Here is a 57671-nt window from a genome sequence, read left to right as displayed (position 1 = left end):
GTTCTCCGCCGCGAGCGCGGTGCGCCGCAGGACGGCCGGGTCGAACACCGCGCCCGGCCTCTCGGCGCTGGCGCGCCAGGCGGCCGGGTGGGAGCCGTGGCCGTCGAGCTCGACGGCGACGACGAGGGGTCGCTGGGACATCGGGAACCTCCGGGGGGGCTGTGACGGGTCGGTCGTACGACCGACCCGGGGGATTGATCGGACGCTAACCAGGCGCTGACGCGGGGCTGGGGGCCTTCTGATCCGTCTCACCAGGTGGTCGCGGGATCGTTCGATCCGCGGCCGTAGCGGCGCCGTCGCGGATCGTCGTCCCAACCGGCGAGACGTTCGCGGTGGTCGTCGGCGGCCACCCTCGCCGTCCGTAGCGTCACCGCCCAATCCCCCTCTCGCCGTCGCGGCAGCGTGGTTCGTCGCGGCCCGAGGCCCCCACCCGGAAGGAGAACGACGTGCTCCGACTCGTGCTCGCCCGACTCGGCACCGCCGCCGTCGTGCTGCTCGCGGCCGTCACGGTGACGTTCCTGGCCGTCTACGCCGCACCAGGTCAGACGGTCGACCTGATCCTCGGCGAGGACCGCGAGAACGCCCAGCTGCGCGCGGAGATCGTGGCGCTGTGGGGGTTGGACCGTCCCCTCCTGGCGCAGTACGCCCTCTACCTCGGGGGCCTCTTGCGGGGGGACCTCGGCACCTCCTACCTGCTGCGCCTGCCCGTTTCCGACGTGATCGGCGAGCAGCTCGGCGCCACCGTCGCGCTGACGTTCACCGCGTTCGCGATCGCCGTGGTGCTGGCGGTGACGCTGGCGCTGCTCACCTCGGGTCGGGCCGGCGTCGTGCGTCGTCTCGCCTCCGGCCTGGAGCTGGTGCTCCTGGCGATCCCCGCGTTCTGGATCGGGATCGTGCTGCTCGCGGTGCTCTCCTTCCAGCTCGGCTGGTTCCCGGTCTCGGGCGGCAGCGGCTGGCGGTCGTCGGCGCTGCCCGCGCTCGCGCTCGCCCTGCCGATCACGGGGCTGCTCTCGCAGGTGCTGCGCGAGGGTCTCGACCGGGCCGGCGCCGAGCCGTTCGCGCTCACCGCCCGTTCCCGCGGGGTCTCCCCGATCGCGGTGCGGACCCGGCACGGGCTGCGGCACGCGAGCCTTCCGGGGCTGCAGATCGCCGGGATCGTGGTCGGGTCCCTGCTCGGCGGCACCGTGATCGTCGAGCAGGTCTTCGGCCGGCCCGGCCTGGGCGGGATCACGGTCGACGCCGTCTACGGCAAGGACCTCCCCGTGGTCCTCGGCGTCGCGCTCGTGGCCGCGGCCACGTTCGTCGCGGTGTCCACGATCGTCGACCTGCTCGCGCTCCTGATCGACCCGCGGCTGCGCAGCGGCGCCGCCCGCCGGACCGTGCCGGGGACGCCCGCCGTCGCCCCCGGCCTCGCGGCCGACCCCCTCCTCGCCCCCTCCCTGCACCCCGAGCCCGCCGGCTCCCTGACCCGAGGCGGTACCCGATGACCACCCTCGTCCGCGCCCACGGCGCACCCCGCAGCCACGACTCCGACGCCGCCGCCGGCACCGAGGAGGTGACCGAGGCGACCGCCGCCGGTCGCCCCTCGGCGGGCGCCCGCCGCCGTCGCCCTCGCGTCCCGGTGCTGGGCTGGGGCGGCCTCGTGGCCGCGCTGGTGCTCGCCGTCGTCCTCGTCGCGGCGCTCGCCCCGACGGCGCTGATCCGCCTCGACCCGCTCGCCGCCGACCCGCTGGCGGCCCTGGCGCCGCCGAGCGCCCAGCACCTCGCCGGCACGGACTCGCTGGGGCGCGACGTGCTCGCCCGCATCGTCCACGGCGCGCGCTACTCGCTCGTCATCGGGGTCGCCGCGACGGCGCTCGCGGCCGTCGGCGGCATCCTCCTCGGCCTGCTGGCGGGCAGCGGCAACCGCGTGCTCGACACCGTGGTTGCCCGCGCGGTCGACGTGCTCGCCTCCTTCCCCGAGATCCTGCTCGCGCTGGTCCTGATCGCGTTCACCGGCCCCGGGCTCGGCAACCTCGTTCTCGCGATCGGCGTCGCCGGCATCCCGCGGTTCGCCCGCGTGGTGCGCTCGCAGACGCAGCTCGTGCGGACGTCCGGCTACGTCGAGCAGGCCAGGACGTTCGGGCTGGGCGGCGCGCGGCTCGCCCTGCGCCACGTGCTGCCGAACGCGCTCGGCGTCGTCCCGGTGCTCGCCACCATCGGTCTCGGGAGCGCGATCATCGGCGCGGCCGGCCTCAGCTTCCTCGGCCTCGGACCGCAGCCGCCCGCGCCGGAGTGGGGCGCGATGCTCGCCGAGAACCGCAACTACCTGCGCGTGGCCTGGTGGGGCGCGGTGTTCCCGGGCGTCGCCGTCGTGATCACCGTGGTGTCCGCCACCGTGCTCGGACGCGCGTTCCAGCGCCACCTCGAGCGGAGCGCCGCATGAGCGCGCGCACGACCGCGACGACGGAGCCCCTGGTCACGGTGCGCGGCCTGACCGTGACGTTCGACGGCGCGGCGCGACCCGCCGTCGACGGCCTCGACCTGATGATCCACCGCGGCGAGATCGTCGCGATCGTGGGGGAGTCGGGGTCGGGGAAGTCGGTCACGGCGCGCACCCTCGTCGGGCTCGCGGGCGACGCCGCCCACGTGCAGGCGGAGGAGCTGACGATCGACGGTGCCGACGCCCGTCGCCTGTCCGACCGCGGCTGGCGCCGCATCCGCGGCACGTCCGTCGGCCTGGTGCTGCAGGACGCGCTCGTCAGCCTCGACCCGCTGCGCCGGGTCGGGGCCGAGGTCGGCGAGTCCCTGCGTCGCACCCTGCCGGGGCTGCTGGCGCGCGGCCGACGGCGGGCCCGCGCGATCGAGCTGCTCGCCCAGGTCGGCATCCCCGACCCCGCCGACCGCGTCGACTCCTACCCGCACGAGCTCTCGGGGGGGCTGCGCCAGCGCGCGCTCATCGCCTCCGCGCTCGCGTCGCAGCCGGCGCTGCTCGTGGCCGACGAGCCCACCACCGCGCTCGACGTCACCGTGCAGGCCCAGATCCTCGAGCTGCTCGCGCAGCTGCGGTCCGACGGCACGGCGCTGCTGCTGATCTCGCACGACCTCGCCGTCGTGGCCGCCGTGGCCAGCCGGATCCTCGTGATGCGCGACGGCCGCGTGCTCGAGCACGGCCCCGTCGAGCAGGTGCTCGGCGACCCGCAGCACGACTACACCCGCCGGCTGCTGGCGGCCGTACCGTCCGCCGCCTCGCGCGGCGTCCGCCTCAGCAGCACCGAGGCGACGCCGACGGCGGAGCGCACGCCCGGTGAGCGCGTCGTCCTGGCCGGTCGCGACCTGGTGCGGACCTACCCCACGCCGGGTGGCGGCACGCGCCACGCGCTGGCCGGGGTCGACGTCGAGCTGCGCGAGGGCGAGGTGCTCGGCGTCGTGGGGGAGTCCGGATCGGGCAAGTCGACTCTGGCGCGCGTGCTGCTCGGGCTCGTGCCGGCCGACTCCGGCGAGGTGACCCGCCCCGAGGGGCGCCTGGACGTCCAGCTCGTCGCGCAGGACCCGCTGTCCTCGTTCGACCCGCGCTACACCGTGGCGGAGGTCGTCGCCGAACCGCTCCGCTCGGTCGGAGGGACCTCGCGCGCCGGTCGGCGCGAACGCGTGGCCGAGCTGCTCGCGGCCGTCGGGCTCGACGCGGCGTTCGCCACCCGGCACCCCCGCACCCTGTCGGGCGGTCAGCGGCAGCGCGTCGCGATCGCCCGCGCACTCGCCGCCGACCCCGCCGTGATCGTGGCCGACGAGCCCGTCTCCGCGCTCGACGTCAGCATCCAGGCGCAGGTCCTGGACCTGCTGCTCGACCTCGCCGCGTCCCGCGGTCTCGCGATCCTGTTCATCTCCCACGACCTGGGCGTGGTCCACCACCTCGCCGACCGGATCGTGGTGATGAAGGACGGCGAGGTCGTGGAGCACGGCGACGTCGAGCAGGTCTTCCACCATCCGAGCCACCCCTACACGCAGCGCCTCCTGCAGGCGCTGCCCGACCTGCGCGAACGCGCCGCCGTCTGACGTCCTGCCCCCCTTTGTCGTTCCCGCCCCTGTCCCCTTGCCCCTCCCACCCCGACCGCCCCGAGGAGAACCATGTCCCGCCCCATCCCACGCCGACGGCGCGCCGCCGTCCCCGCCGTGCTCGCCGTCGTCGCGCTCGGTCTCTCCGCCTGCGGTTCGGGCGACTCCGTCGGTTCGGCCGGTTCGGCCGGTGACGACGCCTCGACACAGGCCGACGCCGGCACCCCGGTCGCCGGCGGCGACCTCACCTGGGCGCTGGAGACCGAGCCGCTGACGCTGAACGCTCAGGCGAACAGCCAGAACAAGGCCAAGGTGCTGCTGCGCAACGTGTTCGACTCCTACCTCTACAAGAACGCCGACGGCTCCTACGACCCGTGGCTCGCGGAGTCGTTCACCTACGACGACGCCGAGACCCGGCTGACCCTCGTCCTGCGCGAGGGGGTCACGTTCTCCGACGGCGACGCGCTCGACTCGGCCGCGGTGCTCGCGAACATCGCGCAGCTGCAGGTCGAGGGCTACTCGGGCCAGGCGGCCTTCTCGCTGCGCAACGTCACCGACGTCCAGGCGCCCGACGATCGCACGGTGGTCTTCACGCTGAGCCAGCCCGACGCGTTCCTGCTCGACTTCCTCGCCTCGCTCAACGGCGCCCCGATCTCCCCGACGTCGATCACCTCCGCCGCCAACCTGGCCGCCGGGGGGACCGACGTGGCCGGCACCGGTCCGTTCGTGCTCGAGTCGTACACGGCCGGGCAGGACGTCGTCCTGACGCAGCGTCCGGACTACGACTGGGCCCCCGAGGCCGCGGAGCACGACGCGGCCGCGCACCTCGACTCCGTCACCTTCCGCTTCCTCGGCGAGGCGTCGACGCGCACCGGTGCCCTGACCTCGGGCCAGGTCGACGCGATCGACGGCGTCCAGTCCATCGACGTTCCCCTGTTCGACGACAGCCCCGACTTCACCTATGACCGCGTGCAGAACAACGGGCTCGCCTACGGCTACTACTTCAACGTCTCGCAGCCCCCGTTCGACGACGTCCGCGTGCGGCAGGCCTTCATCAAGGGCGTCGACCTCGACGCCGTGCTCCAGGGCGTGCACCACGGCGAGGTCGACCGCGCGTGGTCGCCGGTCAGCCCGGTCTCGCCGTTCATCGACGAGAGCATCGCCCCGGCCTTCGAGACCGACGTCGACGCGGCGAACGACCTGCTCGACGAGGCCGGCTGGACCGAGCGCGACGCCGACGGGTTCCGCACGAAGGACGGCGCACGTCTGACCGTCCAGGACTACGCCGCCTCGCCGTACCTGCGCGACAACCGCGAGCTGCTCGGCCAGGCCATCGCCGCCAGCCTCAAGGAGAACGTGGGGATCGACTTCCAGTTCCTCCCGGTCGACGTCGGTACCGCGACCGAGAAGGCGGACTCGAACGACTACCAGGTGTTCGACAACTCGCGCGGCGACGCCGACTCGGGCCAGCCGCTGATCTACCTCTACACCCAGGGCGGTCAGATCGACCGCGGCCACTTCGACGACGCCGCGCTCGACGACCTGCTGCTCCGGGCCGCCGCGACGAACGACGTCGCCGCGCGCACCGACCTGTACGCCCAGGCTCAGCAGCACATCGCCGAGAACGCCTACTCCCTGCCGGTCTACGTGCCGCAGGACAACGTCGCGGCCAGCGCCGGGGTGCACGGGATCACCCTGGACGAGGCCGGCGGGGTCCTCTGGAGCGCGTACGACGTCTGGAAGGATCGATGAGCGTGAACGCGATCGAGAACGGCGAGCGACCGACCACCGAGGACCTGGCCGGGGAGTGGCGGGAGTTCCGCCGCGAGCGGGAGGACGCGCTGCGCCGTCCGTACGACTGGTTGAGCGTCGTCGGGCTGGCGTGGGTCGTGGCCGACGTGCCGACGGCCGTGGCCGACCTGCCGGGTCGCTGGTGGGTGTCCGGCGGCGTGCTGCACGTCGCCGCGGCGGCGGCGGAGGGCCTGGTGCTGCTGGACGGCGACGGCGGCGCGACCGACGCGCTGGACGGTGAGGTCACGCGCGAGGTCGCGGAGGCCGGGGCGACGGCGTTCGCCCTGGTGGGCGACCTGCGGATCGAGGTGCTGCGCCGCGGTGGGTACTACGCGCTGCGGCTGCGCGACCCGCAGGCGCCGGCACGGACCGGTTTCGCCGGGGTGCCGACGTGGGCGTTCGACGACGCCTGGCGCGTCCCCGTGAGGCTCGAGCCGTACGACGAGCCGCGCACGGTCGTGGTCGACGCAGCGGCGCCGGGCCTCACCCAGCGCGCGACCGCCGTCGGCGAGGTCGTGCTGGTGCGCGACGGCGTCGAGCACCGCCTGGTGGCCACCGGCCGGCGGCATGCGTGGTCGGTCTCCTTCCGCGATGCGACGTCGGGCGTGACCAGCTCTGCCTGGCGCACCGTGGGTATCGACGGCGACCCGGCCTCCGGCACCGGAGTGCTCGACCTGAACCGGGCGGTGAGCTACCCCTACGCGTTCTCCGACCACGGCACCTGCCCGGCTCCGATCGACGGCAACGCGCTGCCGTTCGACGTCACGGCGGGGGAGAAGGCCCCGGCCGGACGCACCGGTGTCCCGCCGATCGCCGGCGGGTCCACGGCCCTCCCCGGCCCGCAGCTCCTGGGCGGCAGCGTCCCCGACTGACCCCCACCCCGGGGCCGGGGTCGTGCCGCGGACGCTAGGAGGGCGGCGGCGGTGCGACCGCCGCGATCGCCCGCTCGACGGCGTCGAGGATCGGGGCCAGCGCGGTCTCGGTGCTCGAGCGGTCCGCCTCGAACGCGCCGGCCAGCCACATCCGGGTCATCGTCGGGTACCGCTCCGGGTCGAAGTGCGTCTCCCAGAAGTGGCTCTGCTGGCTCCAGTAGTCCTCGTGGCCGAGGCCCGTCGCATCGCCGTCGCGCCGCTCCTGCGAGAGCTCGCGCGCGAGGCCGTGCACGAACGTCTCCAGCAGGTCGCGGATGGCGACGACCTGCTCGGGATCCAGCGGGGTGGACGCGAGGATCCGCAGCCCGGCCTCCTCGGCGTCGAGCACGTGGGGTGCCAGCGGCAGCCGCCACTGGTTGAGGTCCAGGAGCCACGGATGGGCGGCGTACATGAGCATCAGCGACTCGGCGTAGTGCAGGAGCGGAGCGCGCCAGCCGTTCCCGGCCCCTTCCGACAGGTCGGACGCCCCCGGCAGGTCCAGGCCGGCGTAGGCGGCGTCGATCATGAGGTCGAGGAGCTCGTCGCGGCCGGGCACGTAGGTGTACAGGCTCATGGCACCGGTGCCGAGCTCGGTCGCGACGCGGCGCATCGTCACGCCCGCGAGACCCTCGGCGGCGGCGACCGCGAGCCCGGCTGCCACGACGTCCTCGCGCGAGAACCGTGGCCGTCGACCGCGCGCGCTTGTCTCGGGCGGCAGCCACAGGAGCTCGAGCCGACGGCGGTGCTCCGGCGTCGGCTCGGTCGTCATCCGGCACCTCTCGCGCGCTGTCCTCGAACGGGAGACGGGGGGTTCCGCTCTCTTCCCGTACAGCGTACAGTCATCGCCGTCACCCTTTCTGGTACGGCGTACGGAGACAGATGATCACCACCACGGGTCTCACGAGGACCTTCACGAAGAAGGCGAGCGTGGTCGAGGCCGTCCGCGGCATCGACCTGTCGGTCGCGGACGGCGAGCTCGTCGCCATCCTCGGGCCGAACGGCGCGGGCAAGTCCACCACCCTGAAGATGCTCACCGGGCTGCTCGCCCCGACGTTCGGGTCGGCCACGGTCGCGGGGCACGACGTCGTCGCGCACCCCGACCGGGTGCGTCAGGCCATCGGCTACATCGGCCAGGGCAACAGCGCCGGCCACTACTTCCGCGTCGCCGACGAGCTCGCCAGCCAGGCGCAGTTCTACGGCGTCCCGGCGGCCGAGGGACGGCGACGGGCGAGCGACCTGCTCGCGGCGCTCGACCTGGTCGGGCTCGAGAAGCGCACGGTCAACACCCTCTCGGGCGGCCAGCGGCGCCGGCTCGACGTGGCGATGGGCCTGCTGAACCGGCCGCCGCTGCTGTTCCTGGACGAGCCGAGCACCGGGATGGATCCGGCCAGCCGCGCCAACCTCTGGGAGCACGTGCAGCGGATGCGGCACGAGTTCGGAATGACGCTGGTGCTCACCACGCACTACCTCGAGGAGGCCGACCGGATGGCCGAGCGCGTCGTCGTCATCGACCAGGGTTCGATCATCGCCGACGACACCCCGGCGGCCCTGCGCCACACGCACGCCTCCGACGTCGTCACGCTCACGTGGGCGAGCGATGACGAGGCGGACCGCGCACGCGACCTGCTCCGGCGGGACTCGCGGTTCGACGGGCACCTGGTGGCGGCGGGCGAGGGGCGCGACAGCGGCCTCCGGCTCGAGCTCGACGACGGTCCGGCCGTGCTGCCCGCGCTGCTGCACGCGCTCGAGGGGGCCGCGCTGCGTCCCGCGACGGCGTCGATCGCCGAGGCGACGCTCGACGACGTGTTCCTCAACCTGACCGGCCGCTCGCTCCGCGAGGAGTCCGAGTCCGGTGACGACGCCGCGGCGGTCGCGGCGATGGCGGCAGCCGCCGGAGGTCCCGGTGGCGGAACGGGAGGTGCGGCATGAGCGCCGCGGACGTGGCGTCGAGCACCGGACGGGTGCAGGCGCCGGGCACGGGGGGCTCGCGCGCGAGTTCGTCGCTGCCGACCAACCCGGTCGCCCGGTTCGCCCACGACACCTGGGCCGTGGCCTGGCGCGAGCTGCGCCTGACGCTGCGCGACCCGTTCTCGCAGGTGTTCGCCCTGGGTCAGCCCATCGTCTTCCTGGTGCTGTTCGCACCGCTGCTGTCCGGTCTCGTCGGCGGGGCGATGGCGGGGCCGGGGGCCGATGCCGCCGGTCAGTCCACGATCCAGTGGTTCCTGCCGGGGCTGCTCGTGATGATCGCGCTGTTCGGCACGGGCATGACCGGCTCGAACCTGCTGTTCGAGATGCAGATGGGCAGCTACGAGCGGATCCTCGCGTCGCCGCTGTCCCGCGCCTCGATCATCGTGGGCCGGGCGCTGAAGGAGTTCGTGCCGCTGGTCCTGCAGGCGTTCGTCCTCACGGTCGCCGCCGTTCCGTTCGGCTTCACGATCCACCCGCTGGGCGTGCTGCTCGGGCTGGTGATGCTCGGTCTGTTCGGCATCGGCCTCGGATCGCTGTCCTACGCGCTCGGGCTGGCGTCGAAGAATCGCGAGTGGCTGTTCTGGACCGTGCAGCAGTCCGTCACGTTCCCCCTCCTGCTGCTGGCGGGCATGATGCTGCCGCTGGAGAGCGGGCCGGGGTGGATGCAGGTCGCCTCGCGCTTCAACCCGATCACCTACCTGGTGAACGGTGAGCGGGCGCTGTTCTCCGGCCAGCTGACGATCGACGTGCTGTGGGGCTTCCTGGCCGCGGCGGGCACGCTCGCCGTCGGGCTCGCGGTGGGTGTCTCGGCGATCCGCCGCGCGACGCGCTGATCCGACGAGCTGCCGCGCTCCCGACGCGGGGCCCTCACCGGCGCTCGCGGGTCGACCACCGGTCCTCGCAGCGAACTCGTTCGTGTCCTTCCGAAGGACACGAACGAGTTCGGAGGAAGGCGGCCTGGTCGGGTCGGGCCCGGTGAGGCGAAGCTCGCGGGGGGCGCGGGCACACGGGCGCGGGCCGGATCAGGCGGTGCGGATCAGGCGGCGCGGATCAGGCGGTGCGGCGCACCGCGACCGTCGGGTCCACCCCGACCGCGCGCATCACGAACGCGACGGTCTCCTCGATCGCGCGGTCGCGGCGCGGCCCGTCCTCGGGCACGTGGCGCGCGTTGAGGCACGAGTTGACGAGGGGGACGACGGCGTCGAGGTCCTGCCGGGGGAAGCGCCCCGTTCCGATGCCCTGGATGAGGATGCGGCGCAGCGGCGCCTCGATCTGCAGGATGTGCTCACGCAGCCGGAGCATGGTGCTGCGCGAGACGACCGTGCGCAGGTCCGGCCCTGGCGCCAGGTGGTAGACGCGCTTGAGACGGATCTGCTGCTGCACGTAGGTCCGCAGCTGCTCGACCGGGTCCTCGATGCCCGTCAGGGACTGCTCGAGGGCGGCGATGTAGGACGTCGTCTCGTTCTCGATGAACCCGAGCAGGAGCGACTCCTTGTCGGGGAAGTGGTTGTAGACCGCCGTGCGGCCGACCCCCGCCTCGCCGGCGATGTCGGCCAGCGTGATCGCGTCGAAACCCTCGCGCTCCATCAGGGCGGAGAGCGCGGCGAAGAGTCGCAGGCGCACCTGCTCCCGATGCTCGGCCAGCGTCGCCCCGATGATCTTCGGCATGACCCCAGTCTCTCACGTATATGACGGGATTCGCATGGTCGTCATAATGTGGCGAAGGACACCGACGGAAGGGACCAACGGCCTAGGCTCGGGGGAGAACCGTCGTCTAGAAGGGCAGCCCGTCATGAACAGCGCGACCAACCAGAAGATCATCACGACCCTGTCGGTCATGGCCGCGGGCTTCGTGGCCACGAAGGCCCTCGACCTGCTCTGGCGCAAGGCCACCGGTCACCAGCCGCCCTCGAAGGGTGAGGACGCCTCGGTCCGCGAGATCGTCGTCTTCGCCGCGATCTCGGGTGCGCTCGCCGCCCTGGCCCGCGCCGGGACCACCAAGGCCGTCACGCGCGCCATCTCCAAGCGCGTGGACGAGGTCGTCTGAGCCCTGCTCAGCTCCGGCCCGACGGCGGCTCGTGCGTGTCCTCGTGCGCGCCGTCGTGGGGCTGGGGGTCCCGGGTCGCCAGGACCTCCTCCTCCACGGCCTCGGCCTTGGCCGACGCACCGGCCTGATCCTCCGGGCCCTGGACGAGGTCGTCGCCCGCACCCGCTGACGGCCCCGTCGAGGACGACGGCGCCGGCATCTGCCGCCCTGCCGCGCCCTCGCGGTCGGCCATCCGCTCGATAACCGCCAGGTCGTCGGTCAGCTCGTCCACGACCAGCAGGTCGCTGCGCACCTGCGACGTGCGGTAGCCCGCCCGCCCCACCATGTGCGCCGAGACCGGCGCGGTGATCAGCTGCAGCGCCACCACCAGCACGAGCGTCCAGATGACGACGCCGGTGCGGATCTCCAGCGCGAGGCCACCCATGAGCAGCGCCAGCCCGAGCACCTGCGGCTTGGTCGCCGCGTGCATCCGGGCGAGCAGGTCCGGGAACCGGGCGATGCCGATGCCCGCGACCATCGCTAGGAACGACCCGGCCAGGAGCATGACGGCGGCCACGACGTGCGCGACCGTGTCCAGCACGCTGCCGTCGGCGATCATGACGTCCCACCCCCGTCGGACTCCTCGAGCTCGGCGCGACGGCGGGCCTCGCGCTCGGCGGCGGCCTCCTCGCGGGTGAGGATGCGCTTGTCGTCGTCCTTGTCGGCCGCCGCGAACCGAGCCACCGTCACCGAGCCGATGAACCCGACCAGGGCGAGCACGACGAGCACGGGCACCAGGTCCGAGCGCAGCGTCCACGCCGAGACGATCGCGACGGCGGCCAGCACGGTCGCCACGACGACGTCGACGGCGACCACGCGGTCGAGCATGCTCGGCCCGCGCTCGGCGCGGACCACGGCGCACACGGCACCGATGCCGACCATCACACCGCAGGCGATCACGACACCGAGGCTCATCGCGGCCCCCCGTCGGCGTGGGACGTCTCGGCCTGCACGGCGGCGGCCATCGCGTCGGCGGGCAGCGGCGCGGCGGCCACGGCCCCGCGCGGTGCGCCACCCAGCCGGCGGGCGGGCAGCCCGGCTCGGGCGATCTCGTCGTCGGACGCGAGCGCATACATCACGCGCGCCTCCTGCTCGAGGACCTCGTGGCGCGCCCGTTCGACGGCCCCGTCGCCCCCGAGGTCGAGCACGTGCACGTACAGGGTGCTGGTGGCACGGTGCGCCTCCACGATGATCGAACCCGGCACGAGCGAGCAGAAGTCGGCCGTGAGGGTGAGGTACAGGTCGGAGCGCGACCGCAGCTGCACCCGGATCACACCGCTGCGCGGTTCGCGGTTGAACCGCAGCGCGATCCCGGTCACCTCGACGCTGGCGACGACGATGTCGAGGCCCAGGCGCCCCATCAGCCGCAGGAAGCCGAGCAGCGAGGGTCGGCCCGCGAAGGGCACGCGAGGCAGCGGCAGGAGGGCGGCCACGACGTAGGCGGCGACCAGGCCGCCGAGGAGGTTGGCCCAGGTTAGGTCGCCCCACAGGAGGATCCAGACCAGGGTCAACCACGCGACGGCCGGGATCGAGGGCCGGCCGCGGCGCGTGCTGCCGGGGACCGTGCGGGCGGGTGCCAGGGGACCGGCGCTCGCGCCGGTGGGATCGCTCGGGCTCACTCGTCCTCACCTCCGGGCTCGGGTGCCGTCGTCGTGGCGTCGTCGGTCGGTTCGGCCTCGGTCGACTGGCCGTCGCCCCGCACGCCGTCCACCAGGACGGCGTCGATGTACGGCGAGCGCGCGCGCAGATCGGTCGCGGCGTCGTCGGCGTAGCGGTACAGCGGCCCGGCGAGGAACGTGATCGCGCAGCTGGCCACGACCAGGGCGGCGGCGGGGCCGAACATGCTGCGCGGCGTGCGGACCTTCGGCAGCTCGCTGGGGGCGGTCTGCCAGAACGCCTTGTTCCAGGCCTTGATGATCGCGTAGAGCGTCAGCAGCGAGGTCGCCAGACCGGCGATCACGACGGCGTAGCCCAGCGGCGTCCCGAGGTCGATGCCCGCCTGCAGCAGGCCGACCTTGCCCAGGAAGCCCGACAGCGGCGGGATGCCGGCGAGGTTCATCGCGGGGACGAAGAAGATGATCGCGAGCGCCGGGGCGAGCTTCGCCAGACCACCCAGCTTCGCCAGCGACGTCGTCCCACCCCGCTGCTCGATCAGACCCGTCACGAGGAACAGCGCGGTCTGCACGGTGATGTGGTGGGCGACGTAGAAGATCGTCGCCGCCATCCCGACCTGCGAGGCGACCGCGATGCCGAAGATCATGTAGCCGATGTGGCTCACGAGCGTGAACGACAGCAGACGTTTCAGGTCGTCCTGCGCGACCGCGCCGAGGATGCCGACCACCATGGTGAGCAGGGCGATCACCAGCAGCACGTCGTCCAGCGCGCCGTTCGGGAACAGCAGCGTCTGGGTGCGGATGATCGCGTACACGCCGACCTTGGTCAGCAGCCCGGCGAAGACGGCGGTGACGGGTGCGGGCGCCGTCGGGTAGGAGTCGGGCAGCCAGGCCGAGAGCGGGAAGATCGCCGCCTTGATGGCGAACCCGAGCAGCAGCATGACCTGGAGCGCGAGCTGCGTGCCCTCCGGCAGCTCCGGCAGGCGCTGACCGAGCTGCGCGAGGTTGAGCGTGCCGGTTGCGGCGTAGATGAGCGCGATCGCGATGAGGAACAGGACCGAGGAGAGCAGCGAGACGATCACGTAGATCGTGCCGGCGCGGATCCGGTCGCTCGTGGCGCCGAGCGTGATGAGCACGAAGCTCGCGCCCAGCACGATCTCGAACGCGACGTAGATGTTGAACAGGTCGCCCGAGACGAACGCGTTGGCGACGCCCGCCGCGAGGACCAGGTAGGTCGGGTGGAAGACCGAGACGGGGGTCTGCTCGTCGTCGGAGCTCTCCACGTCGGAGGCGCGCTGGCCCACCGAGTAGGCGAGGACGCCGAGCAGCACGATGCTCGAGACCACCAGCATCAGCGCGGCGAGCCGGTCCACCACGAGGGCGATCCCGACCGGGGCGGCCCAGCCGCCGACGTTGACCACCAGCGGTCCGGCGTCGGCCTGGAAGAGGAGCACGACGGCGACGGTCAGGACGACGGACAGCGCGGCCAGGGAGATGACCGCCTGGACGCGGGGCCGGCGCGCCTGTGTCAGGGCGAGCCCGGCGCAGATCAGCGGGACGACGACGGGGAGGGGGACGAGCCAGCTCATCGGTGGCCCTCCTTCGAGGTCGCGTCGGGCACGTCCTCGGTCTCGTCACGGACCTGGGCGGCCTCGAGGGCCGCGTTCGCGGTCGCCTCGTCGGAACGCGTGTCCAGCTCGCCCTGCTCGGCGCGACGCGCGATGCGGCGGTCCTCGACGTCGTCCTGCACCTCGTCGTGGCCGTGCAGCTGCCAGGACCGGTAGGCCATCGCGAGGATGAACGCGGTGAACCCGAGCGTGATGACGATCGCGGTGAGGACCAGCGCCTGGGGCAGCGGGTCGCTCATCGCCTCGTCGCTCGACCCGATCAGCGGCGGGGCGCCGGCGGCGCCACCCGCGATGAGGATGAGCAGGTTGACGCCGTTGCCGACGAGGGCGACGCCGATGAGCACGCGCGTGAGGCTGCGCTCCAGGAGCAGGTAGACGCCCGTGGCGATCAGGGCGCCCATGACCACGACGAGGACCATGCTCGGGGTGTTGTCGGAGACGATCATCGCGGTCCTCCCTGCTCGGTCTCGGTGGAGCTGCTGCCGGTGGTCGTGCTGCCGTCGGCCCTCGGTTCCGGTTCGCGCGGGTCCTCGAGCTCGTAGCCCGCCCCGGCGAGCACGCTGCCGGAGTCGTCCAGATCGGCCTCGTCGTGCGCGATCTCGCGGGCGACGTAGCCCTCGGCCTCGCCCTGGCGGTCGATCTCGGCGCCGAGCGTGCGCAGCACGTCCAGCACCAGCCCGATGACGACCAGGTAGACGCCGATGTCGAAGAACAGCGTGGTGACGAACTTGATCTCGCCCAGCGGGCCCGCGGTGAACTCGATGACCGCGGACTCCAGCACCGTGCCGCCGAAGAACATCGGGACGACGCCGGCACCGGCCGAGAGGAACAGGCCGGAGCCCAGCAGGAGGCCCGCGTTGACCGGCGCGGCCTCGCCCAGCTCGTACCGGCCGCCGGCGAGGTAGCGCAGCACGAGCGCGATGCCCGCGATGAGGCCGCCGGCGAACCCGCCGCCGGGTGCGTTGTGGCCCGAGAACAGCAGGAACAGCGAGAACACGACCATCGTGTGGAACAGCAGTCGCGTGGCGATCTCGAGGATCACCGAGCGGCGCTGCGGTGCGAGCGTCGCGCCGGCCGAGAGCCAGCGCTGGTTGCGCATCGCGCCGACGGCGGAGTCCGTCCAGCGCTCGAGCGCCCCCGGCTGGTCGGCGGTGGCGTCGCCGGAGGCAGCGCCGTCGCCCGACGCCGTGGACGCCGTGGACGTCACGGACCCGGAGGAGGTCGCCGCGCCGTCGGGCCCGGCGACGCCGCGCACCTGCAGGCGGACGAGGTTGTCGTCACCGGCCGCGCCGTCGGTCCAGATGCCGCCGAGCTTCTTGCCCTGCAGGTCGGACGCGCGCTCGACCCTGGCCGTGCGCACGCGGAGGAAGACGAGCGACGCGACGCCGGTGGCGGCCACGAGGAGGACCGAGATCTCGCCCATCGTGTCCCACGCGCGGATGTCGACCAGGGTGACGTTGACGATGTTGCGGCCGTAGCCGTAGTCGTAGGCCTCCTGCGGGAAGTTCACCGAGACCGGGGTCGCGGTGCGCGAGTTCGCCGCGATCAGCGCGAGCAGGCTCACGGTCGCGCCGACGGCGGCGCCGAGCGCGGCCCGCAGCCACCGGCTGTCGGCGAGGGGGCGGTTGGAGAAGTAGGCCGGCAGGCGGCGCAGCACGAGCACGAAGACGAGCAGCGTGACGGTCTCGACCAGCACCTGCGTGACCGCGAGGTCGGGAGCGCCGTGCAGCTCGTACATGAGCGCGATGCCGTAGCCGGAGATGCCCATCAGCAGGATCGCCTTGAGGCGGCGGCGGGCGCGGGCGGCGCCGACGGCACCGACCACGATGACGATGCCGACGGCGAGCTGGGCGGGGGAGTCCCACAGCCGCACGGGGCCGAACGTGTTCTCGGACGTCAGCATCGCGGTCGACGCGGCCAGCACGGCGACGAGCAGGATGACGGCCAGGTAGAACGGCAGCGAACCGCGCTGGGTGAGCGACGTGGTGAAGCCGGCGCCGCGGTCGAGGCGGCGCATGAAGCGGCGGTAGAGGTCCTCGGCGTCGAACGCGAAGCTCTCGCGGCGCTGCAGCCCGGAGTCCCGGCCGCGCCACCAGAAGAGCGCGGCTCCGCCGACGAGGATGATCACGGTCAGCAGCAGCGGCAGGCCGAACCCACCCCACAGCGTGAGGTGACCCTCCTCGCCCTCGGGGTAGGTGGCGGCGTACGGCGCCAGCAGGCGCTCACCGAGCGCGGGCACGAGCCCGGCGGCGAGCCCGGCGACGGCGAGGACCGTCGGCGAGATGAACATCTGCCAGGCCTCGCGGTCGGTGGGCGTGTCCTCGAGGCCGTCCTTGGCCGCGAACGCGCCCCACCAGAACCGCAGGCCGTAGGCCACGGTGAGGATCGACCCCAGCACCAGGACCACCAGGAGCGCGATGCTGCGCGGGCTGCCGTCGTGCACGAGCCCCTCGAGCGCCGCCTCCTTGGCGACGTAGCCCGCGAGCGGTGCGATCCCGATCATCGAGGCGATCGCGAGCGCCGCGACGACCGAGAGGAACGGCATCGAGCGCCTGAGGTTGGAGAGCTGGTGGATGTCGCGCGTGCCGGCCGCGGCGTCGACGATGCCGACCGTGAGGAACAGCGTCGCCTTGAACATCGCGTGGCTGCCGATCATCGCGACGCCGGCGAGCGCGACGGCGCGGTCGCTCTGGCCGACGAGCATGATCAGGAGGCCGAGCTGGCTGACGGTGCCGTAGGCGAGCACGAGCTTGAGGTCCCACTGGCGCATCGCTCGGTAGCCGCCGATGAGCATCGTGCCGCTCGCCAGCACCAGCAGCGGCCACTCCCAGGAGGCCCAGGTCGAGAAGCCGGGCGCCAGGCGCGCGACGAGGTAGACGCCCGCCTTCACCATGGCGGCGGCGTGCAGGTAGGCGCTGACCGGCGTCGGCGCGGCCATCGCGGCCGGGAGCCAGAAGTGGAACGGGATGAGGGCCGACTTGCTGACGGCGCCGACGAGCACGCAGATGATCGCGACGGACGTCAGCGTCGTCATCTCCGGGGTGGCGGTGACCAGCTCGTGCAGCGAGTACGACCCGCCGTCGACCTGGCCGAGCACGATGATGCCGCCCAGCATCACCAGGCCGCCGAAGGTCGTCACGATGATCGCCTGCATGGCCGCTCTGCGCGAGACCTTGCGGTCGCTGTAGTGGCCGATGAGCAGGTAGGAGAAGACCGTGGTCAGCTCCCAGAACAGGTAGAGCATGAGCGTGGAGTCGGTGGCCACGAGGCCGAGCATCGCGCCGGCGAACGCGACGAAGACGCCGCCGAAGCGGCCCTTGCCGCTCGCCGCGGCAGCGAAGTACCAGGCGCAGTAGGCCAGCACGAGTGCGCCCACGGTGCCCACGATCAGCACCATGAACCAGGAGAGGGTGTCGAGGCGGAACGTGATCGACAGGTCCAGCTCGGGCACCCACGTGTAGGTCTCCACGACCTGGTTGCCCGCCATGACCTCGCCGGTCTTGGTGAGCGCCCAGACGGCGGCGCTCGCGGGAGCCAGGCCGAGGACGGCGAACATGCGCCGGCCGAAGCGGTTGAGCAGGACGGGGGCGATCACGGCTGCCGCGACGTGCAGCAGGAGGATCTGGAGCATCGCGGTCCCGTCTTGTCGAAGGCGGCGGGGAGCAGTTCCCTACTCTACCTGGCGGACCTCAAAGCCAGCCCAAAGGGAGGCCAAAGCGGATCGGCCGTGGCACCATGGATCGACCAAGAGTCGGGCGCGAAGGAGCGGAGCGATGGTCGGGATCCTGCTGGTGCACGGGCGGAGCCGCCCGCTGTTCGGTCCGGTCGAGATGAAGGAGCAGTGGCTCGTGGCGCTGCGGGGCGGGTTCGAGGCCGCCGGTCTCGAGGTCCCGTTCGCCGACGAGGACGTGCGCCTGCCCTGGTACGGCGGCAACCTCTCCCACCTGGTCGGCGGTGTCGCGCGCGCCGAGGCCGAGCGGGTCTCGCTGCGCGGGGACCTGCCGCGCGACGAGCGGGAGTTCGTGGCGGAGGTGGTGCGCGCCGTCGCCGCGGAGCTCGCCTTCACGCCGGAGCAGCTCGACCGGGTCACGGACCCCGCCGACGCCGGCGCACGCGAGGGGGACTGGGGCCGCGTGCGCACGGTGCTCGCCGCCGTCGACGCCTACGTGCCCGGCATGTCCGGTGCCACCGTCGCGTTCGTGGCGCGCGAGTGCTTCGGCTACCTCACCGATGCGCGGTTGCGCCAGATGATCGACGACGGCGTCGCGCATGCCGCGCCCGCGAGCGGCCCGGTGATCGTGCTCGGGCACTCGCTCGGGGCCCTCATCGCCTACCGCGTGCTGCGCTCCCACCCCGCGGCACGCTCCTGGGACGTCCCGCTCCTGCTCACGATGGGCGCCCCGCTCGGGTGGCCGCCGGTGATCCGCGCGCTGGACCGGCTGGAGACGCGTCGGCTGCCCGCCGCGGTCGGCTCCTGGGTCAACGTCCGGGACCCGCGCGACGCCGTCACGGCCGGCGGGGTCGACGGCACACTGCTCCCCGTCGGGACGGTGGACGAGGAGGCGGGCGTGGTCAACCCCGACGACGGTCGGCACGCGATCGAGTACTACCTGGCCGATCCGCTGGTCGCGGGGCACGTCGCGGCGGCGCTGGAGCGCTGAGTCGTTCCCCCGCGGGCGGTGCGCGCGGTCGTAGTCTCGTGCCGTGCCAGATCCGGATGACGACGTCGAGCTCCCGCCCACCTACGACTTCTCCGGCGGTCTGACGGGTTTCGACGAGCAGCCCGGTGCCGCCCCCGCCCCCGCCCCCGCCGCTCCCGCCGATCCCGTGCCGCCGGCCGCGCCCGCCGTGCAGCCGGGGTCGCCCGTGCCGCCGCCGACGCCGCCGTCCGGGCAGAGCGGCTACGGCCAGCCGGGCTACGGGCAGACCGGCTACGGCCAGACGGGCTACGGCCCGGCGTCCTACGGCACGGCTCCTGGGGCGCCCCCGTCCCAGCCCCCGACCGTCCGCACGCCCTACTCCTCGGCGTACTCCTCGCCGTCGTCGACCTCACCCTTCGCCCCGACCCCCGGCTCGGCCAAGCCGTCGTCGGGACGCGCGGGCTTCGCGGTCGTCGGCGTGGTCGTGGCCGTCGTGGTGGTCGCTGTCGTCGGTGCCGTGCTGGGGTCGGTCGGGGGCTCGTCCGACGACTCCTCCTCCACCAGCCCCGTGCAGACCGAGCCGGACTCGACCGACCAGCTCTGGTCGGCGCAGCTCGACGAGCGGCTGCACGACGACGCGCTGAACGGTTCCCGCGTCTACGGCGACCCGAACGGCAGCATGGTCGTGATCGGCGACACGGTGGTCGGCCGGTTCTCGGGCGACCCCTACGACGAGGCGGAGCCGACGGCCGTGCGGGCGTACTCGCTGGGAGACGGCACCCCCGTCGACCTCGCCCGGATGGACAGGCCGCGCTGCGCCGTCGTGCCGGAGCCCGGCGGCGCCGAGCCGAGCCTGCTGACGTGCGGCGGCGGCCTCGACGACGAGCAGGTGCTCGTCACCTTCGACGTCGCGAGCGGCGAGGAGGTCCGCCGGTTCGAGATTCCCGAGCCCGTCGCGCTCGTCGCGGCGACCTCGTCCGGCGTCGTCACGCTCGACGCGATCGACCCCGCCACGGGGGACGGCGTGATCCGCTGGTACACCGCCGACGGCGACCGACGCTGGAGCGAGCCGCTGGCGGACCTGCCCGCGGAGCTGCGCGAGGACATCGTCTACGACAACGACGACGGGTACGAGCTGGGGTACTCCACCGACCTGGTCGCACTCGGCGACGGCGCTCTCCTCACGTCGGCCAGCTCCCTGGTCGCGGTGGACGAGACGGGCGTCCTGCGCACGCGCCAGTGCTGGTCGGGGATGGTCCTGGCCGAGAGCTACGTGTGCGAGGACGCGGAGACCTCGATGATCGAGGGGGTCTCGGCGTCGGGCGAGACGCTGTGGTCCCTCGACGACGTCTCGCTGCGGACCGGCCTGTACGAGCGCTCCCCGGCGCTCCTCTACGTGGACTACCTCTCGCCGTCGCGCGCGTACGGACTCGTCGACCCGGCCACCGGGCGGCAGGGCGCGGCGCTGGAGCTCGGCGAGGACTACCTGCAGCTCGCCGGGTCGCCCGAGCACCCCGTCCTCTACCAGGAGGAGGAGCAGGACGACTACGACGACCCGACCGTCGTGACCCTGACGACGATGGATCCCGCCACGCTCGACGCGGCGTGGACGACCGAGCTCGAGTCCAGGCAGTACCCCACCGTGCTCGTCGCGGGGGAGCGGGTGCTGGTCGAGGTCGACTACGGCCGCTGGACGGTGCTGGACGCCACCACCGGCTCCGTCGTCGGCGGTCTGGAGGACGAGGGCAGGGTCGTCGCGGTGGTCGACGGCGGGGTCCTGATCGAGGACTACCGGGAGCTCCGTCGCGTCGAGCTGCCGTGACCGCCGGGTGACCGCGGGGCTGTCGAACTAGGCTCGGTGGATGCCGGACCCGGATGACGACGTCGAGCTCCCGCCGTCCTACGACTTCACGGGCGGGTTCGGGTCGTTCCTGACCGATCCGCAGCAGCGCGACCCGGGTGATCCCGCCGCGACGGATCCCGCTGATCCCGCCGATCCCCCGGGTGGCGCGACTCCGCCGCCCCCACCGACGCAGCCCGCCACGCCCCCGCCGCCGCCCGTGCGCCAGCGGGGTTGGCGCGGCCCGACGGGTCCGTCCGCCTACGGGACCCCGCCCTCGGCGTCGGGCGCGATCTCGCGGGACCCGCAGCCCGCCGCGGCGAGCGCGGGGGCGAAGGCCCCGACGACGCCCCCGCGCCCGGCGCGGAAGCCGCGCAAGAAGGCCAAGCGGCGCACGCCGACGGCGGCGCGCGGGTCGGGCAGCAACCCGCGCCAGGGTTCGTCCTCGACACCGGCGACCGCGCCCCCGACGCGGACCGGCTGGACCCCGTGGCGTCTGGCCGGGACGGCGGCTGCCGTCGTGACCGTGGCGGTCGTCGTCGGTGTCAACGCGACGGGTGACGGCGCGGGCAGCGACCCGCAGTCCACCACGGTGCCGGTCGAGCCGGACACGAGCAGCGTCCTGTGGACCTACGGTCTCGATCGCGACGCCCGCCTGATGCGCGACGACCTCTCCGGGGCGAGCGCGTTGGCCACGGGCCTCGGCAGCGCCATCGCCGTCGGCGACCGGCTCCTGGGACGGTTCTCCGCCGACCCGAACGACGAGGACGGACCCGCGAAGATCCGGGTGGTCGATCTGGTCGACGGCGCCGCGCGCGACCTCCTGACGCTGGAGCGTCCGAGGTGTGCCGCCGTTCCCGGTGCGCTCGGGCGCGGCAGCGACCTCGTGGCGTGCTCCGGCGTCGACGACTCCTCGCCCGTCATCGTCACGCTGAACGTGGCCACGGGAGAGGAGGTGCGCCGCTGGCCGGTCTCGGCACCGATCGAGCTGATCGCCGTGACGGCGGACGGTGTGGTCACGCTCGACGCCGTGGACCCCGAGGTCGGCTCGACCGCGCTGCGGTGGTACGGCCCCGACGGCGCACCGCGGTGGACCGTGCCGTCGGCCGACCTGCCCGGCTCGGTCCGCGAGCAGCTCCTGCAGCAGCGCGACGAGGGCTGGGAGCTCCTCTACAGCGCCGTCCTCGCCCCGGTCGGCGACGGCGCGCTCCTGTCCGGTTCCCAGGCCGTCGTCTCGATGGACGCCACCGGGGTGACCCTGGCGACCGCCTGCTGGGCGGGTTCGGTCGTCGGTGACGTGTTCACCTGCGACAACGAGGGCACACGCGAGGCCGAGGGGCGCACCGCCTCGGGCGAGCTGCTGTGGTCGGACGAGGACCTCTCCCTCGGGCTGGGATACCTGCGACGCGCACCGGTGACACTGGCGAGCGACTACGTCTCGCTCGAGGAGGACTACCGGGTGGACAACCGCCTCGTCGACGCCCGCACCGGACGGACGGGCCCCGTGCTGCCGGAGATCGAGGGCTCCCCGCGCGTCGACGGCCCCGTGGGATCGCCGGTCGCGATCGTCGAGGAGGATCGCGAGGACTACGACGAGACGACCGTCGCGACGGTCTCCCTCCTGGACCCGGTGACGCTCGGGGTGACGTGGTCGGTGGAGCTGCCCTCGCGGCAGTACTCGAACGTCGTCGTGACCGACCGCCGCGTGCTGGTCGAGGTCGACCGACGCCGGTGGACGGTCCTGGACCTCGCGGACGGCTCCGTCGTCGGCGGGCTGGCCACGGACTCCGACGTCGTGGCGATCGTCGACGGCGGCATCATCACGTCAGGTTTCGACGCGATGCAGCGCGTCGAGCTGCCGTAGTGCCGATCTCGGCGCGGCGACTGGCGACGGGCGATGAGTGGCGCGGACCTCAGCGCGCGTGGTCGGCCAGCTGGTCCGGCGCGACCAGGAAGCCGTCCTCGTCGAGGATCTCCCCGCCCACGGCGCCGTGCAGCGCGACCGCCGCGCGTTCGATCGAGGCCCTCGCGTCGTCGCGACGGCGCAGCCCGCCCCGCGAGGTGGGTGTGCGATCGCCGTCGATCCAGCGCAGCGCGTAGGTGAGGACCCCGGCGCTGGTCCACGCGGCCGTCCGCAGCGCGGGCGGGAGGACCTCGACGGCCTCGACCTCGACGACGACGTGGTCGGCGCCCTCGGCGAGCTCGTCCGCCCCCCGGTGGTGCCAGGTGGCGCCGTAGCCGTCCAGGTGGTGGCCGTGGTGCGCGACGGCGTCGGCGCCGGGCAGGAGGACCAGCCCGGGCAGGGCCGCCTCGAGCACGTGGGCGAGCGTGTCGGGCTCGAGCCAGGTGGGGGCGTGCACGGCCAGGTCGACGGCGGAGCCCGGGTCCGGTTCGACCAGCACGCCGGTCGTCACGCGCAGGGCACCCGCGAGCCGTCGGGCGCACGCGTGCGCGACGTCGAGCACCTGGCGCTCCAGGCCCTCGGGGTGCTCGGGGCCGAACGCGTCCAGGAGCGGTCCGTAACCCCCGGCGAGGGTCGGCGCGGGGCCGGATCGCTCGGCGTCGACGTCGATCACGAAGATCGTCTCGACCCAGTCCGGCAGGCCCAGCGGTCCACGCGTGGCCGCCGCCCCCCACGGGCCGGTGAGCGTCGCGCGCGAGTGGCGGTCGGCGTCGGGCAGCAGGTCCAGCACGCCGGGCAGCGTGCCGGAGGCGGGCGTGGTCCAGCGGGCGCCGACGACGAGCGAGACCACGAGCGCCTCGACCTCGTCCGGTTCGACGTCCGCCGCGAGCAGGAGCAGGTGGTGGTGCGCCGCGACGGCGGGGGCCAGGCGGGGGAGGTGGGGCTGGGCCGGGTCGGTCTCGTCGTGGTCGCCGACCACCGCTACTCCACGTGCGTGCGGTGGAAGCCGAGGTGCGAGCGGGACGCCGTCGGGCCGCGCTGACCCTGGTAGCGCGAGCCGCTCGCGCCGCTGCCGTACGGGTGCAGGGCGGGGCTGGAGAGGCGGAAGAAGCAGAGCTGGCCGATCTTCATGCCCGGCCACAGGGTGATGGGCAGCGTCGCGACGTTGGAGAGCTCGAGCGTCACGTGGCCCGTGAAGCCGGGGTCGATGAAGCCCGCGGTGGAGTGGGTCAGCAGTCCGAGGCGGCCGAGGGAGGACTTGCCCTCCAGGCGGGCCGCGACGTCGTCGGGCAGCGTCACGAGCTCGTGCGTGGCACCGAGGACGAACTCGCCCGGGTGCAGCACGAAGGCCTCGTCGGGGGCGACCTCGACCAGGCGCGTGAGGTCGCTCTGGTCCTGGGCGGGGTCGATGACCGGGTACTTGTGGTTGTCGAAGAGCCGGAAGAACCGGTCGAGGCGCACGTCGACCGAGCTGGGCTGGATCATCGCGGGGTCGAACGGGTCCAGCCGGACGCGTCCGGACTCGAGCTCGGCGGCGATGTCACGGTCGGAGAGCAGCACGCGCCCACGCTACCGGCTCGCCACCGGGCGGGCGGCGGCCGGTCGCGCACCCGACCGGTAGGCTGCCGTGGGAGCGCTTCCACACCGGCACGGCCGCCGGTGGGAACGGCGCCCGCCGCCCACCGAGAGAGGTCAGTCCCATGCAGTTCGGTCACTTCGACGACGCCGCGCGCGAGTACGTCATCACCACGCCGCACACGCCGTACCCGTGGATCAACTACCTGGGCTCCGAGCAGTTCTTCTCGCTGCTCTCCCACCAGGCGGGCGGCTACTCCTTCTACCGCGACGCGAAGATGCGTCGCCTCACGCGCTACCGCTACAACAACGTCCCCACCGACGCCGGGGGTCGCTACCTCTACGTCAACGACGGCGGCGACGTCTGGACGCCGTCGTGGCTGCCGGTCAAGGCCGACCTCGACCACTTCGAGACGCGGCACGGCCTCGGGTACTCCACCATCACGGGCGAGCGCGGCGGGCTGCGCGTGGCGACGACGTTCCTCGTGCCGCTGGGCGAGAACGCCGAGGTCAGCAAGGTCGTCGTGACCAACACCTCCGACGCGGCTAAGTCGGTCAAGCTCTTCAGCTACCTGGAGTTCTGCCTCTGGAACGCCTCGGACGACCAGACCAACTACCAGCGCAACCTCTCGATCGGCGAGGTCGAGGTGGAGGAGGCGACGCCGTCGGGCGGCTCGGCGATCTACCACCGCACCGAGTACCGCGAGCGCCGCAACCACTACGCCGTCTCGGGCGTGAACGAGCCCGGCGTCGGCTTCGACACCGACCGCGACACGTTCCTCGGCGGGCCGTACGCCTCGCTCGCCGAGGCCGCCGTGCCGCGCGCCGGCGTCGCGCAGAACTCGGTCGCCTCGGGCTGGTACCCGATCGCGTCGCACGCCCACGAGCTCGAGCTCGCGCCGGGGGAGTCCCACGCGCTCGTGTACGTGCTGGGCTACGAGGAGAACGACGAGACGCACAAGTGGGCCGACGACGCCCACCAGGTGATCAACAAGGAAGGTGCGCACGCGTTGCTGGAGCGGTTCGCGACGCCCGCGCACGTCGACGCCGCGCTCGAGCGGCTGCGCGAGTACTGGGCCGACCTGCTCTCGAGCTACTCCGTCACCTCGACCGATCCGAAGCTCGACCGGATGGTCAACGTCTGGAACCAGTACCAGTGCATGGTCACGTTCAACATGTCGCGCTCGGCGTCGTTCTTCGAGACCGGGATCGGACGCGGGATGGGGTTCCGCGACTCCAACCAGGACCTGCTCGGGTTCGTCCACCTCGTGCCGGAGCGGGCACGCGAGCGGATCATCGACATCGCCTCCACGCAGCTGCCGGACGGCAGCGCCTACCACCAGTACCAGCCGCTGACGAAGCGCGGGAACGATGACGTCGGCTCCGGCTTCAACGACGACCCGTTGTGGCTCATCGCCGGCGTCGCGGGCTACGTGAAGGAGACCGGCGACGTCGCGATCCTGGACGAGCCGGTGCCGTTCGACAACGAGCCCGGTTCGGAGGTCCCGCTGTGGGAGCACCTCGTGCGGTCGCTGACCTTCACGCGCACGCACCTCGGACCGCACGGGCTGCCGCTGATCGGTCGCGCCGACTGGAACGACTGCCTCAACCTCAACGCCTTCTCGACGCAGCCGGGGGAGTCGTTCCAGACCACCGAGAACCGGACGGACGGCCAGGCGGAGTCGACGTTCATCGCCGCGCAGCTCGTGCTCTACGGCGAGGAGTTCGCGGGGCTCGCGGAGCTGCGCGGGCTCGACGACGTCGCCGCCGACGCCCGGACGTTCGTCGCCGACATGCGTCGCACGCTTCTGACGGCCGGCTGGGACGGGGAGTGGTTCCTGCGGGCCTACGACTACTTCGGCAACCCCGTGGGGACCGACGCGTCGCCCGAGGGGAAGATCTGGATCGAGCCGCAGGGCTTCGCGGTGATGGCGGGAGTCGGCGTCGAACCGGGGGAGGACGGCGTCTCGGCCGCGACGTCGCCGGCCGTGCGCGCGCTCGACGCCGTCGCGGAGCATCTCGGCACGCCGCACGGCCTGGTGCTGCAGCACCCGGCCTACACGACCTACCGGGTCGAGCTCGGCGAGGTCTCCACCTACCCGCCCGGGTACAAGGAGAACGGCGGGATCTTCTGCCACAACAACCCGTGGGTGGTGATCGCGGAGACCGTGGTCGGGCGGGGCGACCTCGCGTTCGACCACTACCGGCGCATCGCGCCCGCCTACCGCGAGGAGATCAGCGAGGTGCACAAGCTGGAGCCGTACGTGTACGCGCAGATGATCGCGGGCAAGGAGGCCTCGCGCGCCGGCGAGGCGAAGAACTCGTGGTTGACGGGGACCGCCGCGTGGAACTTCGTCGCGGTCTCGCAGCACCTGCTCGGGGTGCGGCCGGGGTTCGACGGGCTCGTGGTCGACCCGCAGATCGGACCGGACGTGCCCTCCTTCACGGTGCGGCGCGTGCTGCGCGGTGCGACCTACGAGATCGAGGTGACCAACTCGGGCCGGCGGGGTTCGCGGGCCGCGCTGGTGGTCGACGGCGTCGCGATCGAGGGTCGCACCGTCCCCTACGCCCCCGCGGGCTCGACCGTGCGGATCGCCGCGACCCTCTGATCCCGCGAGAGCGACCCGTGCGTCGCGGGGACGATCCGTCTCGGGTCGTCCCCGGCGCGCGCGGGTCGCTCTCGGCGAGGTGGGGGCGGTTCGCGTCGGCGGACGGAGCCGCTAGACTCGTCACCGTTGCCGCGCTGAGTGAGCTGCGATCTGACACGGTTCGGCTTCACGCGGATGTAGTTCAATGGTAGAACTTCAGCTTCCCAAGCTGATAGCGCGGGTTCGATTCCCGTCATCCGCTCAGCACGAAGGCCGGTCCCCCGCGGGGGGCCGGCCTTCGGCCGTTCCCGGGCCGGTCGGGACGCGCTAGTGCGCGAGCACCGGCCCCGTCGAGGCGTCCTGCGGGCCGACGGCGGAGGCCGCGGCTCGCGCGAGGCGCTCGCCGCGGCGTCGGTAGAGCAGGGACGTCAGGACGAACCCGAGGACGAAGATGCCCGCCGACCAGAGGTAGGCGGTCGTGAAGCCGTGCAGCGAGGCGTCCAGCCCGACCTGGGGGTCGGCGGCGTCGCGGCCGACGAGGTAGGCGGCGGTCGCCGTCGTGGCGAGCGTGTTCAGGACGGCGGTGCCGATCGCGCCGCCGACCTGCTGGCTCGTGGAGACCGCGGCCGAGGCGGCGCCCGCCTGGTCGGGCGTGACGCCGAGGGTCGCGATCTGGAACGACGCCGGCATGATCGAGCCCATCCCCAGTCCGAGCAGCACGAACCCGGGCAGCAGGTGGCCGTAGGAGCTGGTCGCGTCCAGCAGCGTGAAGCTGAGCATCCCGGCGCCCCCGAAGACCATCCCGATCGGGACGAGCAGCTTGGGTCCGAGGCGCGGCACGAGCAGGTTGGTCTGCAGCTGCGCCGTGATGATCAGGGTCACGATCATCGGCATGAACGCGGCGCCGGTCTGCATCGGGCTGTACCCGAGAACGGCCTGCAGGTAGTAGGTGACGAACAGGAACGCCCCGAACATGCCCGAGCCGGCGACCAGGATCCCGAGGAAGGCCGCGCCGCGGTCCCGGTCGAGCACGATCGCGAGCGGGAGGACGGGGTTGGCGACGCGCCGCTGCCGCAGCGCGAAGCTCACGAGCAGCACGACGCTCAGCGCCAGCGGCCCCCACGTCAGCGGATCGTCCCAGCCGCGCGGCTCGGCCTGGGAGAAGCCGAACACGAGCGAGAACAGCCCGAGCGAGCCGAGGGCGACCCCGACCAGGTCGAGCCGCTGGGCGCCGCGCGCCTGCACCCGCTCGAGCAGCACGAGACCGCCGACGAAGGCGAGGACGGCGATCGGCACGTTCACGTAGAGGTTCCAGCGCCAGTTCAGGGTCTCGGTGAGGAAGCCGCCGAGCAGGAGTCCGATGGCCCCGCCCATGCCGGCGATCGCGCCGAAGACGCCGAACGCGCGGGCGCGCTCCCGCGGCACGGTGAACGTGGTCGTCAGGACCGACAGCGCGGCCGGGGCGAGGATCGCACCGAACGCGCCCTGGAGCGCGCGGGCGCCGATGAGCAGGCCGAACGTGTCGGCCAGGCCGCCGAGCGCGGAGGCGACGGCGAAGCCGACGAGGCCGATGAGGAACATCCGGCGTCGGCCGAGGATGTCGCTGAGCTTGCCGCCCAGCAGCAGCAGGCTGCCGAACGCGAGGGCGTAGGCGGTGACGACCCACTGGCGGTCGTTGTCGCTGAAGCCGAGGTCCGCCTGCGCCGTCGGCAGGGCGATGTTCACGATGGTGGCGTCCAGGACGACCATCAGCTGGGCGAGGGCGACCGTGGCCAGAACGAGCCAGCGGCGGCGGGACGGGGTTCCGGTCGGGGAGGTGACGTCCGGGATCGCGGGTGCTGCAGACATGGGGGCTCCTGGGTGCGACGGTGACGTGGCGCCACGCTATTGCAGAACTCGCGGTATCGGAACGCCTGGTCTCGGATTTGTCCCGCGAACGTGGCGCACCGCACAATGGGGGTGACGTGAGGAGACCCGATGTCGACCACCGCACGTGCGGACGCCGCACCGTCGCGACGACCCGGACGGCGGCGCGACGCCGCCAAGGACGCGCAGATCGTCGACGCCGCGCGCCAGCTCATGGTGGAGCGAGGCTTCGACGCGGTGACGATGGACGACGTCGCCGAGCGGGCCGGCGTCGGCAAGGCCACCGTCTACCGGCGCTGGGCGTCGAAGGTGCACCTCGCCGTCGACGCGATGACCGCCGCGATCCCGGCGCTCACGATCGAGGACGTGCCGGACACCGGCTCCCTGCGCGGTGACCTGATGACGCTGCCCGGGCTGATCCACCGGGCGCGCGAGGACACGGCGACGGATCTGCTCGGACCCGCGCGCGAGCACCCGGAGATCGCCGACCAGCTGCACCAGCGGCTCGCGCGCGACCGCGTCGCCGTGCTGCGCGGGCTGCTCGAACGCGCCCAGGCGCGCGGGGAGGTGCCCGCCGGACGGGACCTCGACCTGATCGCCGCCGTCGGGCCGGCCGTGATCTTCTACGCCAAGGCGTTCTCGGGCGAGCCGGTCACGCCCGACCTCCTGGAGCGGGTGGTCGACGGCGTGATCCTGCCGCTCGCCCTCGGCTACCCCGACTGACGCGAGCCGGTCAGCGCAGCGGCGTGTGCTCCGGGTCGACCCGCTCGCCGTCGCGCACCGGCCCCGGCGGCGTGCCGTCACCGAACGGCCGGCCACCGAGCGCCTCGCGGCCGTGCGCCGAGACCCAGCCCTCGAGCGAGGGCCCGACCGGCACGATGCCGGCCGGGTTCAGGTCGCGGTGGACCTCGTAGTAGTGCGACTTGATCTGCGCGAAGTCGACGGTGTCGCCGAACCCCGGCGTCTGGAACAGGTCGCGCGCGTAGCCCCACAGCGCGGGCATCTCGCGCAGCAGGTTGCGGTTGCACTTGAAGTGCCCGTGGTAGACCGGGTCGAAGCGCACCAGCGTGGTGAACAGCCGCACGTCCGCCTCGGTGATCGTGTCGCCCACGAGGTAGCGCCGCGTGGTCAGCCGCTCCTCGAGCCAGTCCAGCGCCGTCCACAGCCGCTCGTAGGCGTCCTCGTAGGAGCTCTGCGAGCCGGCGAAGCCGCACCGGTAGACCCCGTTGTTGACCTCGGTGTAGATGCGGCGCATCACCTGCTCCAGCTCCTCGCGGTGCTCCGCCGGCAGCAGGTCGGGCGCGCCGTCGCGGTGGAGGTCGCTCCACTCGGTGGAGAGGTCGAGCGTGATCTGGGCGAAGTCGTTGGTCGCCACGGCGCCGGAGGGCACGTCCACGAGCGCCGGCACCGTGATCCCGCGCGGGTACTCCGGATCGCGCGCCAGGAACGCGTCGCGCAGGTGGTGGATCCCCAGCACGGGGTCCTTGCCGTCGGGGTCGAGGTCGAACGTCCAGGACAGCTCGTCGTGCGTCGGACCCGGCAGGCCGACCGAGATCGCGTCCTCGAGCCCGAGCAGCCGCCGCACGATCAGCGTGCGGTTCGCCCACGGGCACGCCCGGGCCGCCACCAGTCGGTAGCGCCCCGCCTCGACGGCGTAGCCCTCCTCGCCGTCCCGGGTCACCCGGGTCGTGATGTAGCGGGTGTCGCGCTCGAACGCCTCACCCGGCTTGGAGTACACGCCCTGCTCGCCCATGTGCTGCGTCCTTCGCTCGCTGCCTGCCTGATCGTCCGCTCCACTCTCGCACCGATCGCCGCGGACGGCGTGATCGCGGGTGTCGCGACGCCGTCCTTGTCCCCGCGCCGGTCGCGACGCACGATGGACGAGCAGGACATCCACCTCGACGAGGGAGTGCACCATGAGTGAGCCGACGGACGGACGCGACGACGTGACCGAACCCGACCCCGACGCGGATCCCGACATGCTCAACCCCCGCACCGGCGGTGCCGCCGGCGCGGAGGGCGCATCGAGCGGGGGCGACCCCGACGGTGATCCGGACATGCTCAACCCGCGCTCCGGCGCCGAGGCCGGCGCCGAGACCGACGAGACGCACGGCGCGAGCCCGAACCCCGCGTGACGGCCCCGCCCGACCCGCAGCCACCGACCGACCAGCACGACGACACCGAGGAGAGCACCATGACCGAACCCGTAGGCGAGCCCACGTACTCCGCCGGCGAGATCGACCGCCGCGACACCGAGACCGAGCCCCACCTGAACTCGCGCCTCGACGAGTCGGCGGGGCAGGGCGAGGACGAGCGCAGCTTCTCGGTGAGCGACGCCGATCCCGCCGTCGGCGATCCGACGACCGGCGAGGCACCGGTGCAGCGCCAGGAGGACGAGGGCGGCCGGACCGACCCCGCCTGAGCCGCACGTCACGCAGCGACGACGAGCCGCCGACCGATCCGGTCGGCGGCTCGCCGCGTGCCGGGGGTCTCCCGCGCGGCTACGGTGGCGATCGTGACGACGACGCGCGACGCCGACGCCTCGCCCCGACCTCCCGGCCGCGCCGCCGAGCCGGTCGCCCGCGCGGGACGTCGCCGCCTCGCCGTCGCCCCCTGGGTGTGGCACGTGCTGACCGTCTACGTCCTCTCCCGCGTGCTCGCCACCGGCGCGCTCCTGATCGCCCGCACGCACCAGGGCGAGTCCTTCGAGGGCTGGTGGCCCGAGCCGGCGGGGCGGCCGCCGTACGGCGTCTTCGTCGGCCGCTGGTGGGACGGCTGGTGGTACGAGCGGATCTGGGCCGGCGGCTACCCCGACGCGCTCCCGGTGCGCGACGGCGTCGTCGTCATCAACGAGTGGGCCTTCTTCCCGCTCTACCCGGGCATCGTCAAGGCGATCACGACGGCGACCGGTGGCACCTGGATCGTCGTGGCACCCCTGGTCTCGCTCGCCCTCGGAGCGATCGCGCTGCTGGTGGTGCACCGCCTGGTGGTCGTCGCGGCCCCGGACGCCGTCGCCGCCCGGCCCGGTCTGCCCCTGGCCACCGTCGCCGTCCTCGCGTTCTTCCCCTCCGCCGTCGTGCTCCAGGTCGCCTACACGGAGTCGCTCGCGCTCCTGCTCGTGGCGACGTCGCTGCTCCTGGTCGTGCGGCGGCGCTACGCGTGGGCGATGCTCGCCGTCGCCGCGCTCGGGTTCACGCGCGCCGTCGCGCTCCCGATGGCCGTCGTGGTCGCGGTGCACCTCCTGGTGCGTTGGCGGGACGCGCGCGTCGGGCGCGAGCCGTTCGCGCGGCGGGAGCGCGTGCTCGGCGTCGCCCTGCTCGGCGTGGCCGGCCTGTCCGGCGGGATCTGGCCGCTGATCGCGGGCGCCGCGACCGGCCGGGTCGACGCCTACGTCCTGACCCAGGGGGCGTGGCGTCCGGACCGCGGCGTCGGGGTGTTCGCGGGCTGGGCGCGCGTGGAGTCGTTCTCGCCCCTCGGGGTCGGGCTGACGGTCGTGGCCGTGGCGCTCGTGCTGGGTCTGCTGGCGCTCGCGGTGTTCTCGCGGTCCCACCCCGCCCGCCGGATCGGCGTCGAGCTGTGGGTCTGGTGCGCGGCCTACATCCTCTACCTGGCCGCCGTCGGCGACCTCATCTCCAGCCAGCTGCGGTTCCTGCTCCTGGCGTTCCCGCTTGCGATCGTGCTCGTCGCGCTGGTGCCGCGGCCCGGCTGGGCCGCGCGCGCCTGGACGGGGCTGCTCGTGGCGGGGCTCGCGGTCGGGCAGGTCGCGTGGGTCTGGACAGTGTGGATGCAGGTGCTGAAGGAGGTCACGTTCCTCAAGGCGCCGTAGCTTGGTGTCGACCGTGGCGTGGGAGGTGGAGGAGGTGGTTGTGACCAGCAGCTCGTCGACGCCCGCGGGCGTCCAGGTGATCGTCCAGGCCGCCGACGGCCGGGTGCTGCTGCAGCTGCGCGACGACAAGCCGGAGATCCCCTACCCGAACACGTGGTGCATCCCCGGCGGGATGCGGGAGGACGGCGAGAGCCCGCTCGACTGCGCCGTGCGCGAGCTCGAGGAGGAGATGGGGCTGCGCGTGCCGCCGTCGCGGCTGCGGCTGGTCGAGGCGCGGACGCGCTCCTACGGTCACGAGACGACGTACGCGGTGGAGCTCGACGTCGACCCCGCGACGATCGACCTCACCGAGGGGCAGGCGGTCGCGCTGTTCACGGCGGTCGAGATCGCCGGAATGAGCCTGGGGTACGAGGACGACGACGTGCTGGCGGCGTTCTTCGCGCGAGGCTGATCTCCTAGGTCGCTGCGCGCACCAGGAGCCAGCCGATCGCGCCCGTGGCGGCGGCGATGACCAGGACGTGGGTGCCGACCCAGAACCAGCCGGGCAGCGGCGTCAGGCGCCCGAGCTCGGCGGGGTCGGACCGGCGCGGGGCGCGCGCGACCGCCGCGACGTGGCGCCACGCGCCGACCAGGAGCACGGCGGCGACGACGAGCAGCACGGTGCTGGAGCGTTCGTCGGAGCGCCACCACCACAGGGCTCCCGCGGTCAGGCCGACGGCGAGGGTGACCCCCGCCGTCGCCCACGACCGAACGAACACCAGGCAGACGAGGCAGATCAGCGCGACGGCGCCGAGCACCAGCGGCGCCCAGCCGCCGAGCGCGGCGGCGACCAGTCCGACGGCGAGAAGTGCCGGGGCGGGGTAGCCCGACCAGGTGGTCCAGGCGAGGCCAGCGCCGCGGGGCTTCCCGACGGTCACGGCGTGGCCGGACATGTCCGAGCGCACGACGAAGCCCGTGAACCGCCGACCGACGAGGATGCCCGCCGCGGCGTGGCCGAGCTCGTGGGCGAGCGTGACGACGACGCGGACGCGCAGCCACAGCGGCGGCACGAGGGTGAGGAGCAGGCCGGCGGCGAGCGGGACCCAGACCTGCCAGCCCGGCAGGCGCGAGGTCAGGAAGGTCTCGTCGGCCAGGGGGACGTAGCTGGTCCAGCCACCCTCGCGGGGGAGGCCGTTGCTGCTGCGCTCCAGGATCGCCACCCACCACGCCTGGTCGGCCCACGGCACGCGCGCGAGCAGTCCGGTCACGGTCGCCACGCCTGACCCCACTCGATTTTGCGCGCGGCGCGGAACGCGTCCTTGTCGCGCTTGGTCACCGTGGTGCTCTCGTGCGCGCCGTCGCTCGTGCACAGCTCGAGCCGGATGTGGCCGGGGCGCGTCTGCGGGTGGCGGAGGACGCGCGCGGCCGGGAGGTCGAGGGCCGGGTCGGCGTCGTCGGCCGACGATCGCGGAGGAGGCACCGCCGCGACGTAGGCGAGCTTCTCGTCCTCGAACGAGCGCTCCCCGCCCTTCGCGCGGCGGTGGGCGGCGGTCCGCTCGAGCCGGACGGCGGCGTGGCACCAGTCCGTCGTGTCGGATCCGGCGCCGGTACCTTGCGCGAGCGGGCAGACGTGCTCGTGCGGGCACGGGGCGACGATGCGCCACCCCGCCGCGATCAGCTCGGCGCGGACCGTCAGGATGCGCCCGTAGCCGGCCGGGGTGCCGGGTTCGACGACGAGCACGCACTGCGCCGCCGCCGTCGTCAGGCGCTCGACGACGGCGGTGCGCTGCGCCGTCGTCAGCTCCGACAGCACGAACGCGGCGACGGCGAGGTCGTGCGTGGAGCCGGCCTCGGTGCCGGGGGCGTCGGGGGAGGCGGCGGTTCGCCGCGAGGCGGCTCCGGCGTCGCCCAGCGACGTCGTGACCGCGAGGTCGGAGGCCGCGAGCATCCGGCGGGCGGCGGTCAGCATGGGTGTGGAGTAGTCGACGAGGTCGGCCCGCTCGAGGTCCTCGAACGTGTCCCACGCGGCCCAGGTGGCGGCCCCGGTGCCGCTGCCGAGGTCGAGGAGCGTGCGCGGCGCGAGGTCCGGCACGACGTCGCGCACCTGGTCGAGCGCGAACGACACGGCCGCGAACGTGGCCGGCATGCGGGTGGTGAGGTAGGCGGCGACGTCGTCGTCCGTCGCGACGATGGGGGCGTCGGCGGGCCGGTCGGCGAGGTAGCGGGCCGAGAGCCGGCGGGCGCTCACCTCGGTCCGCCCGGACGTCAGCCCCGCGAGCTCGGCGTCGATAGCCGTCCGCAGCGGGGCGGGCATGGTGGAGGCGGCGGGCACCCGGCGATCCTAGGCGGCCGCGCTGCCAGCCCCCCGCCCCGACCCCGCCGAGCCCCGCCCCCGCCCCCACCCCGACCCCGCCGAGCAAGCCCCAGGGGTCGTTCTGGCTCTCAGAACGACCTGTGGAGCATTCTCGACGGAGGTTGGCAATCAGCGATCGAATCGTTACGATCGGCAGCGCGACGCCGTCGGCGCCGCACGCACCACCGGCTCACCGTCGAGCGGATCGCACGCACCGCACGAGGAAGGCAGCCGCATGAGAGCGAGCAGCACGAGCAGCCCGAGCACACCCGTCCCCACCCTGTCTCCGCTCCGCACCCGCACGGCGCTCCTGGCGCTCGCGCTCGGCGGTTTCGGCATCGGCGCGACGGAGTTCGTCGCCATGGGTCTCCTGCCCCAGATCGCACAGGACCTCCTGCCGCAGGTCTGGGCCGCGAGCTCGGAGCAGGCGATCGCGCAGTCGGGCACCCTCATCTCCGCGTACGCGCTCGGCGTCGTCGTCGGCGCCCCGACGATCGCGGCCGCCGTCGCACGCTTCCCGCGCCGCCGGCTCCTGGTCATCTTCACGGCGGCGTTCACGATCGGCACGATCCTGTCCGCGGTCGCGCCGACGTTCGAGCTCGCCGTCGTCGCCCGCTTCATCGCCGCGCTCCCGCACGGCGCCTACTTCGGCATCGCGGCCCTCGTGGCCGCGCAGCTGATGGGTCCGGGCAAGCGCGGCCAGGGCGTCGCGCTCGTGCTCTCCGGCCTCACGGTCGCCAACGTCATCGGCGTGCCGCTCATCACCGCGCTCGGGCAGCAGTCCGGCTGGCGCGTGGCCTACCTCGCGGTGACCGCGATCTTCGCCGCGGCCACGCTCGCCGTCGCGCTCCTCGTCCCGGAGCAGCAGGGCGACGCCGACGCCACCATCCGCCGCGAGCTCAGCGCCCTGCGGCGCGGCCAGGTCTGGTTCGCGCTGGGGATCGGCTCGATCGGCTTCGGCGGATTCTTCGCGGTCTACACCTACGTCGCCCCGCTCCTCACCGACGTGGCGGGGCTCGCCGAGAGCGTCGTCCCGTGGGCGCTGGTGTGCGTCGGCGTGGGCATGACGGTGGGCAACTTCGTCGGCGGCGTGCTGGCCGACCGTGGGTCCCTGCGCGCCGTCCTGCGCATGTTCCCGGTCTTCATCCTCGCGATGGCGGGCCTGGCGCTCACCGCGAGCACCCCCGTGACCCTGTTCCTCTTCCTGTTCCTCGTGGGAGCGCTCGCCTCGGCGATCTCGCCGGCGATCCAGACCCGCCTCATGGACGTCGCCGGGGAGTCCCAGACCCTCGCCGCCGCCCTCAACCACTCCGCGCTGAACATCGGCAACTCGATGGGGGCCGCGCTCGGCGCCGCCGTCATCTCCGCGGGCCTCGGGTTCGTCGCACCGTCGTGGGTCGGCGTCGGGCTGGCGATCGCCGGTCTGCTGCTGGCGCTCGCGAGCCTCGCGGTCGAGCGGCGCTCGCAGCGCGGCGGCCCGACGGCGGAGCCGGTCCTGGTGGCCGACGCCGACGTCGAGGACGCGATCGTCGAGGACGCGTTCCCCACCCCGGTCCACGCGTCGTGACCCGGCCCGACGCCGGTCGCCGCTCGTGAGCGCCTTCGACCAGTCCGGCTACCAGGTCCGGCTGGAGTGGGGCGTCGAGGGCCTGGCCCGGCTCGCCCCGGCCCACGTCGTCGTGCTCGTGGACGTCCTCGGTGACCTCGACGACGCGCTGGTCGACGCCGCGGTGGCCGCCGCCCCGGGCGGCGTCGTCCTGCGCGGCGGCCTGGTCAACGCTTCGGCCGTCGCGACGGCGTGCCTCACGATCCAGCACGAGCGCGCCGATCGGACCTCGGTCGCGATCGTCGCGGCCGGCGACGGCGGACGCCTCGCCGCCGAGGACCTCCTCGGCGCGGGCGCCGTGGTCGCCGCCCTGTCGGAGCGCGGCACCGACCACACCTCGCCCGAGGCCGCGGTCGCGTGCGAGGCGTTCGTCGGGCTGCGCCGCGCCGTCGTGCACATGGTGGCCGCCAGCGGCTCGGGACGCCGGCTCGCCGAGCAGGGTCGCGCCGACGAGGTCACCGCCGCGTCCCGCCTCGACGCCGAGGGGGACGTGCCCCGCTGGGACGGGCGCGCCTGGGTCGTGGACGGCTGAGTCCGGCCGACGCGCGAGGATGCAACGCATGACAGCGGCACACATCGTGGTGATGGCGTGGACGGCGGACCGGTCGACGGCGACCGACGGTGGCACTGTCAGCTCCGTGATCGCGTGCTCGGCCCTCCTCCTCGCCGACCGGGACGTGCTGAGCACCGCCCCCGGCGGCGTCGCGTTCGTCCACCTCGACGTCGACGACGCGCGCCTGCGCTCCCGCGTGGCCCACCGCGCGGAGCACTTCACGCCGGTCGCGCTGCTGGACTCCCAGCTCGCGGCGCTGGAGCCGCTGACCCCGGAGGAGGACGGGGTCACGCTGTCGTCGAGCGGCGGGGTCGAGGAGCCGGTGGCGGCCGCGCGAGCCGCGCTCGGCGCCTGACCGCGGGTCCTCAGCGGGGTGACGCCCCCGGCTCGACCCCGCGCGCGACGGTCGTCCGCACGGTCTGCTCGCGCTCCACGTGCACCCCCCGCAGCGAGGCGACGGCCCGTTCGCCGTCGATGTCCACGGTTCCGACCACGATCGACAGGGCGGTGAGCGTCCGCTCGACGTGCAGGCCGGCCTCGCGCAGCGCGGGCAGCACCTGCGGCAGATCGCCGTCGACCGTCACGATCACCGTCGCGCGATCCCCGTTCGCCGGCGCCTCGGCCTCCGGACGGGGGTGCTGCACAGGCTCGCCCGCGTGGTCCAGAGCGTCCAGCTCCGACACCGAGTCCGGTATCGACTCGCGATTCGTCCGCATGGCGGGGCCTTCCTGTCGCCTCGTCCCGACGGCGCGACCGGGACGTGCGCTCCATCATGCAGACACGAGGGGCACCACCGCCAGCCCCCGACCCACGAGATTCTCGCCCTGCGTCAGCGGGCGGGCGTGCGCGACGAGGTGGTTCCACAGGTCCTGACCCCGGACCCCCGCCGCCTGGACGGCCAGTGCTGCGAGACCGGAGACGTGCGGGGTGGCCATGCTCGTGCCGTCGAGCGTCGCGTAGGAGTCCTGGGCGAGCGGGAACGCGGAGTAGATGCCGACGCCGGGGGCCGCGAGGTTGAGCTCGCCGCCGTCACCGTTGATCGCGATGCAGGAGAACTCGGCGCGCACCAGCTGGTGGTCGAGCGCGGCGACGGCCAGCACGGAGGGGCAGTTGGCGGGCGACCCCACCGGTTGGTCCCCGTCGTTCCCGGCCGCCGCGATGATGAGCGTCCCGGCGCGCAGCGCGGCGCGGGCGGCTGCCTCGTAGTACCGCAGGGGCCCCTCGCCCTCGGCGACCGCCGAGCCGAGCGACATCGAGATGACGTGCGCCCCCTGCTCGATCGCCCAGTTCATCCCCTCGAGCACGCCGCCCGACGTGCCGCTGCCCGCGTCGCCGAGCACCTTCCCGATCAGCAGGTCGCACCCGGGCGCGACGCCGTAGCGCCGCTGTCCGCCGACCGGCGAGGCGGGTCCGCCGATCGTGCCGGCGACGTGCGTGCCGTGCCCGTTGCCGTCCTGCACCGCCTCGCCCGCCACGAAGGAGCGCGCGAGCCGGACGCGCCCGGCGAGGTCCGGATGCCTCTCGTCGATCCCGGTGTCCAGGACGGCGACGAGCACGCCGGCGCCGTCGAACGCCGTCGAGCCCCGGCCCTCGTCCGTCGCGACCCCGGTGGCGATCAGGCCCCAGGTCGCGAGCGCGGTGTCGGCGAACGTCGTGCCCGGGGCGGGTGCCGGCGTCGCGGGGAACGTGTGCACCCAGACCTCGGGCTCCGCCGTCACGACACCCCTCGCGCCCGGGTCGGCCGCGGCCTCCGCGACCACGGGCGGCGCGTCCGCGAGGATCGCGATACCCAGGGCGTCCAGCACGACGGCGGAGCCCGGGGGCACCGGGTCGCCGATGCCTGCGGTGCCGACCGAGCCGTCACCCGCGCCACCGCGCCGCACGTCGCGCGCGCTGACGCAGGACACCCCCAGCCGGCCCAGCACGTCGGGCGCCGATCCCTCGCGCTCGTCGAGGACGACGATCGTGCGTCCGGTGGCACCCGTGCGGGGGCCGCGCTCGTCCGGTGAGGTCATGATCGCCGTCCTTCCCTGGGGAGCGGCCGGTGCCGCTCGTCGGTGGCCCCATCAGAGCATCGACCACCGACACGCGTCACCCCCGGCCGGGGAGGTGACCGCACGTCGGGACTCACCCCGGTCCAACCGTGACGTCGGTGCCCCTCGGTAATATCCTGACCAAGTCGCCGCGCTACCGGAGACGACGCCGAGAACGCCGACTTGACGAAGACAAGAGACTTCTGTGACGAGAACCGATGACTGACCTGCTCGCCGGCTACCGGGCCGCCGGCCCCGGGCACGACGAGATGCTGCAGTCCACGGGAGCCGCCCGCGAGGCCTGGGCGCAGATGGCCGACCTCGTCGACCTCCACGACGGCGCGGCGCTCGCCGCCCGCTCCCACGACGTCGTCGAGCTGCTCGCCAACAACGGTGTCCGCCAGGGCGCCGGGAACGAGGAGCGGCCCTGGCTGCTCGACCCGCTCCCGGTGCTGTTCGACGAGGCGCAGTGGGCGCACGTCGAGGCCGGCCTGCGCCAGCGCGCCCTCCTCCTGGACCACATCCTCACCGACGTCTACGGCGACGCCGAGCTGCTCACCAGCGGCCTGCTCCCGCCCGCGCTCGTTCTCGGCCACCCCGGGTTCGTGCGCGCCGTCAACGACATCCGCAACCCCGGCGTGCACCAGCTCTTCATGGTCGGGACCGACCTCGCCCGCAACGCCGACGGCAGCTGGCAGGTGCTCGCGGACCGCGCGCAGACGCCGTCGGGCATGGGGTTCGCGATGCAGGACCGCCGGATCGTCGCCGAGGTGCTGTCGGGGCTCTACCGGCACGCGCGCATCCGCCGCATCGGGCCCTTCTTCCAGGCGATGCGCCGCGCCGTGCGCGACGCCGCCCCCGCCGGAGCCGGAACGACCCCGCGCGCGGCGCTGCTGACCCCCGGCCCCTACTCGCCCGCCGCGTTCGACCAGGCCTACCTCGCCACGATGCTGGGCTACCCGCTGGTCGAGGGGGAGGACCTCGTCGTCGAGGACGGCCGGCTCTGGATGCGCGCCCTCGGCAAGCTCGAGCCGGTCGACGTGCTCCTGCGCCACGTGGACGCCGAGTACTGCGACCCGCTCGACCTGCGCGGTGACTCGCGCCTCGGCGTCCCCGGCCTCGTCGAGGTCGCCCGCAACGGCGGCGTCACGATCGTCAACCCGCTCGGCAGCGGCGTCATCGACAACCCGGGTCTGCTGACCTATCTGCCCCGCCTGGCGCGCAGCATCCTCGGCGAGGAGCTGATCATCCCCTCGACCGTCACGTACTGGTGCGGCGAGCGGTCGATGTGCTCGCACGTCATCGCCAACCTCGACCGGCTCGTGATCCGCTCGACGGCGCCCGGCGCGCCCGTGCTGCGCGGCTGGGAGCTGACCATCGCCGAGCGCGCCGACCTGGCGGTGCGCATCGCGACCGAGCCCTACCTGTGGGTCGGTCAGGAGCGCGTGGAGGCCTCCACGACGCCGGCCGTCAACGGCGGCCTGCTCGAGGCGCGGCCCACGCAGCTGCGGACCTTCGCCGTCTCCGGCGCCGACGGCTACGAGGTGATGTCCGGGGGAGTGGCGCGGATCGCGGCGGCGGGCTCCGACGTCGTCGAACCCGGCCCGAACGACGCCGCCAAGGACGTCTGGGTCCTGTCGTCGCTGCCGCACGCCTACAGCGACCCGTGGGCGACGGACGACGCCGGGCCCGGCCCGGTCAGCCTGCCCACCTCGATCTCGCCCGGATCGGCCGAGGACCTGTTCTGGTTCGGCCGCTACACCGAGCGCGCCGAGGGCACGACGCGCCTCGTGCGCGCCGTCGGCGACCGCCTCAGCGACTACTCGGTCACGACGACGTCGGGCTTCCCGCTCCGGCCGGGGTCCGACGAGCCGGTCGTCCTGGCGGTGCTGCGGCAGGTGCTGATCGACGTCGTCGGCGACGGCGAACCGGCGCGCCTCGTGCTCGACGCGCGCCAGCCCGGCACGGTCGCGCACGCGCTGGCGCGGATGGCGCGCTCGGCGTCGTCCGTCCGCGACCAGCTCTCCTCCGACACCTGGGCGGCGCTGTCGGCGCTCGAGCGGGCGCTGTCCGCCGAGCGTCGCCGGCAGGACCGCGATCCCGACGCCGTCGCCGACGTCGGTCCCGTCGCCGCGCGCCTGATCGAGGGACTGCTGGCCATCGCCGGCATCCTGGCGGAGTCGATGGAGCGCGACGTCGGCTGGTGCCTCATGGACGCCGGACGGCGCCTGGAGCGGTCGCAGCAGCTGGTCGACGTGCTGGTGGCCAGCCTGCACACCGTGCACGGCCGGGCCGACGACTCGCTCGTGATCGAGTCGGTACTGATCGCGCACGAGAGCGCCATCACCTACCGCCGGCGCTACCAGAGCCAGCCGCGCGTGGAGTCGATGCTCGCGCTGCTGCTGCTCGACGAGCACAACCCGCGCTCGCTGCGGTTCCAGCTGCGCGAGCTGGCCGCGTCGCTGGACCAGGTGCCCGCGCCCGCGCGCGGCACGCGGACGCGTGACGAGCTGCTGAGCGACGTCGTGGACCTCCTCGACGAGCTCGACCTCGCGACGATCGCGACGCCCGACGCCGACGGCCACCGCACGACGCTCGTGACCACGCTGGAGTCGATGAGCTGGCGACTGCGCGAGCTCGGCGACGAGATCGCGCGCGTGCACTTCACCCACCCGGTGCCGGTGCCGTGGCTGGACGCCTCAGGGACGTTCGCGACGCCGTCGTCCCGCGGAGCGCTCGAGGAGAACGGGGAGCTCACGTGAGCAGCAGGCAGAAGGAGGACAGGACGGGTGCGCGGCACTACCGGCTCGCCCACCGCACGACCTACACCTACCCGGGCGTGGTGACGAGCTCGTACGGGCGCGCCGTCATGCTGCCGCGCGAGGGCGGGGGGCAGCAGGTGCACACCTCGGCGCTGCACATCTCCCCGACCGCGGCGCAGACCGGTGAGCACCGCGACTTCCACGGCAACCGGTCCAGCTACTTCAAGGTCGACACGGAGCACTCCGAGCTGGAGGTGCTCGCCGAGTCCGTCCTGACGGTGACGCGCAAGCAGGCGCAGGTCGACCGGATGCCGATGATCTCGTGGAGCCAGGCGGCCGAGGTGACGCACACGCTCGGAGCGCCGGGGCGGGGTGGCGACAGCGGCCACGGCGTCAACGGCAACGCCGTCATCGCGGTCTCCGAGGCGATGCTCGCGTCCCAGATGATCGACCTGACCGAGGAGGTGCGGGCGTTCGCCGCGCCGTCGTTCGGGCCGGGGACGCCGCTGGCGCACGTGGTCGCCGACCTGTGCTCGCGCATCAACTCCGAGCTCGAGTACAAGTCGGGCTCGACGACGATCCACACCCGCCTGCCCGAGCTGCTCGAGAAGCGGCAGGGCGTCTGCCAGGACTTCGCGCACCTGCTGATCGCGTGCGTGCGCTCGATGGGGCTCGCGGCGCGCTACGTCTCGGGCTACATCGAGACGAACCCGCCGCCCGGGCGGCCGAAGCTGCGCGGCGTCGACGCGTCGCACGCGTGGGCGTCGGTCTGGGTGCCCGGCGGCGGCTGGCTGCACGTGGACCCGACCAACGACCAGTTCATCGACAACCGCTACGTGGTGCTCGGCTGGGGCCGGGACTACCGGGACGTCTCGCCGCTGCGCGGGATCGTGTTCACCGAGGGCAAGGGGTCCTCGCTGAAGGTGGGCGTGGACCTGATGGAGCTGTCGGCGCAGGAGGTCGAGGACGTGCGCAGCTCGCACGTGACGTCGGGGCCGCCCCGGGCCGGCGCGCGCGGGCGCTGACCGCCGCGCGGCAGGATGGGGTGATGACTGCAGCACGCGGCCTGTTCGTCGGCCTGGCCACCCTCGATGTCGCGCAGCACGTCGAGGTCCCCCCTGGTCCGGACGAGAAGGTCACCGCGACGGCGACCCACCTCTCCGCGGGCGGCCCCGCGGCCAACGCGGCGGTGGCGTTCGCCGCCCTCGGCGGCGAGGCCACCCTGCTCACCGCGCTCGGGCGGAGTCCCGCCGCCGCCCTCGTGCGCGCCGAGCTCGAGCAGCAGCGCGTGCGGGTCGTGGACGCCTCGCCCGACGACGTCGGCGCCCCGCCCGTGTCCACCATCGTGGTCGCCGCGACGACGGGGCAGCGCAGCGTCGTCGGTTCCGACGCCGTCGCGAGCACGGCCGCCGCACCGTCCGACGCCGGGCTCGGGGCGCTCCTCGAGGCCGCCGACGTCGTCCTGGTCGACGGCCACCACCCGCGCCTCGCGGTGGCGGTCGGCTCGGCCGCCCGGGGCGCCGGCGTGCCCGTGGTGCTCGACCTCGGGCGCTGGAAGCCGGTGATGGAGGAGCTCGTGCCGCTCGTCGACGCGGTCGTCTGCTCGGCCGACGCGCGGGCGCCCGGGACGGTGGACGTGGTCGCGTCCGCGGCTGCGCTGCGGCGACTCGGGGCGGGGACGGTCGTCGTCACGCGGGGTGGCGCCCCCGTGCTCTGGTGGGAGGGTGGCCGCACGGGGACGGTGGGGGTGCCCGACGTCGTCGCGGTGGACACGCTGGGCGCGGGCGACGCCTTCCACGGCGCCTACGCGTACGCCGTCGCGCACGGGGCCGACGTCGACGAGGCGGTCGCGCTCGGCGTGCGGGTCGCCACGTTGCGGGTGCAGCACGCGGGCCCGCGCGCGTGGGCGGCCGGCCTCGCAAGCGACGGTGGGGGTCCTGCGTGAGCAGTGCCGGGGCCTCGCCGGTGCCGGTGCCCGTGCCCGTGCCCGTCACGATCGAGGCGCTCGCCGAGCGCGCAGGCGAGCTCGCCGCGATGGGGGAGCGGCGCATCCTCGGCCTCGTGGGCGCCCCGGGCGCGGGGAAGTCGTTCCTCGCGGAGCGCCTGGCCCAGGTGCTCGGGCCGGACCTCGCCGTCGTCGTCCCGATGGACGGCTTCCACCTCGCGCAGGAGGTGCTGGTCGCGCTCGGTCGCGAGGGACGCAAGGGCGCCGCCGACACGTTCGATGCCGAGGGCTACGTGGCCCTGCTGCGGCGCCTGCGCGCCCCGCGCGCGCGGGGCGGCCAGGACGTGGATCCCTCCCTCGCGGGGGTGGTGCTCGCCCCGCTGTTCCGGCGTGACCTGGAGGAGCCGGTCGGTTCGGCCGTCCCCGTACGGCCGGACGTGCCGCTCGTGATCACGGAGGGCAACTACCTGCTGCGCGGCGACGGCGCGTGGCGCGACGTCGCCGGCCTGCTGGACGAGGTGTGGTTCGTGGCACCGCCGGAGGACCTGAGACGGGCGCGGCTGGTCGCCCGCCACGAGTCGTTCGGGCGCTCACCGCGCGAGGCGAGGGAGCGGTCGCTGGGGAGCGACGAGCTGAACGCGCGCCAGATCGCGGCCACCGCCGGTGCGGCCGACCACGTGTGGCGACTGGTCTGACCATCGAGAACGACGACGGCCGCCCGGTCGGGTGACCGGGCAGCCGTCGTCGGGGGCGGCCTCGCCTAGCCGAGCTCGCCGTTCGTGACGGGGGCCGAGCTGCCCCGGGCGCCCCGCCGTCGGAGGGCCAGGAGAGTCCCACCCACCAGCACCAGTCCGGTCGCGGCGCCACCGGCCACGGCCGCGCCGTCTGCGCCCGTCGCCGCGAGCGCGCCGTGCGGGCGGTGACCTGTGGCGGGCGAGGTCGGGTGCGGGGCGACGGCGGCCGCCGGGAGGACGGTCACGGTGAGCGTGCCGCTGTTGGAGAGGGCGTCCGCGTCCCGCACGACGTACTCGAACGGCGTCGTCGTCCCGGTGAAGCCCTCCTCCGCGAAGAAGGAGATGTCGCGGTTGGCGAGATCGAGGTACCACAGACCCTCGCCGGGCACCGTGACGGTCAGGTCGCGCACCGCGGCGCCGGTGGCGGGGGAGACCAGGGCCCACTCGGTCGTGGGCGCCGTCCCCGCAGCGGTGATCGCGTCCAGGTCGAAGACGGCCGGGGAGCCCGCGGTGACCGTGGCTGACGCGTCCGAGGCGGTCGGGCGCACGAGCAGCTCGACCCGCAGGAGTGCCCGCGCGTTGTTGCCGTTGGCGTCCCACGCGACGTAGCCGAGCGGGGTGACCGGGCCGGCGAACCCGGGCAGGGGCTCGAACGTGATGTGACCGGTCGCGTCGTCGATGCGCCAGGTGCCCTCGCCGGGGACCTCGACGCTGTCGGCCATGGTCGGGCCGTCGATCGGATCGACGAGCTCGACACCGAGGACCTCGGACTGGCCGGGCGTGACGAGCGTGACCAGCGGGGCGAAGAAGGCCGTCCAGCCCACCGGCACGCGGTCGAGGCCGTCGCGAGCGGTCAGCTCGACGTCGTCGATCTCGACGAAGAGGTTGCCGTGAGCGCGACTCCCCCCGTCCATCGTGACGACACTGGCGGTGACACCCAGGGCGGGCACGTTTCCGGCGTAACCCGGGAGCGGGGTGAACGTGACGACGGTCGTGACCGGATCGACGGACCAGACGCCCTCCGGCGTCTTGAGCTCGCCGGACTGGACGAGCTCTCCCGCGCCCGAGGCGTAGAAGAAGTAGGTCACACGTTCCGGATCGACACCCTGCGTGATGGGGGAGAACGCCGAGGCCGGACCGAAGTCCGCGACGCCGTCGATCGGGATGGTCAGATCGCGGTAGAACTCCTCGGCGGCGATGAGCACGGCGTCGGTGGCGACCTCCGACTCCTCGGGGGCGGTCGGCGCCGCCTCGACCTCGCCATCGATCGGCTCGAACGGCTCCTCGTCCGTGCCGCCGTCGATGATCGGGTCGGCGCTTTCCGCCGGCAGCTCGTCGTCCACGTCCTCGGTGGGCACCGGCGACGGCGACGGCGACGGCGCGGCAGGCTGCCCGGCGTCGGCGTCGGCGTCGGCGTCGTTCGCGTCGGCCGCCGGAAGGTCGTCGGTGACGACCTCCGACGAGACCGGGCTGCTCGGTGCGGCGGCGCCGGGTGCGGCGCTCGCGACGGCCGGTCCGGTCAGGGCGATCGCGACGGCCGCCAGGGTGGCGGTGGACAGCGCGCGCAGGCGTGAGTCGATCATGGTTTCCCCCAGGAGATGCGAGCATCAGCGCCCGCGGTGCCTCGACCCTAGTGGTGACTCGGCTCACGTCGCACCCGGCCTGCCCACACAGGCGCACGGGCGATCCAGTGGATGTCAAACCGCGCGACAACGCTGGTTCTCTGATGGTCGAAATTTTGCAACGAGAATCTATGTTCTCCCTATGCGTCAGTGGGAATGCGGCGTTCCTTGCGCGGGGTGGCGCACGGCCCGTTTTATTTAGGAAATGCTCAGGAATTGCGCAGTGGGTCGGTTAGGACTGTTAGCGCCACCATATTTATGGGAGAACCCTGGGTGGGCCGCGAGCAGCGGAAACCCGGGGAAAGCCAGCGATGGCACCGATTCCACGGTCCTGAGGTCCGCATACCTCACGTCTCACGAAGTTTCCGCGCCTTGTTGAGGTAGGAATCGTCGCCTACTTTTCGAGCAGGTACCAGGTGCGTGGGAATTCGCTCCGACAACGACGTTCACGGCTTCACCGAAGCGCGTCCGCATCCTGTGCCTGAGACCCCGTTCTCGAGAGGACCTCCGATGCGTCGACCTGTCTTACCCGATCCCTTCTCCGGCCTCACGCGAGCGAGTCGACGGCGCACGCGCGCGGTCGCCGCGCTCGCGGCGGCCGCTGTGACGACGACGATGGTGCTGTCGGCGGTCCCCGCCGCCGCGATCCCCATCGCTGACGTCCCGGCCGACCCGACCACGTGGGCCTCCGCCCCCTACTCCCCCCTCACCCCGTCGGAGGTGGCTCCCGACAACGACGTCGCCCTGGAGTTCACCGGCACCGACGGTGGCCTCAACGGCGCCGGCGACATCCCCACCGGTTTCAGCATCGTGCAGCCGGCCTCGAGCAAGATCAACGCCACCGACGCGACGCAGCGCAGCGCGTACCTGCCCCAGAACCTCGGCGTCGCCGGCGGTCGCCTGAACCTGACGACGTCCAAGGGCATCGCGTTCGGCGTCTTCGGCACGTCGGGCAACGACACCACCAAGAACAAGCAGGACAACACCCTCGGCGTCCCGCTCGACACCGTCGGCAAGAAGGTCCGTCTCACGACCACCTTCGCCATGCCCGACGCCGCCACCAGCTCGGCCCAGGGGGGCCTGTGGTTCGGCCCGACCGACGACAACTACGTCAAGTTCGTCGTGGCCGCCCCGGACGCGACCGCTCGCCAGATCCAGCTCATCACCGAGGTCAACGGCGTCGCGAACACCGACGCCGGCAACACCACCACGCAGAAGCTCTTCAACACGACCAGGACCACCATCACGGGCACGACGCCGGTGACGCTGCAGCTCGACATCGACGGCACCGCCAACTCGGCCACGGGCTCCTACCAGATCGGCACGGGCGCGCCCGTCAACATCGGCACGATCCCCCTGCCGCGCAACTTCGTCGACGGCGCGCTCCTCACGGGCAACGTGAAGACGGCCGGCTCGACCGGGGTCGGCGGCATCTTCGGCACGAAGCGGAACATGGCCGAGACCGCCCCGATCGTCCTGCCGTTCGAGCGCTTCGCCGTGCAGCAGCTCGACACCACGCCGCCCGCCGCCGTCACCAACCTGACGGCCGCTGCGGCCACCGACAGCACCCCGCTCGCGTGGGTCGCCCCGGCGGACACCGACGTCGTCGGCTACCGCGTCTTCCGCTCGGCCACGACGCCGGTCGCCACGACGGGCAACGGCCTCGGAGGCGCGACGCCGCTGGTCGGCACCACGTTCACCGACAACGACACGTTCGTCGGCCAGGTCTGGAACTACGCTGTCGTCGCCGTCGACAGCTCGGGCAACGTCTCGCCCGCCGCGACGGTCGCCGGCACCACGCCCGCCCCCGAGGGCGAGCCGATCGCGAAGATCGACTTCACCACGGCCGCCGCAGCAGCGGCGACCGGCTACACGAAGGACTCCGGAGCTGCCTACACGGCAGCGGCCGAGTCGGGCTGGGTGACGGCGGACGACGCCACCCCGTTCGACTTCTCGATCAACACCCGCGTCCGCACCGCCGACGCCGGTCAGCCGAGCGACTCCCGCCTGCTGTCGATCATCCACATGGCGTACGGCGAGGCGACCCCTCCCGGCACGACCGGTGTGAACGGTGAGCGCGGGACCTACGTCCACGACGTCCCGAACGGCACGTACGCCGTCGTCGCGGCCGTCGGGGACAGCTCCCAGGGCAACTACAACAGCACGCACACCATCAAGGTCGAGGGCCAGAGCGTCATCACCGACTTCAAGCCGTCCGCGACCTCCGGGCCGCAGTTCGAGCAGGGCGTCGCGACCGTCGAGGTCACCGACGGTCAGCTGACCGTCGAGGCCGGCGGCATCAACACGAAGCTGTCGTTCCTCGAGGTCTACCTCGTCGCCGACGCCGTCGAGGCGCCCACCGCCCCGCAGGGCGTCACCGCCACGCTCGGCGCCGACAAGACCTCGGCCACGCTCGCGTGGTCCGCCGTCGACGGCGCCGAGGAGTACGTGGTCTTCCGATCAGGCACCTCTCCCGTCGCCACCACCGGCCAGCCCCTGGTCGCCGGGCTCACGTCGCCCACCTTCACCGACACCGGCCTGAGCGCCGGCAGCACCTACCACTACGTCGTCGTCGCCAAGAACGTCGGCGGAGCCTCCCCGGCCTCGGCCGAGGCCACGCTCCAGGTCCCCGCGGCGCCGGTCGCCCCGGGTGCCCCGACCGACCTGGCCGCCGCGCTCGGCGCCAACAACGCCTCGGTCAGCCTCACGTGGGCCACCGCGCCCGACGTCACGTGGAACGTGTTCCGTTCCACCACCTCCCCGGTCGCGGTCACCGGTGCCCCGCTGAACGCCACGCCGCTGACGGCCTCGGCCTTCTCCGACACCGGTGTCGCCGCGGGCACGACCTACCACTACGCGGTCGTCGCGGTCGGGAGCACCGGGCTCGTCTCCGGCGCCTCGAACGAGGCCTCCGCCGTCGTCCCGGCCGCCCCGGTCGCCCCCGCGGCGCCCGTGCTGTCCGGCACGCTCTCCGGGTCCTCCGCCGCCCTCACGTGGGCCGGCGTCCAGGGTGCGACGACGTACGACCTGTACCGCTCGACGTCACTCGTCGTCTCCACCACGGGCCTCCCGCTCGCGTCCGGCCTGACCGGCACGAGCTACACCGACGCCACCGTGGCCGCCGGCACCACCTACCGGTACGCGCTCGTCGCGGCCGGCACGACCGGTCGCTCGGTCGCCTCGAACACCGTCTCCGTCACGGTGCCCGGCGGCGGTCCGGAGGTGTGTGCGACGACCAGCTGGTCGGTGCAGTACTTCGCTGGTCGCGCCCTCGCCGGCGTGCCGATCGCGCAGGACTGCGTCACCGCCATCGACCAGGGACACGTCTCCGGCGTTGCTCTGGGCAACGGCGTCCCCGCCGCCGAGTACTCGGCGCGCTTCACCAGCACCGTGGACCGCGGCGCCGGCACGTACACCTTCACGGCCGTGCACGACGACGGCATGCGTCTGTACGTCGACGGCTCGCTCGTCATCAACGCCTGGGTGGCATCGAACGGTCGGGAGCTGAAGACCGCATCGGTGGACCTCGCTGCCGGCCCTCACCAGGTCGTCGTCGAGTACTACCAGGGCAAGTCTGCGGCGCGACTCAAGGTCGACATGACGTACGTGGCCGGCCAGCCGCCTGCCACCTGCGCCCCCACCAAGTGGACCACCGAGTACTTCTCCGGCCGCAATCTCGCCGGTGTCGCCATCGCCGAGGACTGCCTTTCGGCCATTGATCAGGGTCACGTCTCGGGTGGCACGCTGGGCAACGGTGTGCCCACCTCCGAGTACTCCGCTCGATTCACGACCACGGTCGACCGCGGTGCCGGTACCTACACCTTCACGGCGCTTCACGACGACGGCATGCGTCTGTACGTGGACGGGTCCCTCGTGATCGACGCCTGGGTCGCATCGAACGGTCGGGAGCTGAAGACCGCGTCGGTGGACCTCGCTGCAGGCCCTCACCAGGTCGTCGTCGAGTACTACCAGGGCAAGTCCGCGGCGCGACTCAAGGTCGACATGACGTACGTGGCCGGCCAGCCGCCTGCCACCTGCGCTCCCACAAAGTGGACCGGCACGTACTTCGCGGGGCGAGCCTTCGCGGGCACCTCGATCGCGGAGACCTGCACCACGGCGCTCGACTTCGCGCACGCCTCTGGTGTCGCACCCGGCAACGGCATCCCCGCCGCCGAGTACTCGGCCCGCTTCACGCGGACCATCGACGAGGGCGCCGGCAGCTACACCTTCACCGCGCTCCACGACGACGGCATGCGCCTGCGTGTGGACGGCACTCTCGTGATCGACGCGTGGTTCGCCTCGAACGGCCGGGAGCCGCGCACGGCGACCGTGCAGCTCGGCAACGGACCGCACACGCTCGCGGTCGAGTACTACCAGGGCAAGTCGGCTGCGAAGCTGAAGCTCGACTGGGCTCGCCAGGGTGGCGACACCACGCCCCCCGCCGCTCCGACCGCGCTGACCGCCACGGCGGCCGACTCCTCGGTCGCCCTCGCGTGGGCCGCCAGCACCTCCACCGACACCGTCGGGTACCGCGTGTACCGGGCGACGTCGGCCGGGGCGCCGCTCGGCACCCCGCTCAACAGCGCGCTGCTCACCACGCGCACGTTCTCCGACACCACCGCCGTCGCCAACACCACGTACTTCTACGTGGTCACGGCCGTGGACGCCGCCGGCAACCAGTCGGCGAAGTCCAACGAGGTGCAGGGCGGCTGGACCTTCGTGCCCGACACGACGGCCCCGGACGCACCCGCCACGCTCACCCAGGTCCCCGGTGACACCTCCGTCACGCTGACCTGGGCGGCCAGCGCCTCCACCGACACCGTCGGCTACCGGGTCAAGCGCTCGCTCGAGCCCGGCGCTGCCGCCAATGGCATCGTCATCTCGGGCACGGGTCTCGTGGCCGGCACGACGTACGTCGACCGGACCGTCACCAACGGCACGACCTACTTCTACTCGGTCGTCGCCGTCGACGGAGCGGGCAACGTCTCGACCGGCTCCAACGAGGCGCTCTCCCGTCCCCGCGTCCCCAACACCACGAACATCAAGGTCGACTTCACGGCCGCCAACGCGGTGCCGGCCGGCGGCTACGTCGCGGACTGGGGCCAGGCCTACGGCGCGCGCAGCAGCGCGAACCAGGGCACCGGCCTGACCTACGGCTGGGTCGACGAGGAGGGCAAGGACCTCGCGCTCCTGACCAACGGACGCGACCGCAACCGTCCCGGCATCGACGAGCGTCTGGACTCGATGCTGCACATGCAGTACGGGGACGTCGACAACGGCAACGGCACCAACGGTGTCAAGACCGAGGGCACGTGGGAGCTCGCCGTTCCGGAGGGCCTCTACGAGGTCACCGTGGCGGTCGGCGACCAGATGGGCGCGACGACGTACGACTCCCAGCACACGGTCAACGTCGAGGGCGCGGTCGGCATCAACGCCTACCAGGCCACCGCCGCGGCCGAGTTCCGCACCACCACGGTCACCGTGGGCGTCTGGGACGGGCGTCTGACGCTCGACCCCAAGAGCGGCTTCAACACCAAGATCGCCTACGTCGATGTGAAGGCGATCGAGTACACGAGCCCGCACATCTGGACCGTGTTCCCGGAGAACCGGTCGCTCGACGCCGACACCAACGGCGGCGTCGCCGCCACCATCAAGGTGCCGTACGCCGGCTTCGGCGTCGACGACGCCACGATGCCCGGCAACGTCCAGTTGTTCCGCGTCTCCGACGGCTCCGCCGTCGCGGGCTCGGTCAACACCTCCGGCGGCAACGACACGATCAACTTCGCGCCGGCCGAGCCCCTTGCCCCGCGCACCGCGTACCGGTTCACGGTGAGCAACGGCGTCAAGGACCGCCTCGGCAACGCCTGGGTGCCCTTCGAGTCCGTGTTCACCACGGGTGCCGGCGTCGTCGACCCGGGCAGCAGCGAGTTCAAGCCCCTCACGAACATCGCGTTCGAGAAGGTCGAGCTGCCCATCGGTGACGGCAAGTACTGGGCGTCGTTCGTCTTCGGTCCCGACGGCAAGCTGTACGGCTCGACCATCGGTCAGGGTCTGTTCCGCTTCACCGTCAACACCGACGGCACGCTCACGAACATGGAGAACCTCGGCTACGCCGGGATCGCCATGATCGGTCTCCTGTTCGACCAGAGCTCGACGGCGGGCGACCTGAAGCTGTGGGTCACCAACACCTCGCCGAACGTCTCCAACGAGCAGAACCAGTGGGCCAGCGGCATCAGCCAGCTGACCGGTGCCAACCTGCAGAACCGCAAGCAGGTCTTCACCGAGATGCCCCGGTCACAGTCCGACCACCTGACCAACTCGATGATCTACGGCCCGGGCGGCGACATCTACGTCCTCCAGGGCTCCAACCAGGCCGGCGGTGACCTCGACGGCACGTGGGGCCAGCGCGGCGAGCAGCTGCTCACCGCGGCGCTGCTCCACTTCGACCCCGACCACGCCCGCGTCCGCGCGGCCGTGACCGACGCCGAGGGTGACAACCCGCTCTCGGTCAAGACGGCGCAGGGTGGGACCTACGACCCCTACGCCACGGACGCCCCGCTCAAGATCTACGCGACCGGCATTCGCAACGCCTACGACCTCGTCTACCACTCCAACGGCCACATCTACGTGCCGACGAACGGTACGGCGGCCGGCGGCAACACCCCCGGCGTCACCTACAACGCCGCGACGAACACCTACACGCGTCAGGCCGCGGCCGGTATCCCCGGGTTCGCCTCGGTCAACGGTCAGGACGTCACGGCGGCCTGCCGGGCGCGCGACGCCAGGGACGCGACGTACACGCCGCGCTCGGTGCCGCCCACGTCCAACGTGCCCACCCAGCGCGACCACCTCTACGACGTCGTCGAGGGCGGCTACTACGGCCACCCGAACCCGACGCGCTGCGAGTGGGTCCTGCACGAGGGCAACGACCCGGCCAACCCCCCGAAGTGGGGCGGTGGCGCCGCCGGCAACCAGACCAAGTACCTGCCGACGGTCCTGCCCGAGTCGAACTACAAGGGCGTCGCGTACGACTTCGAGTTCAACAAGTCCCCGAACGGCGCGCTCGAGTACCAGAGCTCCACGTTCGGCGGTCAGCTCGCGAAGGCCCTCGTCGTCGTCCGCTTCTCCAACAACAACGACCTGATCTTCATGCAGGTCGACCCCGCCACCGGCAAGGTGCTCGGCGCGCAGACGGAGGTCGGTCTGACCGGCGTCCCGAACACGACGATGCAGGGCGTCGGCGGCTTCAACGACCCGCTGGAGGTCGTCGAGGACACGCGTAACGGCAACCTCTACATCAACCAGTACGACCGCGCCGGCTCGGCCCAGAAGCTGTACCTGCTGCGGGTCCCGGCCAGCCAGCAGGCGGCGACGGTCAAGGTCTCCAAGGACGAGCTCGTCCTCTCGGCGGCCAAGTCGAACGCCGGCAACGCCAGCGCCGCTCAGAAGACCGACGTCGAGTCGTTCACGATCACGAACTCCTCGACCGAGTCCGTTGCGCTGACGGGGTCGATCACGGGCACGAACGCGGCGGAGTTCACCGTCGTCGGTTCCCTCCCGACCACCCTCGCGGCCGGCGCCTCGGCCACGGTCCAGGTCCGGTTCACCCCCGGCACCACCATCGGTGAGCGCTCCGCGCGACTGACCCTGGTGGGCGGCAAGACCACGATCAACCTCGGTCTCTACGGCCTGTCGACCAACGGCATCGAGGGTGGCAACGAGCCGCCCCTGAACTCCGTGCTCGGCACGCTGGGCTACGAGATCAACATCGGCTGGACGAACCTCGAGGTCGGGATGAACCCGGCCGCGATCGGCGAGGAGGTGCTCGAGCCGCTGTTCGTCCGCTCCGGCACCGGCCCCGTCTCGTGGAAGCCGCTGGCGCACTACGCGCCGCCGGAGAACATCCCGTTCGGCTGGTACACGGGCGACGGCACGGCCGCCGACCGCCGCCAGCTCGGCGCGATCAACGGCACGAACACCGTCGGTGGCGGCTACCAGTCGCTCCTGCCCCCGGTCACCGCGGGCAGCACCATGAGCTTCGACCCCGGGGCGAACGAGTTCGGCTTCTACTACTTCTCCGGCGTCTTCAACCGCTACGGGTTCACGGAGGACCGGCTGAACACGCCGGCCGCCAACGCCCACCGCGCGCGGATCTACCCGGCGAAGAACCGCAGCGGCGTGCTCATCGCCAACACCTACGTCGTCGCGTTCGAGGACGCCTCGAACGGTGACTACCAGGACTACCTGTTCGTCGTCTCCGGCATCAAGCCGAAGACGGACACCGGTTCGGGCGGTTCGGCGATCAAGGTCGACTTCACGACGGCGGCCGGCGGTCTCGTGGCCGGCTACCTGCGGGACTTCGGTCAGGCCTTCGGGCCGAAGACGGGCTCCGACCAGGGCACCGGTCTCACCTATGGCTGGAAGGGTCAGACGACCGAGGACGACCTGGACATCTCGGTCGGCGGCACCACGCCCGGCAACGGACGTGACCGCAACTCCGCCCAGGCGGACGCGCGACTCGACAGCTTCATGCACATGCAGCCGACGAACGTCGCCGGCACCTTCAACGGCACGAACGTCAACGCCTACTGGGAGCTCCAGGTGCCCAACGGCACCTACGAGGTCACGGTCGGCGTGGGTGACCCCACCGTCGGCACCGACACCGAGTCGCACCTGATCCGGGCCGAGGGCACGACGATCCTGACGGCGTTCACGCCGTCCGGTGCGGCGGGCTCCAACACCCGCCACAAGGTCTCCACGGGCACGGTGACCGTCACCGACGGCCACCTGACCATCGACCCGGTCGGCGGCGTCAACACCAAGATCGGCTTCGTCGACGTGGTTCCGGTCGGCGTGGTCGACCCGGGCGGCGACGACCCGTCCGACGGTGCGCAGGTCAAGATGACGTTCCAGCCCACCGGCACCCCGGTGCCCCAGGGCTGGACGGCGGAGACCGGCGGCGCGTTCGCCGTCGACCGCGGCTACGGCTGGCTGAACGAGGCCACCTCGCAGCCGATCGCCCGGCCCGACGCCACGCGCTACCGCACGGCGCCCACCGGGGGCATCGCGTTCCCGACCGCCGCGCAGCAGCAGGGCTTCGCCTTCCTCGACAACGCCACGCAGCCGACCTACACCAACGGCTTCTGGGAGTACGCGGTGCCGAACGGCACCTACGAGGTCGCGGTCTCGGTCGGTGACGCGAACTTCCTGGACTCCACGCACGGCGTCCGCGTCGAGGGACAGCCGGTCATCACCTCGTTCGTCCCGACCGCCACGACGCCCCAGCAGATCGGGGTGCGCACGGTGACGGTCACGGACGGACGGGTCACGATCCGCAACGGCGGCACCAACACCAAGCTGAACTGGGTCTCGATCAAGGGTGAGGGCCTCGCGCCCACCACGCCGACGACGTCTCTCAGCTACAGCTTCCGTCCCACCGGCGCCCCGGTGCCGGCGGGCTGGACGGCCGACACCGGCGCCGCGTACAACGCGACGTCCGGCTCCGGCTGGCTGGTGGCGGGGACGCCCACCGACCGCTCCGCGATGACGCGTCTGCGCACCGCGGCCGCGGCGGGCATCACCTACCCGACCAACGACCAGCCGCGTCAGGGCCTGATCCTGATGCAGGCGACGACGACGAGCGGTGAGCCGATCTCCGGCGGCACCGTGGGCACGTGGGAGCGCGCGCTGGCCAACGGCACCTACACCGTGGAGGTCTCGGTCGGCGACGCCGGCTTCACCGACTCGGTGCACGGCGTCTCGGCCGAGGGCGTCGCCCTCGTGACCAACTACACCCCGACCGGCGCTGCACCGTTCGGCACCGGGTCGGCCACCGTCCAGGTGACCGACGGACGGCTCACGCTGACGCCGACCGGCGTCAACACCAAGCTGAACTGGGTCCGGATCTCCGGCACCGCGCTCACCGCCCCGAGCATCACCGCACGGGTCAACGGCACCGCGGTCGCGGGCACCTACAACGGCGGGGCGGCCACGGTCGACCTGTCGGCGTCGGTGGCCTCGGACGCCACGCTCGCCTCGTTGAGCTACACGCTCGACGGCGGCGCGGCGACGCCCTACACGGCACCGTTCACGGTCGCCGCGGTCGGCACGCACCAGGTCGTGGTCACGGCCACGGACTCCGCGGGCCGCACCTCCACCCGCACGCTCACCCTCGAGGTCCTCAACATCGGGGGCACGGTCAAGCTGACCAACGGGCAGGTCGTCCGTCAGGGCGACGGCACGCCGATCCCCGGTCTGTACGAGGACGTCCTGGTGATGCACCGGGTCAACAGCCTGGGCACCGCCGAGACGCACCAGTCGCTCAAGTTCAACGACACCGTGACGCTCACCGTAGGCAACACGGGGACCAAGGACCTGCGCATCACGTCGCTGGACCTCGGTGGCGCCACCGGTCAGTTCGAGATCGTCGGCGCGCCGACGCTCCCGCTCCTGATCGCCCCGGGCGCCTCCGTCCCGCTGACCGTCAAGTTCGTGGCCACGAACGGCGGGCGAGGTGTGCGCACCGGCACGCTGACCATGGCCACGAGCGACCCGGCTGCGGCCAACCGCGTGGTCCAGCTGCGCGGCGGCTACATGACGGCGCCCGAGGGTGGCAGCGAGCTGTCGCTGGAGCACATCTTCCAGCTCTACGGCTCGACGACCACGTCCGGTGTCCCGGCCTCGGCCACGAGCATCGGCAACGGGTCGGAGATCCCAGGTGCACCGCTGAACGGCGACGAGGTCCGGTCCTTCCAGTGGAAGCGTCTGGACAACACCAAGCCGGTCCAGGCGGTCCAGCTCGCCGCGTTCCACGGCTGCTGCGGCCAGACGGAGAACTTCAACATCAACGGAGCCTCCGCCACGCACGCAGGGCCCTACGGCCAGGCGATCTACCCGCTGAAGAGCGACGGCACCAAGACCGCGATCTCGACCAACCCGACGGGCAACTTCGGGATCACGGTGGCGGGTCAGTCGACCACGCAGACGCAGTGGATGGCCGTCAAGATGTGGCCCGTCAAGGACGCCGCAGGCAAGGTGGTTCCGGGTTCCTGGTTCGCCGGGCACGACTACATCAACTCGCCCGCGCAGTGCGGGACCGGGCCGACGAACTGCGACTTCCAAGACAACGTCTACCTCGTCACGAACGTCCTCCCGGTCGCGTCCTCGGACACGACCGCGCCGACGGCGCCCGCGGCACCCACGGGGGTCGCGAACGCCACCGGCGTCGACCTGACCTGGGCGGCGTCCACCGACGCCGACCTGATCGGGTACCGCATCGAGCGCGGCACCTCGGCCACCGGGCCGTGGACCAACCTCGGTGGTGCGCTCCTGACGGGCACGACGTTCCGTGACAACGGAGCGGCTGCCGCAGCGACCACGCACTACCGCGTGGTGGCCGTGGACGCGTCGGGCAACGCGACCGCCTCGGCGGTCGCGGCGATCAACACCGGCGCGATCGTCGCGGCGCCCATCCGGATCAACGCCGGTGGCCCGGCGCTGACCCTGGGTGGGGTGACGTGGCAGGCGGACGCCTTCTTCTCCGGAGGCAAGACGTACGCCAACAACGCCATCACGGACATCCTCGGCACGACGAACGATGCGCTCTACCGCACCGAGCGTTCGGCGACGACGGGTCCGGGCACCTTCTCCTACAACGTGCCGGTCAGCTCGTCCGGCACGTACGAGGTCAAGCTGCACTTCGCCGAGATCTACCACGGTGCGACCGGCGGGGGAGCGGGTGGCACGGGCAAGCGCGTGTTCTCCGTCAACCTCGAGGGCGGACCCGTGGAGATCGCCAACCTGGACATCAACGCC

At 72.9% G+C, this 57671-nt stretch carries 43 protein-coding genes and 1 tRNA gene (2 of these 44 only partly in view); 26 read left to right on the top strand and 18 right to left on the bottom strand.

Features of this window, described 5'->3' with window-relative positions; all coding sequences use genetic code 11:
• On the bottom strand, window positions 1-141 hold the beginning of the coding sequence (locus SERN_RS04720; protein WP_135848892.1) for an LLM class flavin-dependent oxidoreductase. The gene continues 963 nt to the left of window position 1, outside the view; 141 of the gene's 1104 nt are visible here — the first part of the coding sequence; its start codon is at window positions 139-141; its stop codon lies beyond the left edge, outside the window.
• Window positions 142-446: 305 nt separating this feature from the next.
• On the opposite strand from SERN_RS04720, the gene SERN_RS04715 reads away from it, so the two are divergent.
• The 5 genes from SERN_RS04715 (at window position 447) to SERN_RS04695 (ending at window position 6698) form a co-directional block, all read left to right on the top strand.
• Window positions 447-1487: an ABC transporter permease gene (locus tag SERN_RS04715; RefSeq protein WP_199241493.1), complete on the top strand. Its 1041-nt coding sequence runs from the start codon at window positions 447-449 to the stop codon at window positions 1485-1487.
• On the top strand, window positions 1484-2425 hold the full coding sequence (locus SERN_RS04710) for an ABC transporter permease (RefSeq protein ID WP_135848891.1): 942 nt from the start codon (window positions 1484-1486) through the stop codon (window positions 2423-2425). The genes SERN_RS04715 and SERN_RS04710 overlap by 4 nt, the downstream gene beginning before the upstream one ends.
• Window positions 2422-4035: a dipeptide ABC transporter ATP-binding protein gene (locus SERN_RS04705; protein WP_135848890.1), complete on the top strand. Its 1614-nt coding sequence runs from the start codon at window positions 2422-2424 to the stop codon at window positions 4033-4035. Before SERN_RS04710 ends, SERN_RS04705 begins: the two co-directional genes overlap by 4 nt.
• A 72-nt stretch (window positions 4036-4107) precedes the next feature.
• On the top strand, window positions 4108-5787 hold the full coding sequence (locus SERN_RS04700) for an ABC transporter substrate-binding protein (RefSeq protein ID WP_135848889.1): 1680 nt from the start codon (window positions 4108-4110) through the stop codon (window positions 5785-5787).
• Window positions 5788-5789: 2 nt separating this feature from the next.
• Window positions 5790-6698, top strand: a complete 909-nt coding sequence (locus SERN_RS04695; RefSeq protein ID WP_135848888.1) for a DUF1684 domain-containing protein — start codon at window positions 5790-5792, stop codon at window positions 6696-6698.
• A 34-nt stretch (window positions 6699-6732) separates the two neighbouring features.
• Here the strand turns inward: SERN_RS04695 and SERN_RS04690 are convergent, their stop codons facing one another.
• Window positions 6733-7506 (bottom strand): TetR/AcrR family transcriptional regulator, encoded by a 774-nt coding sequence (locus tag SERN_RS04690; protein WP_135848887.1) that lies wholly within the window; start codon window positions 7504-7506, stop codon window positions 6733-6735.
• A 110-nt stretch (window positions 7507-7616) separates the two neighbouring features.
• On the opposite strand from SERN_RS04690, the gene SERN_RS04685 reads away from it, so the two are divergent.
• A complete protein-coding gene (locus tag SERN_RS04685) occupies window positions 7617-8666 on the top strand; it encodes an ABC transporter ATP-binding protein (protein WP_135848886.1) in 1050 nt (349 codons plus the stop codon).
• Window positions 8663-9538 carry an ABC transporter permease gene (locus SERN_RS04680; RefSeq protein ID WP_135848885.1) on the top strand — a complete coding sequence of 292 codons (876 nt, stop codon included), beginning with the start codon at window positions 8663-8665 and terminating at the stop codon, window positions 9536-9538. The genes SERN_RS04685 and SERN_RS04680 overlap by 4 nt, the downstream gene beginning before the upstream one ends.
• Window positions 9539-9755: 217 nt before the next feature.
• Here SERN_RS04680 and SERN_RS04675 read toward each other — a convergent pair whose 3' ends face one another.
• Window positions 9756-10373 (bottom strand): TetR/AcrR family transcriptional regulator, encoded by a 618-nt coding sequence (locus SERN_RS04675; protein ID WP_135848884.1) that lies wholly within the window; start codon window positions 10371-10373, stop codon window positions 9756-9758.
• A 124-nt stretch (window positions 10374-10497) separates the two neighbouring features.
• On the opposite strand from SERN_RS04675, the gene SERN_RS15250 reads away from it, so the two are divergent.
• On the top strand, window positions 10498-10752 hold the full coding sequence (locus SERN_RS15250; RefSeq protein WP_158292564.1) for a DUF4235 domain-containing protein: 255 nt from the start codon (window positions 10498-10500) through the stop codon (window positions 10750-10752).
• Between the two features lie 7 nt (window positions 10753-10759).
• Here SERN_RS15250 and mnhG read toward each other — a convergent pair whose 3' ends face one another.
• From mnhG to SERN_RS04640, 6 genes are read right to left on the bottom strand one after another with little or no spacing between them, the layout of a single operon-like run.
• Entirely contained in the window at window positions 10760-11350 is a 591-nt protein-coding gene (gene mnhG / locus SERN_RS16030) for a monovalent cation/H(+) antiporter subunit G (RefSeq protein WP_199241492.1), read from the bottom strand.
• A complete protein-coding gene (locus tag SERN_RS04660) occupies window positions 11347-11706 on the bottom strand; it encodes a monovalent cation/H+ antiporter complex subunit F (protein ID WP_135848882.1) in 360 nt (119 codons plus the stop codon). The genes mnhG and SERN_RS04660 overlap by 4 nt, the downstream gene beginning before the upstream one ends.
• Window positions 11703-12410 carry a Na+/H+ antiporter subunit E gene (locus SERN_RS04655; protein WP_233251458.1) on the bottom strand — a complete coding sequence of 236 codons (708 nt, stop codon included), beginning with the start codon at window positions 12408-12410 and terminating at the stop codon, window positions 11703-11705. The genes SERN_RS04660 and SERN_RS04655 overlap by 4 nt, the downstream gene beginning before the upstream one ends.
• Window positions 12407-13993, bottom strand: a complete 1587-nt coding sequence (locus SERN_RS04650) for a Na+/H+ antiporter subunit D (protein WP_135848881.1) — start codon at window positions 13991-13993, stop codon at window positions 12407-12409. The genes SERN_RS04655 and SERN_RS04650 overlap by 4 nt, the downstream gene beginning before the upstream one ends.
• Window positions 13990-14478, bottom strand: a complete 489-nt coding sequence (locus SERN_RS04645; RefSeq protein WP_135848880.1) for a Na(+)/H(+) antiporter subunit C — start codon at window positions 14476-14478, stop codon at window positions 13990-13992. Before SERN_RS04645 ends, SERN_RS04650 begins: the two co-directional genes overlap by 4 nt.
• Window positions 14475-17663, bottom strand: coding sequence for a Na+/H+ antiporter subunit A (locus SERN_RS04640; protein WP_135848879.1), 3189 nt, complete (start codon window positions 17661-17663; stop codon window positions 14475-14477). The genes SERN_RS04645 and SERN_RS04640 overlap by 4 nt, the downstream gene beginning before the upstream one ends.
• Window positions 17664-17805: 142 nt before the next feature.
• On the opposite strand from SERN_RS04640, the gene SERN_RS04635 reads away from it, so the two are divergent.
• From SERN_RS04635 to SERN_RS15245, 3 genes are read left to right on the top strand one after another with little or no spacing between them, the layout of a single operon-like run.
• A complete protein-coding gene (locus tag SERN_RS04635) occupies window positions 17806-18693 on the top strand; it encodes a hypothetical protein (protein WP_135848878.1) in 888 nt (295 codons plus the stop codon).
• A gap of 43 nt (window positions 18694-18736) precedes the next feature.
• Window positions 18737-20494: an NHL repeat-containing protein gene (locus tag SERN_RS04630; RefSeq protein ID WP_135848877.1), complete on the top strand. Its 1758-nt coding sequence runs from the start codon at window positions 18737-18739 to the stop codon at window positions 20492-20494.
• A gap of 40 nt (window positions 20495-20534) precedes the next feature.
• On the top strand, window positions 20535-22376 hold the full coding sequence (locus SERN_RS15245) for a hypothetical protein (protein WP_158292563.1): 1842 nt from the start codon (window positions 20535-20537) through the stop codon (window positions 22374-22376).
• Window positions 22377-22425: 49 nt separating this feature from the next.
• Here SERN_RS15245 and SERN_RS04615 read toward each other — a convergent pair whose 3' ends face one another.
• Both SERN_RS04615 and dcd read right to left on the bottom strand, forming a co-directional pair.
• The gene (locus SERN_RS04615) at window positions 22426-23394 is read right to left on the bottom strand and encodes a hypothetical protein (protein WP_135848876.1); all 969 of its coding nucleotides are present in this window, start codon (window positions 23392-23394) and stop codon (window positions 22426-22428) included.
• A gap of 2 nt (window positions 23395-23396) precedes the next feature.
• Window positions 23397-23975: a dCTP deaminase gene (gene dcd / locus SERN_RS04610; RefSeq protein ID WP_135848875.1), complete on the bottom strand. Its 579-nt coding sequence runs from the start codon at window positions 23973-23975 to the stop codon at window positions 23397-23399.
• 140 nt (window positions 23976-24115) lie between these two features.
• On the opposite strand from dcd, the gene SERN_RS04605 reads away from it, so the two are divergent.
• On the top strand, window positions 24116-26599 hold the full coding sequence (locus SERN_RS04605) for a GH36-type glycosyl hydrolase domain-containing protein (RefSeq protein WP_135848874.1): 2484 nt from the start codon (window positions 24116-24118) through the stop codon (window positions 26597-26599).
• Window positions 26600-26769: 170 nt separating this feature from the next.
• Window positions 26770-26840 (top strand) — tRNA-Gly (locus tag SERN_RS04600).
• Window positions 26841-26905: 65 nt separating this feature from the next.
• Here SERN_RS04600 and SERN_RS04595 read toward each other — a convergent pair.
• A complete protein-coding gene (locus SERN_RS04595) occupies window positions 26906-28426 on the bottom strand; it encodes an MFS transporter (protein WP_135848873.1) in 1521 nt (506 codons plus the stop codon).
• A gap of 129 nt (window positions 28427-28555) precedes the next feature.
• On the opposite strand from SERN_RS04595, the gene SERN_RS04590 reads away from it, so the two are divergent.
• Window positions 28556-29167 (top strand): TetR/AcrR family transcriptional regulator, encoded by a 612-nt coding sequence (locus SERN_RS04590; protein ID WP_135848872.1) that lies wholly within the window; start codon window positions 28556-28558, stop codon window positions 29165-29167.
• 10 nt (window positions 29168-29177) lie between these two features.
• On the opposite strand, the gene SERN_RS04585 is transcribed toward SERN_RS04590, so the two are convergent.
• Window positions 29178-30197 (bottom strand): glutathione S-transferase family protein, encoded by a 1020-nt coding sequence (locus SERN_RS04585; protein ID WP_135848871.1) that lies wholly within the window; start codon window positions 30195-30197, stop codon window positions 29178-29180.
• A 163-nt stretch (window positions 30198-30360) separates the two neighbouring features.
• Between SERN_RS04585 and SERN_RS04580 the strand changes: the two genes are divergently transcribed.
• The 4 genes from SERN_RS04580 (at window position 30361) to SERN_RS04565 (ending at window position 32721) form a co-directional block, all read left to right on the top strand.
• Window positions 30361-30579, top strand: a complete 219-nt coding sequence (locus SERN_RS04580; RefSeq protein ID WP_135848870.1) for a hypothetical protein — start codon at window positions 30361-30363, stop codon at window positions 30577-30579.
• 59 nt (window positions 30580-30638) lie between these two features.
• Entirely contained in the window at window positions 30639-30866 is a 228-nt protein-coding gene (locus tag SERN_RS04575; RefSeq protein WP_135848869.1) for a hypothetical protein, read from the top strand.
• Window positions 30867-30959: 93 nt separating this feature from the next.
• Window positions 30960-32270, top strand: coding sequence for a hypothetical protein (locus SERN_RS04570; RefSeq protein WP_135848868.1), 1311 nt, complete (start codon window positions 30960-30962; stop codon window positions 32268-32270).
• A 40-nt stretch (window positions 32271-32310) separates the two neighbouring features.
• The gene (locus tag SERN_RS04565; protein WP_135848867.1) at window positions 32311-32721 is read left to right on the top strand and encodes an NUDIX hydrolase; all 411 of its coding nucleotides are present in this window, start codon (window positions 32311-32313) and stop codon (window positions 32719-32721) included.
• 4 nt (window positions 32722-32725) lie between these two features.
• Here SERN_RS04565 and SERN_RS04560 read toward each other — a convergent pair whose 3' ends face one another.
• Window positions 32726-33526, bottom strand: a complete 801-nt coding sequence (locus tag SERN_RS04560) for a M50 family metallopeptidase (RefSeq protein ID WP_158292562.1) — start codon at window positions 33524-33526, stop codon at window positions 32726-32728.
• A complete protein-coding gene (locus SERN_RS04555) occupies window positions 33514-34581 on the bottom strand; it encodes a small ribosomal subunit Rsm22 family protein (protein WP_135848865.1) in 1068 nt (355 codons plus the stop codon). The genes SERN_RS04560 and SERN_RS04555 overlap by 13 nt, the downstream gene beginning before the upstream one ends.
• 256 nt (window positions 34582-34837) lie before the next feature.
• On the opposite strand from SERN_RS04555, the gene SERN_RS04550 reads away from it, so the two are divergent.
• Genes SERN_RS04550 through SERN_RS04540 form a run of 3 tightly spaced genes read left to right on the top strand, consistent with a single transcriptional unit; the run spans window position 34838 to window position 37116 of the window.
• Window positions 34838-36169: an MFS transporter gene (locus SERN_RS04550; RefSeq protein WP_135848864.1), complete on the top strand. Its 1332-nt coding sequence runs from the start codon at window positions 34838-34840 to the stop codon at window positions 36167-36169.
• 25 nt (window positions 36170-36194) lie between these two features.
• Window positions 36195-36740 (top strand): 2-phosphosulfolactate phosphatase, encoded by a 546-nt coding sequence (locus SERN_RS04545; RefSeq protein WP_135848863.1) that lies wholly within the window; start codon window positions 36195-36197, stop codon window positions 36738-36740.
• Between the two features lie 28 nt (window positions 36741-36768).
• Complete coding sequence (locus tag SERN_RS04540; protein ID WP_135848862.1) at window positions 36769-37116, top strand: hypothetical protein; 348 nt, start codon at window positions 36769-36771, stop codon at window positions 37114-37116.
• A 10-nt stretch (window positions 37117-37126) separates the two neighbouring features.
• Here SERN_RS04540 and SERN_RS04535 read toward each other — a convergent pair whose 3' ends face one another.
• Window positions 37127-37477, bottom strand: a complete 351-nt coding sequence (locus SERN_RS04535) for a hypothetical protein (protein ID WP_135848861.1) — start codon at window positions 37475-37477, stop codon at window positions 37127-37129.
• 54 nt (window positions 37478-37531) lie between these two features.
• A complete protein-coding gene (locus SERN_RS04530; protein WP_199241491.1) occupies window positions 37532-38776 on the bottom strand; it encodes a S8 family serine peptidase in 1245 nt (414 codons plus the stop codon).
• A 236-nt stretch (window positions 38777-39012) separates the two neighbouring features.
• Between SERN_RS04530 and SERN_RS04525 the strand changes: the two genes are divergently transcribed.
• The 4 genes from SERN_RS04525 to SERN_RS04510 are packed head-to-tail and all read left to right on the top strand — an operon-like array spanning window position 39013 to window position 44196.
• A complete protein-coding gene (locus tag SERN_RS04525) occupies window positions 39013-41556 on the top strand; it encodes a circularly permuted type 2 ATP-grasp protein (RefSeq protein ID WP_135848860.1) in 2544 nt (847 codons plus the stop codon).
• Window positions 41553-42581, top strand: coding sequence for a transglutaminase family protein (locus tag SERN_RS04520; RefSeq protein WP_233251457.1), 1029 nt, complete (start codon window positions 41553-41555; stop codon window positions 42579-42581). Before SERN_RS04525 ends, SERN_RS04520 begins: the two co-directional genes overlap by 4 nt.
• A gap of 23 nt (window positions 42582-42604) precedes the next feature.
• A complete protein-coding gene (locus SERN_RS04515; RefSeq protein ID WP_135848859.1) occupies window positions 42605-43501 on the top strand; it encodes a PfkB family carbohydrate kinase in 897 nt (298 codons plus the stop codon).
• Window positions 43498-44196, top strand: coding sequence for a nucleoside/nucleotide kinase family protein (locus SERN_RS04510; protein ID WP_233251456.1), 699 nt, complete (start codon window positions 43498-43500; stop codon window positions 44194-44196). The genes SERN_RS04515 and SERN_RS04510 overlap by 4 nt, the downstream gene beginning before the upstream one ends.
• Window positions 44197-44261: 65 nt before the next feature.
• On the opposite strand, the gene SERN_RS04505 is transcribed toward SERN_RS04510, so the two are convergent.
• The gene (locus tag SERN_RS04505) at window positions 44262-45818 is read right to left on the bottom strand and encodes a hypothetical protein (RefSeq protein WP_135848858.1); all 1557 of its coding nucleotides are present in this window, start codon (window positions 45816-45818) and stop codon (window positions 44262-44264) included.
• A 549-nt stretch (window positions 45819-46367) separates the two neighbouring features.
• On the opposite strand from SERN_RS04505, the gene SERN_RS04500 reads away from it, so the two are divergent.
• On the top strand, window positions 46368-57671 hold the 5' portion of the coding sequence (locus SERN_RS04500) for a PA14 domain-containing protein (RefSeq protein ID WP_135848857.1). Its footprint extends 132 nt past the window's final position; only the first 11304 of its 11436 coding nucleotides appear in the window; it begins with the start codon at window positions 46368-46370; its stop codon lies beyond the right edge, outside the window.

This window comes from Serinibacter arcticus, assembly GCF_004786095.1.
Taxonomy (GTDB): domain Bacteria; phylum Actinomycetota; class Actinomycetes; order Actinomycetales; family Beutenbergiaceae; genus Litorihabitans; species Litorihabitans arcticus.
Note: the sequence above shows the minus strand (reverse complement) of the source record. Positions and strands in the feature narration are given on the sequence as shown.

What these genes read in the sequence shown, in the direction of transcription:
- SERN_RS04585 (WP_135848871.1), bottom strand. Translation starts at nt 30,197, where the DNA reads ATGGGCGAGCAGGGCGTGTACTCCAAGCCGGGTGAGGCGTTCGAGCGC.
- SERN_RS04540 (WP_135848862.1), top strand. Translation starts at nt 36,769, where the DNA reads ATGACAGCGGCACACATCGTGGTGATGGCGTGGACGGCGGACCGGTCG.
- SERN_RS04705 (WP_135848890.1), top strand. Translation starts at nt 2,422, where the DNA reads ATGAGCGCGCGCACGACCGCGACGACGGAGCCCCTGGTCACGGTGCGC.
- SERN_RS04535 (WP_135848861.1), bottom strand. Translation starts at nt 37,477, where the DNA reads ATGCGGACGAATCGCGAGTCGATACCGGACTCGGTGTCGGAGCTGGAC.
- SERN_RS04515 (WP_135848859.1), top strand. Translation starts at nt 42,605, where the DNA reads ATGACTGCAGCACGCGGCCTGTTCGTCGGCCTGGCCACCCTCGATGTC.
- SERN_RS04575 (WP_135848869.1), top strand. Translation starts at nt 30,639, where the DNA reads ATGACCGAACCCGTAGGCGAGCCCACGTACTCCGCCGGCGAGATCGAC.
- SERN_RS04700 (WP_135848889.1), top strand. Translation starts at nt 4,108, where the DNA reads ATGTCCCGCCCCATCCCACGCCGACGGCGCGCCGCCGTCCCCGCCGTG.
- SERN_RS04530 (WP_199241491.1), bottom strand. Translation starts at nt 38,776, where the DNA reads ATGACCTCACCGGACGAGCGCGGCCCCCGCACGGGTGCCACCGGACGC.
- SERN_RS04605 (WP_135848874.1), top strand. Translation starts at nt 24,116, where the DNA reads ATGCAGTTCGGTCACTTCGACGACGCCGCGCGCGAGTACGTCATCACC.
- SERN_RS04635 (WP_135848878.1), top strand. Translation starts at nt 17,806, where the DNA reads ATGGTCGGGATCCTGCTGGTGCACGGGCGGAGCCGCCCGCTGTTCGGT.
- SERN_RS15250 (WP_158292564.1), top strand. Translation starts at nt 10,498, where the DNA reads ATGAACAGCGCGACCAACCAGAAGATCATCACGACCCTGTCGGTCATG.
- SERN_RS04685 (WP_135848886.1), top strand. Translation starts at nt 7,617, where the DNA reads ATGATCACCACCACGGGTCTCACGAGGACCTTCACGAAGAAGGCGAGC.
- SERN_RS04675 (WP_135848884.1), bottom strand. Translation starts at nt 10,373, where the DNA reads ATGCCGAAGATCATCGGGGCGACGCTGGCCGAGCATCGGGAGCAGGTG.
- mnhG (WP_199241492.1), bottom strand. Translation starts at nt 11,350, where the DNA reads ATGATCGCCGACGGCAGCGTGCTGGACACGGTCGCGCACGTCGTGGCC.
- SERN_RS04650 (WP_135848881.1), bottom strand. Translation starts at nt 13,993, where the DNA reads ATGAGCTGGCTCGTCCCCCTCCCCGTCGTCGTCCCGCTGATCTGCGCC.
- SERN_RS04710 (WP_135848891.1), top strand. Translation starts at nt 1,484, where the DNA reads ATGACCACCCTCGTCCGCGCCCACGGCGCACCCCGCAGCCACGACTCC.
- SERN_RS04505 (WP_135848858.1), bottom strand. Translation starts at nt 45,818, where the DNA reads ATGATCGACTCACGCCTGCGCGCGCTGTCCACCGCCACCCTGGCGGCC.
- SERN_RS04645 (WP_135848880.1), bottom strand. Translation starts at nt 14,478, where the DNA reads ATGATCGTCTCCGACAACACCCCGAGCATGGTCCTCGTCGTGGTCATG.
- SERN_RS04595 (WP_135848873.1), bottom strand. Translation starts at nt 28,426, where the DNA reads ATGTCTGCAGCACCCGCGATCCCGGACGTCACCTCCCCGACCGGAACC.
- SERN_RS04525 (WP_135848860.1), top strand. Translation starts at nt 39,013, where the DNA reads ATGACTGACCTGCTCGCCGGCTACCGGGCCGCCGGCCCCGGGCACGAC.
- SERN_RS04580 (WP_135848870.1), top strand. Translation starts at nt 30,361, where the DNA reads ATGAGTGAGCCGACGGACGGACGCGACGACGTGACCGAACCCGACCCC.
- SERN_RS15245 (WP_158292563.1), top strand. Translation starts at nt 20,535, where the DNA reads ATGCCGGACCCGGATGACGACGTCGAGCTCCCGCCGTCCTACGACTTC.
- SERN_RS04680 (WP_135848885.1), top strand. Translation starts at nt 8,663, where the DNA reads ATGAGCGCCGCGGACGTGGCGTCGAGCACCGGACGGGTGCAGGCGCCG.
- SERN_RS04640 (WP_135848879.1), bottom strand. Translation starts at nt 17,663, where the DNA reads ATGCTCCAGATCCTCCTGCTGCACGTCGCGGCAGCCGTGATCGCCCCC.
- SERN_RS04690 (WP_135848887.1), bottom strand. Translation starts at nt 7,506, where the DNA reads ATGACGACCGAGCCGACGCCGGAGCACCGCCGTCGGCTCGAGCTCCTG.
- SERN_RS04550 (WP_135848864.1), top strand. Translation starts at nt 34,838, where the DNA reads ATGAGAGCGAGCAGCACGAGCAGCCCGAGCACACCCGTCCCCACCCTG.
- SERN_RS04660 (WP_135848882.1), bottom strand. Translation starts at nt 11,706, where the DNA reads ATGAGCCTCGGTGTCGTGATCGCCTGCGGTGTGATGGTCGGCATCGGT.
- SERN_RS04590 (WP_135848872.1), top strand. Translation starts at nt 28,556, where the DNA reads ATGTCGACCACCGCACGTGCGGACGCCGCACCGTCGCGACGACCCGGA.